The sequence below is a fragment of the Streptomyces sp. NPDC102490 genome (assembly GCF_044765285.1).
GTDB lineage: Bacteria > Actinomycetota > Actinomycetes > Streptomycetales > Streptomycetaceae > Streptomyces.
This window is the reverse complement of record NZ_JBIWJU010000020.1, coordinates 57,672-105,112: the sequence shown is the minus strand read 5'-3', so window position 1 is coordinate 105,112 and position 47,441 is coordinate 57,672. Positions and strand designations below refer to the sequence as shown.

The following is a 47,441-nucleotide window of genomic DNA, read 5'->3' as shown; positions in this document are numbered from 1 at the left end:
GTCGGGTCCTTGTCCAGGTCCAGGACATGCCAGTCACTCGGCCTGTGGCCCACCATCCCCGCAACCCCCGTCAACTCACGCGTCGCATCAGCAACTACCCGTACGCACACGTGAACTTACAAGTCACGGGCACCCAACCGGAAGGCGGTGGGCGACTTCGCCGCTTACGCGGCGCACACTGACAGCGGCGTGCGCCGCCGGGTCTCAGCGCAGTGCCTCCGCCACCTCTTGGGCCGCGTGCATCACGCGTTCGCCGACTCGTTCGGGGACGACGTCGGCCAGCATGACGACGCCGACGCTGCCTTCCACGCCCGTCACGCCGAGCAGGGGTGCGGCCGCGCCGCAGGCGCCGGCCTCCAGTTCGCCATGGGTGAGGGTGTAGCCGGGGGCCTCCGCGGTCTCGCCGGGGGGCTGGGTGGGCCGGCGGGCGGAGAGGATGGCCTTGCCCGCGGCGCCCCGTTCCAGGGGGTGGCGGAAGCCGGCGCGGTAGGCGACGTGGTAGTCGGTCCAGGTTGGCTCCACGACGGCCACGGCCAGGGCTTCCGCGCCGTCCACCAGGGTCAGGTGGGCGGTCGCCCCGATGTCCTCGGCGAGCGCGCGCAGGGCCGGCATCGCCGCCTCGCGGACCAGGGGGTGCACCTGGCGGCCGAGGCCCAGGACGCCGAGGCCGACGCGGGCCCGGCCGCCCAGGTCGCGGCGTACGAGTGCGTGCTGTTCCAGCGTGGCGAGCAACCGGTACACGACGGTCCGGTTGACGCCCAGTTTGTGGGACAGCTCGGTGACGGTCAGCCCGTGGTCCGTATCGGCCAGCAGTTTGAGGACCCGCAGGCCCCGGTCGAGCGTCTGAGAGGTCTCCGCGGTCACGACGCCCACTCCTTAGTGGTGAGGTCGGCGGCCCTCCTCGCGGCTATGCGTCGCCGAGTCCCGTCAGCGACGCGCTTCAGAGGCCGCCGATCGGCTGACGGCCCGGCCTTGTCCCGGGCCCAGTCGCTTCACGGCTGCGCTCCGCGGCGGCGCTGCCACGGGGCGTGTGCGTAGCGGGACAGTAACGACCAGGTCCGCTCAGCGGAAGGCTCCGTCCAGAATCCGGGCGCCAACCGTTATCGACTGCCGGTGTTTGTCCCGGTACGTTCCGCACACGCTTCCGGCGCCGCAGCGCCCCCCGCCTCACTTCATGCGTGTCGCCCACTCCTGCACCTTGGCGATGCGCTGGCGCAGCTGTCCGCCGGTCGCCTCGGCGCTGGGCGGGCCGCCGCACACACGGCGCAGTTCGGTGTGGATCACGCCGTGCGGTTTGCCGCTCTGGTGGACGTAGGCGCCGACCATGGTGTTGAGCTGCTTGCGCAGCTCCATCAGCTCCTTGTGGGAGACCACCGGGCGCCGCTCGGCGGGCAGTTCGAGCAGGTCGGCCTCTTCGTCGGGCTTCTTGCGGCTGTGCGCGATCTGCCGGGCCTGCCGCTTCTGGAGCAGCAACTGCACCTGGTCGGGCTCCAGCAGACCCGGGATGCCGAGGTAGTCCTGCTCCTCCTCGCTGCCCGGGTGGGCCTGCATGCCGAATTCCGCGCCGTTGTACATGACACGGTCGAAGGTGGCCTCGGACTCCAGTGCCTCGAAGGCGAACTGCTCCTGCTCGCCGGTGTCCTCGTCCTGCTCCCGGTTCGCCTCGTCCATCTCCTTCTCGGACTCGGCGTAGGGGTCCTCCTCGCCCTCCTTCTTGGGCTTGTCGAGGACGTGGTCGCGCTCGCGCTCCATCTCGTTGGCGAAGGTGAGCAGGTCGGGCACGGTGGGCAGGAAGACGGACGCGGTCTCCCCGCGCCGACGGGACCGGACGAAGCGGCCGACGGCCTGGGCGAAGAAGAGGGGGGTGGAGATCGTCGTGGCGTAGACGCCGACCGCGAGGCGCGGGACGTCGACGCCCTCGGACACCATGCGGACGGCGACCATCCAGCGGTCGGTGCTCTGGCTGAACGCGTCGATGTTCTTCGAGGCGCCCACGTCGTCGGAGAGCACGACGGTGGCCCGGTCGCCGGTGATCTCCCGGATCAGCTTGGCGTAGGCGCGGGCGGAGTCCTGGTCGGCGGCGATGACGAGCGCCCCGGCGTCCGGGATGGCCTTCCTGACCTCGGTCAGCCGCTGGTCGGCGGCGCGCAGCACGGCCGGCATCCACTCGCCGCGCGGATCGAGCGCGGTGCGCCAGGCCTGGCTGACGGCGTCCTTGGTCATCGGTTCGCCGAGCCGGGCGGCGATCTCGTCGCCGGCCTTGGTGCGCCAGCGCATGTTGCCGCTGTAGCTCATGAAGATGACGGGGCGCACCACGCCGTCGGCGAGCGCGGAGCCGTAGCCGTACGTGTAGTCGGCGGCGGAGCGGCGGATGCCGTCGTTGCCCTCCTCGTACGCGACGAAGGGGATCGGGTTGGTGTCCGAGCGGAAGGGGGTGCCGGTGAGCGCGAGGCGGCGGGTGGCGGGCTCGAACGCCTCCAGGCACGCCTCGCCCCAGGACTTGGAGTCACCGGCGTGGTGGATCTCGTCGAGGATGACGAGGGTCTTGCGCTGCTCGACGCGGTTGCGGTGCAGCATCGGGCGTACGCCGACGCCCGCGTAGGTGATGGCGATGCCCTGGTACTCACGGCTGAGCGGGCCCGCGCTGTACTCGGGGTCGAGCTTGATCCCTATCCGCGCCGCGGCCTCGGCCCACTGCTTCTTCAGGTGCTCGGTCGGCGCGACGACGGTCACCTGCTGCACGACGTGGTGGTGCAGCAGCCAGGACGCCAGCGTCAGCGCGAAGGTCGTCTTTCCGGCGCCGGGGGTGGCGACGGCCAGGAAGTCCCGGGGCTGGTCCTGGAGGTACTTCTCCATCGCGCCCTGCTGCCAGGCCCGCAGCTTGCCGGCGGTGCCCCAGGGGGCACGGCCGGGGAAGGCCGGGGACAGGTGGTGCGAGGTGCTGGAGCTGGCGGTGGTAGTCACGGTCTCCGAAGGGGGTAGAGCGGCTCGGCCACGTATGACAACCGGGCCACCCTACCGGCGGGCCGCCGCGATCACCGCGCGCCCGGGGCCGGGTCACCCCCGGGTGGGACGGACGTCACAGCCGCCCCGCCCGTCCCGTCGGGGCGTGGGCGGCCGGCTCACTTCTCCCGCACCCGCGTCGCGACCCACGCCCCCACCAGCGCCACCGCCGCCATCGGCAGGAACACCGCGGCGAAGGCCACCGGGTGTGAGCCGGTCGCCTCGGTGGCCGCGTGGCTCACCGTGCCGCCGCCGAGGGCCGCGAAGGCCGCGCCGCCGGCCGACAGCAGGACCACGTTGGAGAGGCCGTCGGAGATCTGGAGGGCGGCGGAGTTGTTGCCGGCCTCCTCGGGGGCGGAGAGCTTGAGCAGCAGCACGCTGGTGGAGGAGATCACCAGGCCCATGCCGAAGCAGCCGAAGCCCCAGGCGACGGCGACCGTCCAGGCGGGGACGGCGTCGATCAGCACGCTGGGCGCCGTGGCGACGGCCGCCGCGACCAGGAGCATGCCGAGGGCCATCAGCCGCTCCCGGTGCGGTTCCAGCCGCGGCCGGGACTGGAGCCAGGAACCGGCGGCCCAGGTCGCGCCGCCCGCCGCCAGGGAGAGTCCGGCGAGGGTCGGGCTGAGCCCCCGCTGCGTGACCAGCATCAGCGGGACGAAGGACTCGGCGGCGATGAAGGACCCCGCGGCCACCCCGCGCAGCAGGACCACGGAGGGCAGACCGCGCACCGCCCGGTAGGTGCCGCGCGGCAGCAGCCCGAGGACGGCGGGGACGAGCAGCGCCACGCCCACCGCACCCGGCAGCAGCGACACCCACCGCAGGTCCTGGGCGGCGTACTGGAGCAGGCCCGCGCCCAGCGAGATGGCGAGGGCGAGACGGATGCGGCGCCGGTCGAAGGAGGCCGGCGTGCCCCCTCCCCCCACCGAACCTGCCGCGCGGCTGCGTATCTGCGGCAGCGCGAGGGCGAGCGGGACGACGACCAGCACCGGGATGCCGAGGAACACCCAGCGCCAGCCGAGGTGCTCGGTCACCGCGCCGGAGGCCAGCGGGCCGACGACGGAGGGGACCACCCAGCCCGCCGCGAACGCCGCCATGATCGCGGGCCGCAGCCGCTCCGGGTAGGCCCGCCCCACGACGACGTACAGCGCGACGATCACGAGCCCGCCGCCGAGCCCCTGCACGGCCCGCCCGAGGATGAACAGCCACATCGCGCCTGCGGTCCCGGACAGCACGAGACCGGCCGCGAAGGCGGCGATGCCGGTCGTCAGGGGCGCCAGCGGCCCACGCCGGTCCGACCACTGGCCGGAGAGCACCATCCCGAACAGGCTGGTCGTGAAGTACCCCGAGAACGCGAACGCGTACAGCGACACCCCGTCCAGCTCCCGCGCCGCCACCGGCATCGCCGTGCCGACCGCCGTCGCCTCGAAGGCGATCAGCACGATGACGGAGACGATGCCGACGCTCAGCGCCCGATAGGCACGGCTCAGCACGGTCTCGGCGGGGGCGGCGGTGCCGAGGGAGGGCTCGGCGGGGACGGCGACCTCGGTGTCGCGGGGCTCAGGGACGGTCATGGTCGCCAGAGTAAGGGCCACGGCCCGCTGTGACCCCTGTCCGAAGACGATGCGGACCCGGGACCTTGGTCGTACGACCACCCGCCGTTCATGAACGCGGTATGGCAGTCGTGTTGCGGCCTCCCCGGATTCCTTGAGCCCCTCCCCCGCCCCGGCCTACCGTCGAGTCACGAAGTCGGACACGGCCGTGTGCCCGAGTGGTTGAGGGGCTCGCCTGCAAAGCGAGTTACGCGGGTTCGATCCCCGCCACGGCCTCCAGCAGCGCCGCGCGGCGCAGTGCCCAGAGGGTGAGGGCGAGGGCGGAGACGTCCGGGACCAGGGGGTGGAGGGGGCCGTCGGGGGTCCGCCAGGTGAGGACGGTGCCCGTGGTGCCGTCGACGACCACGTGGGCGCCGTCCGCGAGGCGTCCCAGGCGTACGAGGCGCTCCGCGGCGGCCGGGACCGGGTGGCCGGGGTGCTCCTCGCCGTACTCCGCGAGCGTCGGCAGCGGCAGGTCGTCCGCGTCCAGCCGGAAGGGGTGGGCGTCCTCGGGCAGGCCCGTCTCGCGCAGGAAGCGGCGGGTGGGCTGGTGGGTGAGGGTCCGGGGGAAGTCGATGTCCTCGAAGCGCGTCACCCGGCGACGACCGAACTCCCGGTCCAGGAACCGGGCCGGGAGCTCCTGGGCGGTGCCCGGCTCCGCGCGGTGGCCCACCGCCAGGAGCAGGCAGCCCATCAACGCCGACGTGTTCCACAGCGACGGCCGCTCGCAGCTCGCCTGGGGGCGGCGGGAGGCGCCGCGCGTCCACGACGGGTCCTCCACCGACGTGGCGAGGCGGACCCGGGTCAGCAGCGAGGGCACCGCCGCACGCGCGTGTGCCGCCGGGTCCCGCATGACCGTCGTACCGCCGGTGACCGCGTGCATCGTCTCCCCCGAGAAAGTAGGGCCGTCCGTGCCGACGGCTGCCGTTCGCACTCCTTCGGAGACTACGCGCCACCACTGACAACGCGCCTGCGCACGGACCCCGTTCGCACGGTAGGACGCGCCGCGCCCCGCACCCGTTGCCTCACGCGCGCGAGCGGTTCGGCTGCCGCTCAGTGGCCGGTGGCCACCGCGGCCTGCGGGCGGATCGGGAGGCGGTTGACCGGGCGTCCCGTGGCCGCGCGCACGGCGGAGGCGACGGCCGCCGGGGACGCCACCACCGGTGCCGCGCTGACGGCCTTGGCGCCGAAGGGCGCGACCACGTCACGCTCCTCGACGAGCTTGACGATCCGGATGTCCGGGGCGTCCAGCGCGGTCGGCAGGGCGTAGCCGGTCAGGTCGGGGTGGCGGATCAGACCGCGCGGGGTGCGGAGGTTCTCCGTGAGCGCGATACCGACGCCCTGGGTGACGCCCGCCTCGATCCGGGCGGTCAGCTGGGCCGGGTTCAGGACCCGGCCGACGTCCTGGGCGACGGCCAGCTCCACGACCCGTACCGAGCCGATCTCGATGTCCACGTCCACCACCGCGCGGATCGCGCAGAAGGCCATGCCGACGAACGCATCGCCCTGCCCGGCCTCGTCCAGCGGCTCGGTGGGGTGCGGGCGGCACTGGGCGGTGGCCCACAGCTCCTTGCCGTCCAGCGCCTCACTGACGGTCGTCGACAGCACGCCGTCGTAGGAGGTGATCTTGCCGTCGGCGATCTGGAGCAGCTCGGTCGACATGCCGAACTGGTGCGCCAGCGGCTGGAGGAGCTGGGTGCGGACCATCTTGGCCGCCCGCTCCACCGCACCGCCCGACACCCAGGTGTGCCGGCCCCTACAGCCCGGTCCGGCCGGGGGCTGGTCGGTGTCGACGGGCGCCACCTGCACCTCGTCGACGCCGAGGGTGTCCTGCACGATCTGCCGGGCCAGCGTGGTGAAGCCCTGGCCGGTCTCCACGGCCGCGCACAGCACCGTCGCCACGCCGTCCTGGACCTTCACGGTGGCCGTGGAGACCTCGTCCGCGCCCTCCGCGCCGAGCATGTGCACCATGCCGATGCCGTAGCCCACGCCCCGGCGCACCGCGCCCGGTTCGCCCGCGCCCTCGGGGCCGCCGGGCAGCAGCCACTCCTCCTCGGGCGTGTCCTTGGGCAGCGCGGGCAGCGGGAAGTCGCGGACCGCCTGGAGCAGTTCGGCGACCGGGGCGGGGCACGTGACCGTCTGGCCGGTGGGCAGCACGTCGCCGGTGGCCAGGACGTTGCGCAGCCGCACCTCGGCCGGGTCCAGGCCGAGCTTCTTGGCGACCTTGTCCATCTGCGCCTCGTACGCGGCGCACACCTGCATGGCGCCCTCGCCGCGCACATGGCCGGAGGGCGGGTTGTTGGTGCGTACGGCCCAGCCCTCGATGAAGGCGTTCGGGACGACGTAGGGGCCGCAGGCGAAGGCGACCGCGGCGGCCAGGGCGTCGGAGGAGGTGTCCGCGTAGGCGCCCGCGTCGAGCAGGATCTGCGCCTCGACCTTCACGATCCGGCCCTCGGCGTCCGCGTGGTGGCGGTAGCGCAGCAGGGTGGGGTGGCGGTGGGTGTGCCCGAGGAAGGACTCCTCGCGCGTGGCGGTCAGTTTGACCGGGCAGCCGGTCTTCAGCGCGAGCAGGCCGAGCGGCAGCTGGAAGCCCTGGTCCTCGCGGTCGGCGGTGGCGCCCGGCACCCCGGTGACCACGATCTTCACCTGTTCGGGGGGCAGGCCGTAGCAGGCGGCGGCGATGTCGCGGTCGCCGTGCGGGTCGGTGGAGGCCAGGTACAGCTCCACGCCACCGTCGGGGCGCGGTACGGCCAGACCCGCCTCGGCTCCTATGGGCGCCGGGTCCTGGCGGCCGATGCGGTACAGGCCCTCGACGACGATCTCGCCGGCCGCCTCCGGGTCGCCGTGGCGCAGCGGGATGTGCCGGATCAGGTTGCCGTCGGGGTGCAGCGGCTCGGCCTCGAAGGCCTGTTCCGGGTCGGTGACCGGGTCGAGCATCTCGTACTCGACGATGACGGCGGCGGCGGCCATCCGCGCGGTGTCCGGGTGGTCGGCGGCGACGGCGGCGAGGGGCTCGCCGTGGTGGCGTACGACCTCGGAGGCGAACACGGGGCGGTCGGCGTGGCCGCCGCGGCCGTGCAGCGGGGTGCCGGGCACGTCCTCGTGGGTGACGACCGCCCGTACGCCGGGCATCTCGCGCGCGTGGGTGGTGTCGATGGACACAATGCGCGCGTGCGGGTGCGGTGAGCGCAGTACGGCCGCCCACAGCAGGCCCTCGGCCCACAGGTCGGCGGCGTACGGGAAGGTGCCCTCGGTCTTGGCGCGGGCGTCGGCGGGCGGCAGGGACGCGCCGATGCCGTGCGGGATGGGCTCGGGGACGGGGGTGGCCGCCTCGGCGGTTCCCTCGGCCTCCGCAGTCGCGGCGTCGTTGCTCACGCGTGGCCTCCGTCCCGGCCGTGGGTGCCGTGGTCTCCGTGGTCGCCATAGGGCGGCCGGTCGTGCGGTCCTGCCAAGTCCTGCGCGCCGGGCGGTGGCTGGGACTCGAACGCCGCCGGGTTGACGCCACCCGCGCCGGGGCCCGCCTGGTGCGGGATGCGGGGCTCCTCGGTGTCGGCGCCCGCCTGCGCGTCGGCGTCGGCGTGCGCCTCGCGTTCGGCGACGACCTCCTGGACGGCCTCCAGGACGCCCCGGTAGCCGGAGCAGCGGCACAGGTTGCCGCACAGGGCCTGGCGGGCCTCCAGCTCGGTCGGGGCCGGGTTGCCCTCCAGGAGGTTGTGCACGGTCATCGCCATGCCGGGCACGCAGAAGCCGCACTGCACGGCGCCGCGCCGGGCGAGTGCCCGCTGCACGTCCGACGGCTGTCCGTCGGTGGCCAGGCCCTCGACGGTGCGCACCTCGCTGCCGGCCGCGGTCACGGACGGGACCAGGCAGGAGGCGACGAGCCGTCCGTCGACCTGCACGTTGCAGGCGCCGCACTCGCCCTGTGAGCAGCCGTCCTTGGCGCCCGCGAGACCGAGCCGCTCGCGCAGCACGTACAGCAGCGATTCTCCGATCCAGGCGTCGGTGACGGGCCGGTCGGCGCCGTTGACGCGCAGCACGTAGGAGGCGAGGGGGTGTTCGTCCTGCGGACCGGCGGGGGCCGCTTCCTGGGCGCCGTCGGGGTCGGCCTCGGTGGCACCCGCGTCGGCCCCGTCTCCGTCCGCGCCGGTACGGGCGTCGGCCGCGTCGTCCCCGGGGCCGTGCTCCTGGGTGGGTTCGGGCATGGGCTCCCCACCGGCGGCGGGTTCCCGGCCCTGGCCCGCCAGGGGGCCTTCAGCGACCTCCGGGTGGGACTCCGCCCTCGCCGCCTCGGCGGGGACCGGCGAGGGCCCTGTCGGTCCCTCAGGGGCTTCCTCGGCCCCACGGGGCCCGTCGGTGACCGTCCCGCTTCCGGCGGCGAGCCCGGTCGCCCGTCCGGCGGACGCGTCGTCCGCCGGTACGCCGGGGTCGGCGGCGGCTTCGGTCACGGGCTCGGCGGCGTCGCCGGGCGCGTGGTCGTACGGGCCGTCGGCGGGTCGGGGGCCGTCGGGGCTCGCTGCGGGGCCTGGCTCGTGCGCGGATGCGGACGCGGTGGCGTCCTGCTCGTGCGGAGCGGCAGCGGCGTCGGGCCGGTGCCCGTGCCCACCTGCGGTGGAGCCGTATCCGGGCGCGGACTCGTCCGGCTCGTGCGGTCCGGCGGCGACGTCCGGGCCGTGCCCGTCGACGACGGCGGAGTCGGGCCCGTGGCCCGCGCCGAGGCCGGCGTCCGGCCCGTGCTCGTGCCCGTGTCCAACTGCGGTGGTGTCGTATCCGGGCCCGTGCGCGGACGTGGTCGCGTCCGGCTCGTGCGGTCCGGCGGCGACATCGGGGCCGTGCTCGCCGACGGCGGCGTCGGGCCCGTGCCCGTGCCCCGCTGCGCCGGAGTCGTATCCGTGCCCGCTCGCGGCGGGGCCAGGCCCGTGCGTGCCGGCGGCGGGCCGCTCCTCCTCGGCGGGTCCGGTCGGTGCCGTGGCCTCGCCCCAAGGCTGGGCGGCGGGCCGGTCCGACGGTGCGCCCCGGTCCTCGGCGGGTCCGGTCGGTGCCGTGGCCTCGCCCCAAGGCTGGGCGGACGGTGTGCCCCGGTCCTCCGCGGGCCGGTCCTGTGCCGGGCTCTCGCCCCACGGCTGACCGGGCGGCTGGGTCGCCCAGGGCGCGGGAGCGCCGCCGGGGAGGGTGGCGGGAGCGCCGGTGCCCCACTGCTCGGCCAGGGACGACGTGGTGAACTCGCCCGACTCGTCCGGCAGGTCGCCGTCGGCCACGGGGATGGACCACTGCCCGGTCACGTCCTGGCCCGGCGCGGGCCGGGCCGCCGCGGCGTCCGTGTCGGCCTGCGCGCCGTGCGAGAAGTCCCACTGGCCGGTGGCGCCGGGCGGGTAGGCGAACCGGTCGTCGTGCCCGGGGACGCCCGGCCCGGCGTGCCCGCCGTAGGGCGCCGCCCCGCCGTAGGGGTCCTGCTGGGCCGCGTAGTCGCCGTACCCCTGGTGGGCGGCGGGGTCCTGACCGGCGTCCGGGGTCTGCCACTGGGTGCCGTCCACGGGCGCGGACGGGGCCGACGGCATCGTCCAGGAGCCGGTGGCGGCCGGGTCGGTGCCGGCGGTGGTGGCGGGCGTGACCGTGATCTGGGGCGGCACGTAGCCGTGCCCGGGCGCGGCGAGCGGGCTCTCGGAGGAGGCCAGGAGCGCGTCCACGCCGCCCTCGGGGAGTTTCACGAAGGCGGTGGCGCCGTCGTCGTAGTCGCCCTGCGGCAGCGGGTCCCAGCGGCTGCCGCCGGGGGGTGTGCCCCCCGCGTGCTGATCTCCGTGCGGGTCGCCGTGCTGGTCGTCGGTCACGACAGCGCCCTCCCCAGTGCTCGTCGGGCCAGCGCGGCGACGGTGCGCCGCAGGTGCAGTACGGCAGGCGGGAGCTGCGGCACGGAGCCGTCCTCTTCCGGGGCCGCGTCGGGGATGCAGGCCGCGGCGACGTACTCGCCGAATCCGTGCAGCGCCTCCGGGACGACGGCGCGGCCGTTGTCCCAGTCGATGAGCGAGGCCACCCACTGCTCGGCCTCCAGGGGCCGCAGCGGCATCGGCGCGATGGCGCCCACCGCGCACCGCACCCCGCGCCGGGCGGGGTCGAGGACCAGCGCCACGGAGGCCGTGGCGCGGCCGGGTCCGGTGCGGCCGGTCGCTTTCAGGAAGACCTGCGGCGCGTGCAGCAGCGGCACGCGCACGTAGCCGATGAGTTCTCCCGCGCGGAGCATCTCCATGCCCGCCAGCAGGTGCGAGACCGGCATCTCCCGGCGGGCGCCGTCCGGACCCGCGATGATCAGGGTCGCCTCCAGGGCGGCAAGCACCGGCAGCGCGTCCCCGGTGGGGGCGGCCGAGGCGATGTTGCCGCCCAGGGTGCCGGCGTTGCGGATCTGCGGCGGTCCGGCGGCCCGCGCGGCGGCGGCGAGCGCCGGGATGAGCGCGGCGAAGTCGGGGCGGCCCATGCGGGCGTGGGTGAGGCCCGCGCCGAGCAGCGCGTGCCCGTCCTGGTACTGCCAGCCGCGGATCTCGCTGATCCGGCCGAGGCCCACCAGCGCGGCGGGCCTGAGCTGGCCGGAGTTGACGGCCGCCATCAGGTCGGTGCCGCCCGCGACCGGAACCGCCGCGGGCATCGCGGTGAGCGCCGCCACGGCCTCGTCCAGTGTCGTGGGCAGCGTGACGGCCTGCGCCGCCTGCGGTGCGTGCGTGGTCAAACCGACTGCCCCTTCCCGCTGTCCCACCTGGTCCCGCCCATGTGGCCGTACGGTACGACCTGACAGGGCGGACGTGGCAACTCTGGCACATCTTCGCAGGGCCCGAACGCAGGGGTCCGCTAGGAGGCATTCGCCCGCCTCGTCGGCGAGATGGCCCGTTATCACACGGGATATCCGACGATCGGAGCTACGCGTGATGCGCACGAGTTGCCACTCTTCGGTGACGTTTAGGGGCGTTTCCGTTGCTTGCTCACGTACTCACTTGACCACCCGCTCACTTGACCACCCGCTCACTTGGCCGCCTGCTCACTTGTTCGGCGGCGGCCCGTCCATCGGCCGGCCGAGCACTCCGGGCCGCCGCTGCCAGGGCCGCGGGCCGGTGGGCGGACGGTAGGCGACGCCCAGGGCGTCGAGCCGCCGGTAGTGGGTGGCCATCCGCCGCTCGAAGGCGCCGTAGTCCCGGTCGGCGGGGGCGGGCAGGGCGCTCCAGGCGACCTCGGCGAAGGCGGCGAGCCGCGGGAAGAGCTGGTAGTCCACCCGCTCCTGGTTCTCCGTCACCTCGGTCCACAGGTTCGCCTGGGTGCCGATCACATGTCGGGACTCCTGAGGGGTCAGTTCCGCCGGAACCGGCTCGAACCGGTAGACGTCCTCCAGGGTGCGCACGTAGGCGATCGGCACGGGTTCGTCCTCGCCGCCGTCCTCCCGGAAGTTCAGGTACACCTGCTGCTCGGGGCACATCACGACGTCGTGCCCCGCGCGCGCGGCGGCGATCCCGCCCGCGTAGCCGCGCCAGGAGGACACGGCCGCGCCCTTGGCGAGTCCGCCCTCCAGGATCTCGTCCCAGCCGATGAGCCGGCGTCCGCGTGCGCTGAGCCAGGTGTCGAAGTGCTGGATGAACCAGGACTGGAGTTCGTCCTCGTCGGCGAGGCCGAGTTCGGCGATCCGCGCCTGCGCGGTGGCGGAGGCCCGCCACTGGTCCTTGGGGCATTCGTCGCCGCCGATGTGGACGAACTCCGAGGGGAACAGCCCCAGGATTTCCTCGAACACACCCTCGTAGAAGCGCAGGGTGTTCTCGGAAGGGTTGAGCACGTTCGGGCAGACGCCCCAGGTGTCCCAGACGGACAGGGCGGTGGTGTCGATCACATCGGTGTTGCCCAGTTCCGGATACGCCGCGATGGCGGCCTGCGAGTGCCCGGGTACGTCGATTTCGGGGACGACGGTGATGTGCCGCGCGGCGGCGTAGGCGACGATCTCCCGGATGTCCTCCTGGGTGTAGTAACCGCCGTGGGGTTTGTCCTCCCACAGCGGCGAGGCCCGGTGCCCGAATTTGGTGCGCGACCGCCAGGAACCGGTCTCGGTGAGCTTCGGGTGCCGGATGATCTCGACGCGCCAGCCCTGGTCGTCCGTCAGGTGGAAGTGCAGGACGTTGAGTTTGTGGGCCGCCATCAGGTCCAGGTAGCGCAGGACGCCTTCCTTCGGCGTGAAGTGCCGGGAGACGTCCAGCATCAGTCCGCGCCAGCGGAAGCGGGGCGCGTCCTCGATGCGGCCCAGCGGCAGCCGCCACCGGCGGCCGGGCAGCGGGGCGCGCCGGAAGGCGTCCGGGCCGAGCAGCTGGCGCAGTGTCTGGGCGCCCCAGAACAGGCCGGCCGGACCGCCGCCGGTGAGGTGCGCGCCCTCCGGCGCGACGTCGAGGCGGTAGCCCTCCTCGGCCAGTTCGCCGTCGAGGGACAGCCGGACGAGGCCGCCGCCGCCCGCCCCGGGTGCCAGCGCCAGGCCGGTGGCCGCGCCCAGCGTGGCGCGCAGCCAGCGCTCGGTGTGCTCGGCGCCTTCGCCGGCCACCAGGGCGGTGTCCGGGCCGAGCTCGAAGAAGGCGTCGGAGTCCCGGGCCGCCACTTGACGCGGCTGGGGAATCACGTCGGTCGCGTGCGTCACGTCGGTCACGTTGTCAGTCCTTCACCGCTCCGCCGAGGCCGGAGACGAGTCGTCGTTGTACGAGTACGAAGAAGACCAGCACCGGGATCGTCATCACCGTGGACGCGGCCATGACGCCGCCCCAGTCGGGATCGTCCGGCTTGTAGAAGACCAGCAGCGCCATCGGCAGCGTCGACTGGGAGGTGTCGCTGATGATGAACGACTTGGCGAACAGGAAGTCGTTCCAGGTCGAGATGAAGGAGAAGACGCTGGTGGCCACGAGCCCCGGGAGGACCAGCGGGAAAAGGATCTGCCACAGAAAGCGGCTCCGGCTCGCCCCGTCGATGTAGGCGGCCTCCTCCAGGGCCTCCGGCACCGCTTTCACGAAGCCCCGCAGCATCCAGATCGCGAAGGGCAGCGAGAACGCGATGTGGGGCAGGATCAGCGAACCCAGCGTGTTCAGCTGGCCGAAGTCCCGCATGAGGAAGAACAGCGGGATCGTGAGCGCCTCCACGGGCACCATCTGGGCCACCAGGAACATGATCAGCAGGGTGGTCCGGAAACGGAACCGGAATCGCGTCACCGCGGTCGCCGCGAGGAACGCGATCAGCGCCGAGGCGATCACCACGCACCCCGCCACGATCAGGCTGTTGAGAAAGTAGCGGCCGAATTCCTGCTGCTCGAACACCCGCCGGAAGGAATCCAGCGAGGGGGTCAGCGTCCAGGGCCGGGGCTCGCTCGACTCGATCTCCCCGGCCGGTTTGAAGGCGCTCAGCACCATCCAGTACAGCGGGAAGGCGACGACCACCGCGATCAGCAGCGCGGACACCTCGGCCGCGAGCCGCCACGGACGGCGCACCCGCGCGCGCGGAAGATTCACAGCTCCTCCCCCTGGCGGCGCAGCAGCCGCAGGTAGACCAGCGTCACCGCGAGCAGGATCAGCAGCATGACCACGCCGATCGCGGAGCCGAGGCTGTACTGCGAGGACGCGAAGGCCTTCTGATAGGCGTAGACGTTGAGGACGAGGTTCTGGCCGGCGATGCCGCCGCCGTTGGTCATGACGTAGATCTGGGTGAAGACCTTGAAGTCCCAGATGACCGACTGGATGGTGACGACCACCAGGATCGGCCGGAGCATCGGCGCGAGCACCGAACGCCAGATCCGCCACTGCGAGGCCCCGTCCAGCGCGGCGGCCTCCAGCACCTCGGACGGTACGGCCCGTATCCCGGCGTAGACGGTCACCATGACGAACGGGAAGGAGCACCAGACCACTTCGAGCAGCACGAGCAGGAAGGCGCTGTAGCGCCCGTACGTCCACGAGTGGTCGCCGAGGCCCAGCATCCGGTTGACGGGCCCGAAGTCCGGGTCGAACAGCAGCAGCCAGACCGTGGACCCGGTGACCGCCGGGGTCGCCCACGCGCCCAGTCCCGCCAGCATCAACGCCAGCCGCGGCACGGCCCGCACCCGCGTCAGCAGCACGGCCAGCGCACACCCGACGGCCAGCGTGGACACCACACAGGCGGCGGCGAACACCACGGTGGCGAGCAGCACCCGCCAGAACTCCCCGTCCCCGAACAGCTCGGCGTAGTTCCCGAACCCCTGGAAGGTCGCCGGCTCCCCACCGGACACCTGCGCCTGCGTGTACTCCAGAAAGGAGATCAGCCCAAGCTGATAGACGGGGTAGACCAGCAGCCCACCAAGAACGACGAGAGCGGGCGCGAGATAGATCCAGGGGGTGGCGGAGGAGCGCCCGAAGGGGCGCGGGGAACTGCGCGACAAGCCACGACGCCGCCGCACCCGCGAACGCACCGCACCCCCCGGGCTGGAAGGCGACACACTCATCCGGCGGAGCCAAACGCGTCGTCCATCTTCTTCGCGGCGTCCCCCGCGGCAGCGCCCACCTTCTTCTTGCCGCTGACCACCTCCTGGAACATCGTCGGCAGCACCTGCGAGGAGTCGATCGTCGCCCACGCGGGCGAGGCGGGCACGAACTTCGTGCCCGCGGCGAGCGTGTCGACGAACGGCTTCACGAACGGCTCCTTCGCCGCCACCTGCTGCCGTACGTCCGTGAAGGTCGGCAGGAAGCCCATCGCGTCGAACAGTTCGCCCTGCGCCTTCTTCGACGCGAGCCGCTTCATCAGGTCGACGGCGAGGGTGCGGTGCGAGGTGCTCTTGAGCACGCCTATGTTGTTGCCGCCCGCGAAGGCGGGGGCGATGGAGCCGGACGTGACGCCAGGCAGCGGCACGACCGCGTACGTGCCCTTCACCGAGCCGGCCTCCACGGCCTGGTGGCTGAAGTCGCCGCCGATGGCCATGGCCGCCTTGCCGGAGGCGAAGGCGGTGACGGTGTCGTTGCCGCCCATGCCGGCGCACTTGGCGGCGGGGCAGTTGTCGTCCCCGAAGAGGGACGTGTACGCCTCGATGCCCTTGCGGGCAGCGGCGCTGTCGATGGCGGAGGCGTACGAGCCGCCCTTGCCGGTGGCGAGTTCGCCGCCGTTGGCCCAGATGAACGGCATCGCGCCGTAGGTGTAGGCGCCGCCGACCGCGATGCCGTAGAGGCCGGGCTTCTCGGCGTGCACCTTCTTGGCGGTGGACGCCAGCTCCGCCAGCGACTTGGGAGGTTCGAGACCGAGTTCGTCGAAGACGTCGGTGCGGTAGTAGAGCGCGCGGACGCCGACGAAGTACGGGGCGCCGTAGACCTTTCCGTCCACGGTGACCGACTGGCGGGCGGTGGGGTCGGTGTCCTTGGCCTCGTCCCAGGCCGCGAACTCCTTCGTCACGTCGGCGAGTCCGCCGTCCTTGACGTAGCCGGCGGTGTCGGTGTTGCCGTACTCGATGACGTCGGGGGCGCTCTTCGGGTCGTTGAAGGCGGCCTTGATGCGCTGGGCGCGGGTCTCGACCGGGATGTACTCCACGGTGACCTTCGTGTCCTCGTGCGCCTTCTCGAAGTCGGCGAGGGCCGCGTCGACGGCCTTCTCCTTCGGCTTGTTGTTGACCTCCTGGAACAGCCAGACGCGCAACGTGCCGCGCTTCTCGTCCTTGCCGGAGGAGGAGTTGTCGGACGTCTGGGGTGCGCAGGCGGTCGCGGCGACGACGGCCGCGGCCAGCAGTACGGCCAGGCGGGGGGCGAGCTTCATGGAGTCTTTCCTCCGGGCGTGCGTTGCAACATATGCAATGACGGTTTCGCTCTGCACAACACCCAGGAGCGTAGGGAGACATGAACCTGCCCACAAGAGGTCTGAACCAATTCGTCAACCTCTTTGTCAATCAGTCCCGACGCACGAAGACGCACGAAGGCCCCCGGAGTGCGCGCGGGCACACTCCGGGGGCCTTCGGGACGATCTGAGAGGTCTGTACGGGCAGGGGGCGCTACGTCTCGACGCCTACTTCTTGTCGCCGCCCTTGCCCTCGTCCCCGCCGCCGCTCATGGACTCGTAGATCTCCTTGCACATGGGGCAGACGGGATACTTCTTGGGATCGCGGCCCGGTACCCAGACCTTGCCGCACAGCGCCACGACGGGGGTGCCGTCGAGGGCGCTCGCCATGATCTTGTCCTTCTGGACGTAATGCGCGAAGCGCTCGTGATCGCCGTCGCCGTGGGACGTCTGCGGCGTCGGCTCGACGAGGGTTCCCGTACCTGTCCCGCGCTCGGGCTCGAGAGTGCTCATAACCGCCAAGGGTACTGAAGCTCACACGCTTCAGTTGAGCGAAGGGTCGTCCGGATACGTCGCCACCATCGCCAGGTCGCCCCGCTGCCGGCGCAGCACCTCGCGCCAGAGCCGCTCCGGGAACGGCGAGGAGACGTCGCCGGGCTCGGACTCGACCACGTACCAGGCGCCCTCGGTCAGCTCCTCCTCCAGCTGGCCGGGTCCCCAGCCCGCGTACCCGGCGAAGATCCGCAGGGCGCCCACGGCGGACGCCAGCAGCTCCGGCGGTGCCTCCAGGTCCACCAGGCCGATCGCGCCGTGCACCCGCCGCCAGCCCAGCGGCGCCCGCTCACCGGACTCCCCGCCAGGGACGACGGCGACCCCGAGGGCCGAGTCCAGCGACACCGGGCCGCCCTGGAAGACGACGCCCGGCTCGCCGGCCAGGTCCGCCCAGTCCTCCAGGATGTCGCCCACGTCGACCGGCGTGGGACGGTTGAGGACGACACCGAGGGAACCCTCCTCGTCGTGGTCGAGGAGGAGCACCACCGCACGCTCGAAGTTCGGGTCCGCCAGGGCGGGCGTTGCCACGAGCAGCCGCCCCGTGAGCGAGGACACCTCGGTCATGCCAGACATGATCCCGCATGTTCCCCTCCCGTGGGGAGGCAATCGGGGGCACGGGAGTGAACACGCACCCGCGCACGGCCCTCGATCGTGACCCCCTGTGCGCGCCGGTGAACACCGCGTGTTGTGACAAATCCATGACGTTGCCGGACCGTGCGGAGGCGCCATGAAGGGGGGTACAAGACGATTACCCTTTCCCTTCTGGCCCCTGCCCAACACCACGGAACGCGAGATTCATGACCGTCAACGGCGCTGATGACGTACTGCTTGTCCACGGCGGGACCCCCCTGGAGGGCGAGATCCGGGTCCGCGGTGCGAAGAACCTCGTGCCGAAGGCGATGGTGGCGGCCCTGCTGGGCAGCGCGCCGAGCCGGCTGCGCAACGTGCCGGACATCCGCGACGTGCGGGTCGTACGCGGGCTGCTGCAACTGCACGGGGTGACCGTCCGTCCGGGTGAGGAGCCCGGCGAGCTGATCCTCGACCCCTCCCACGTGGAGAGCGCGAACGTCGCCGACATCGATGCCCACGCGGGTTCGTCCCGCATCCCGATCCTGTTCTGCGGCCCGCTGCTGCACCGCCTCGGGCACGCCTTCATCCCCGGCCTGGGCGGCTGCGACATCGGCGGCCGGCCCATCGACTTCCACTTCGAGGTGCTGCGCCAGTTCGGCGCGAAGATCGAGAAGCGGGCGGACGGCCAGTACCTGGAGGCTCCGCAGCGGCTGCGCGGCACCAAGATCCGGCTGCCGTACCCGTCCGTCGGCGCGACCGAGCAGGTGCTGCTGACGGCGGTGCTCGCCGAGGGCGTCACGGAGCTGTCCAACGCGGCCGTGGAGCCGGAGATCGAGGACCTGATCTGCGTCCTGCAGAAAATGGGCGCGATCATCGCCATGGACACCGACCGCACCATCCGCGTCACCGGCGTGGACGAGCTGGGCGGCTACACCCACCGTGCCCTCTCGGACCGCCTGGAGGCGGCCTCCTGGGCCTCCGCGGCGCTGGCCACCGAGGGCAACGTGTATGTCCGCGGGGCCCAGCAGCGCTCGATGATGACGTTCCTGAACACCTTCCGGAAGGTGGGCGGCGCGTTCGAGATCGACGACGAGGGCATCCGCTTCTGGCACCCGGGCGGCCGGCTGAAGTCCATCGCCCTGGAGACGGACGTGCACCCCGGCTTCCAGACGGACTGGCAGCAGCCCCTGGTGGTCGCCCTGACGCAGGCCACGGGCCTGTCGATCGTCCACGAGACGGTCTACGAGTCCCGGCTGGGCTTCACCTCCGCGCTCAACCAGATGGGTGCCCACATCCAGCTCTACCGCGAGTGCCTCGGCGGCTCCGACTGCCGCTTCGGCCAGCGCAACTTCCTGCACTCGGCCGTGGTCTCAGGACCGACCAAGCTGGAGGGCGCCGACCTGGTCATCCCCGACCTGCGCGGCGGCTTCTCGTACCTGATCGCCGCCCTCGCGGCCCAGGGCACCTCCCGCGTCCACGGCATCGACCTGATCAACCGGGGCTACGAGAACTTCATGGACAAGCTCGTGGAGCTTGGCGCGAAGGTCGAACTGCCCGGCAAGGCACTCGGCTAGCCGCCGACACGAACGCCGATGGGGCGGTCACCCGGACTCGGGTGACCGCCCCATCGGCGTTGAGTCGAGCGCCCCCGAAGGGGCGCGGGGAACTGCGCGACCAGCCACATCCGACCCGCAGCCGCAAAACCGACCGCATCCCGAACGAACGCCCCGCACAGCCCCCGGCACTCCCAGCGGAGCGCCTACTTGCCCTTGGCGGCTTCCTTGAGCTTCGAGCCCGCCGAGACCTTGACGCTGTAGCCGGCCGGGATCTGGATCGGCTCGCCGGTCTGCGGGTTGCGGGCGGTGCGAGCGGCACGGTGGGTGCGCTCGAAGGTCAGGAAGCCGGGGACGGTGACCTTCTCGTCGCCCTTGGAGACGATGTCGCCGACAACCTCGGCGAACGCGGCCAGCACGGCGTCGGCGTCCTTGCGGGTCACCTCGGCGCGGTCGGCCAGCGCGGCCACCAGCTCACTGCGGTTCATGTTGTTACTCCCGTGTTCTTCTTGCCGTTGAGGCGTGCCACGCGGCGGAGCCGCATGTTGGGCACAGCGATGCCGATGCTGCCAGGGCCCTCTGACATTCCCCGGACCCGGGTCGGTCGTCAGACCCTCGCGCCCAGGGAGGCATCCTGCCTCCACCTGCGGCGGTAAAGCCAATCCGGCACCCCCAGGAGTCGTGAGAACACCCTTGGGAGTCACACGCCGAGAGGGCCTGAGCCTTGCGCAACCCTAGAGGGCGATCCGAGGCCCGACATCCCGCGACGCGCCGGAGGGGCGGCCCGCCGTGGTGATCCTCACCACCACGCCACAGGCCGCCTTCCCCGGCCGGGGGAACCTACGCCACCACTCCGGCGGCCTTCGCCGCCTCCCGCACGGCGCCCGCGACGGCACCGGCGACCTTGTCGTTGAAGACGCTGGGGATGATGTAGTTCGGGTTGATCTCGTCCTCGGTCACCACGTCCGCGAGGGCGTGCGCGGCGGCGAGCATCATCTCGGTGTTGACGGTGCGGGACTGGGCGTCCAGCAGGCCGCGGAAGACACCCGGGAAGACCAGCACGTTGTTGATCTGGTTCGGGAAGTCGCTGCGGCCGGTGGCGACGACCGCGGCCGTCTCGCGGGCGATCGCCGGGTCCACCTCGGGGTCCGGGTTCGCGAGCGCGAACACGATCGCGCCGTCGGCCATGGCGGCCACGTCCTGGCCGTCCAGGACGTTGGGGGCGGAGACGCCGATGAAGACGTCGGCGCCGTGCACGGCCTCCTTGAGGGTGCCGGTGAGGCCCTCGGGGTTGGTGTTGTCGGCGATCCAGCGCAGGGCGGACTCGGGCGCGGCGTCCACCAGGTCGGCGCGGCCGGTGTGCACGACGCCGTGGATGTCGGCGACGACGGCGTTCTTGACCCCGGCGGCGAGCAGCAGCTTGAGGATGGCCGTACCGGCCGCGCCAGCGCCGGACATGACGACCCGTACGTTCTCGATGGGCTTGTCCACCACGCGCAGGGCGTTGGTCAGCGCGGCGAGCACCACGATGGCGGTGCCGTGCTGGTCGTCGTGGAAGACGGGGATGTCGAGGGCCTCGCGCAGCCGGGCCTCGATCTCGAAGCAGCGCGGCGCGGAGATGTCCTCCAGGTTGATGCCGGCGAAGCCCGGGGCGATGGCCTTGACGATCTCGACGATCGCGTCGGTGTCCTGGGTGTCCAGGCAGAGCGGCCAGGCGTCGATGCCGGCGAACCGCTTGAACAGGGCCGCCTTGCCCTCCATCACCGGCAGCGCGGCCTTGGGGCCGATATTGCCCAGGCCCAGCACGGCGGAGCCGTCGGTCACGACCGCAACGGAGTTGCGCTTGATGGTCAGGCGGCGGGCGTCCTCGGGGTTCTCGGCGATCGCCATGCAGACGCGCGCCACGCCGGGCGTGTAGACCATGGACAGGTCGTCGCGGTTGCGGATGGGGTGCTTGGACTGCATCTCGATCTTGCCGCCGAGGTGCATGAGGAAGGTACGGTCGGAGACCTTGCCCAGGCTGACGCCCTCGATGCCGCGCAGCTGCTCCACGATCTCGTCGGCGTGCGCGGTCGAGCCGGCCGCGATGGTGACGTCGATCCGGAGCTTGTCGTGGCCGGAGGCCGTGACGTCGAGGCCGGTGACCGAGCCGCCGGCGGACTCCACCGCTGTGGTGAGCTGCGAGACGGCGGTTCCGCCCGCGGGCACCTCCAGTCGGACCGTCATCGAGTAGGAGACGCTGGGCGCCGTTGCCATGGCCGACTTCCTCTGCTTTCACCGTGTAACTGGGTTGTGCCGTCCGATCGTCGCACCTACCACTGGGTACGCGGTAGCCGCCCCGGATTGCGAACTTTTTGTTCACCCCGGTTTCGGAAAACGACTTCCACCATACGAGAAGTAGCCCGTCGGGGGAAGGGGGCACCGCAAGCTGCGGGCGGAACACGCCCGGGTCGTCGAAGGAACCCGCGGGACGGGAATTGTCTTGCGGGGATCGTTTGTTACCTTGGACGTGGCACCGGCTCGATCCAAGCCCCCGGGCCCAACCTTCGTCGCTACGAGCGACCACTTGCCGCGAGGCGAGCATGGCGGGTCGGTGCCACTCAACACGTGAAGATGCGAAGGGCCCGCGCCGTCGGACGGCGCGGGCCCTTCGCATGTCTCCGGGCCGGTCCCCCGGCCCGGCGCTCAGTCGCGCAGCAGGTCCGGCACCCCCGAGGCGTCCGGCTCGTCCCGCTCGCACGAGACGACCGTCAGCTGCTGCGTGGCCCGGGTCAGGGCGACGTACAGCACGCGCAGTCCGGCGGGCGACTCGTCGGCGATCTCGGCCGGGGAGACGACGACCGTGGCGTCGTACTCCAGGCCCTTGGCCTCCAGGCTGCCCAGCGCCACCACGCGGTCGCCGAGCCCGGCCAGCCAGCGCCGGGCCTCCTCGCGCCGGTTCATGGCGACCACGACGCCGACGGTGCCGTCGACGAGGCCGAGCAGCCGGGCCGCCTCCGCGCGGACCGTCTGGGCCAGGGAGTCCCGCACCACCGCGAAGCGCGGTTCCACGCCGGTCGAACGCACGGCCGACGGGCACGGCGAGCCGGGCATGGCCAGGGCGAGGACCTTCGCCGCCAGCTCGGCGATCTCGGCCGGGTTGCGGTAGTTCACGGTCAGCTCGAAGCGGCGGCGCGGGCGGGTGCCCAGGGCCTCGTCACGGGCGGCGGCCGCCTCCTCGGGGTCGGACCAGGAGGACTGGGCCGGGTCGCCGACCACCGTCCAGGTGGCGGTCCGGCCGCGGCGGCCGACCATCCGCCACTGCATGGGGGTCAGGTCCTGGGCCTCGTCGACGATGACGTGGGCGTACTCGGTGCGTTCCTGGGCGAGGCGCTCGGCGCGCTCCCACTGGGTCTCCTCGCGCTGCGGCATCAGCTCCTCCAGGCCGGTGAGCTGGTCCAGCGGGTCCGCCTCGCGCCGCTTGCGGGGGCGGGCCGGGGTGCCGACGATCGCCTGGAGCTCGTCGAGCAGCGCGATGTCGTGCACGGAGTGGCCCTCGCGCCGCAGCGAGCGGGCCACCTTGCGCACCTCGCCCGGGTTGAGCACGCGCCGTGCCCAGCGGCCGAGGCGGCGCTCGTCCGCCATGGCCGCCAGCACGGCGCCCGGGGTCAGCTCGGGCCACCAGGCGTCGAGGAAGGCGATGAAGGAGTCCTCGGAGGTGACGTCCTCGTCGAAGGAGGAGCGCAGCTCGGCGGCCAGCTCGGGGTCGGTGTGCCGGGTACCGGCGCCCGACTTCTCCCACAGGGCGTCCAGGAGCAGCCGGCGGGCGCGGGGGCGCAGCAGGTTGACGGGCGCGGTGCCGCCGAGGACGGTGCGGCGGATGCCGGCCAGCTCCTCGGCCTCCAGTTCGAGGCGGCGGCCGAAGGCGACGACCCTGAGCAGGGTCGGCGAGTCGGCCGGTTCCAGCGCCCCGCGCGCGGCCCTGCGCAGCACCCGGAGCATCCGGGAGGAGCCCTTGGCGCGGGCGGTGGCCGGGGAGTCGTACAGCGTGGCCTCGGCGCCGTCGACCAGGGAGCCGATCGCGCGGATCGCGACCTGGCCCTCCTCGCCGAGCGAGGGCAGCACGCCCTCGGTGTAGGCCACGAGCAGCGGGGTCGGCGAGACGATCAGGATGCCGCCCGCGTACCGGCGCCGGTCCTGGTAGAGCAGGTACGCCGCCCGGTGCAGGGCGACGGCGGTCTTCCCGGTGCCGGGGCCGCCCTCGACGTAGGTCACGGAGGCGGCGGGGGCGCGGATCACCTGGTCCTGCTCGGCCTGGATGGAGGCCACGATGTCCCGCATGGAGTGGGTGCGGGCCTGGCCGAGGGCGGCCATCAGGGCGCCGTCGCCGACGACGGCCAGCTCCTCGCCGTCCAGCCGGGCGGTGATCTCGGGCCGCATGAGGTCGTCCTCGACGCCGAGGACGCGCCGCCCCTTGGAACGGATCACCCGGCGGCGCACGACCCGGCCCGGGTCGACCGGCGTGGACCGGTAGAAGGGGGCGGCGGCGGGCGCCCGCCAGTCGATGACCAGCGGGGCGTAGTCCTCGTCCAGGACGCCGATCCGGCCGATGTGCAGGGTCTCGGCGATGTCGGCGGTGCCGTCGGGTCCGAGGGCGCCCTCGGCGGGCTCCACGGCCGTGTACGCGCCGTCCGGGCCCTTCTTGCCGTCCTTGCCGAGGAGCAGGTCGATGCGGCCGAACAGGAAGTCCTCGAATTCGTTGTTCAGGCGGTTGAGGTGGATACCGGCCCGGAAGACCTGCGCGTCGCGCTCGGCCAGGGCCCCGGGCGTGCCGACGTGGCCGCGCTGGGCGGCGTCGTGCATGAGGAACTCCGCTTCGTGGATCTTCTCCTCGAGGCGTCGGTACACCCGGTCGAGGTGTGCCTGTTCCACGGCGATCTCTCGGTCCCGTACGGAGTCGTGCTCCGAGTCGACCGCCGAATCCTGCTGAGCCTGTGCGGCCACCGGGCCCCCTTCTGACGTGCTGGGCAGCCGTCAAAAATACGCGAAGGGGGCCCGGGAAGCTACGCCGCGCCTGGCGCCGGGGCTACGCGTCGACCTCCACCAGTCGCTTCCCGTCGAAGGTCATGACCTCGAAGTGGGAGATCTGGTTGGGTGCGAAGGCGGCGCCGCCGTGCACGTAGAGCGGCTTCTTGGCCTTCTCGGTGGTGGCGCCCGGTATGCCGTAGCCCCAGTCGGGGACCGTCCAGGAGCTGAGCGTCTCCCGCTCGCCGTTCTTGCCGACGGCGATCAGGGAGCACTTCTGGGGGCCCTTGAGGTTCTTCAGCTCCAGGACCGTCTCGGTGCCCCAGGCCTTCTTCTCCAGCGCCACGGTCGCGCTGACCTGCGTGGCCGGGTCGGTGGCGGTGACCCGGTCCGGCATGGCGGCGAAGGCGGACTCGGCGGGGCTCGCGGCCTGCTGCGACGCCTCGGTCTTGCGGCCGCCTCCGTCGTCGTCGCCACCGCCGCCGCCCGTGGTCGCCACGGCGGCGAACGGGCCGCCGATGATCAGCGCGGCCGCGGTGCCCACCAGGTAGAAGTTGCGGCGGCGCTTGCTCGCGCGGCGTTCGGCGACCTCGTCGACGAGCTTCTCCGAGAGCCGTGGGCTGGGCTTCGCGGTGAGCGCCTCGGCGATCGCGGGCGTACCGGTGCCCGGCAGGTCGGCGAGCGCCGCCATCATCGGCTCCATGCCGGCCAGCTCGTCGAGCTGCTGGGCGCACCACTCGCAGGTGGCGAGGTGGGCCTCGAAGGCCGTCGCCTCGGCGTCGTCGAGAATGCCGAGCGCGTAGGCGCCGACGGTCTCGTGCTCGTTCGGCGCCGGTGAACCCTGCATGGGGGCAGGATTACCCGGATCACCCGGGCCGAATCCCCCGCCGAACCCCTGAACTCCCCCGTACCCGCTCATCACGCCGTCACCCCCCGCTCCTCCAGAGCCAGCTTCATCGAACGCAGGGCGTAGAACACCCGGGAGCGAACGGTGCCGCTGGGTATGCCCAGTGTCTGCGCCGCCTCATTGACGGTACGCCCCTTGAAGTACGTCTCGACGAGGACCTCCCGGTGGGCCGGGGTCAGGTCGTCGAGCGCGTCCGACAGCGTCATCAGCCACAGCGCCTTGTCGATCTCGTCCTCCGCGGGGATGACCTCCAGCGGCGACGGATCGACCTCCTGCGGCCGGGCCTGCCGGCTGCGGTGGCCGTCGATGACGATGCGCCGGGCGACCGTCACCAGCCAGGGGCGTACCGATCCGGTCGCCCGGTTGAGCTGACCGGCGTTCTTCCAGGCACGGATGAGCGTCTCCTGGACGACGTCCTCGGCGCGCTGGCGGTCCCCCGCGACCAGCCGCAGCACGTACGCCAGCAAGGGGCCGGCGTGCTCGCGGTACAGCGCGCGCATCAGCTCCTCGTCGGGCTCCGAGGAGGACTGCGACATGCGATGTCGGGCCCTCGCACCACGTTCACCGGCCACGACGGAATCCTTGCGCACGCCCACCTCCGATGTCCGGGGGTTCCCCCAGTCGGTCGCTCGCCCATCCGGTACGGACGCGAAGTGCGGCGTGTTCAAACCGGGAGGAGAGTTTTCTCGACGGCGGTGTGACGAACGGGACTCCGGGGAATCTACGGGTGCTTATCGGGCGAGGGCGGCACGGCGGCGGTGGCGGGCGACGCGCTCGCGGTTGCCGCAGATCTCGCTGGAGCACCAGCGCCGGCGGCGGCCGCGGGAGGTGTCCACGTAGACGATGGGGCAGTTGTCGCCCGCGCACTGCCTCAGGCTCGCCCGCGCGACCGGGTCGGTGAGCAGGTCCACGGCGTCCCGGGCGAGGGCGCCGAGCAGCGCGGCGCAGCGGGGCGGGCCGGTCAGCTCCCGCACCAGTGCGCCGTCCTCGCCGGGCACCGCGCGGGGTGCGGGGGGTGCGGCGAGGGCGAGTTCGTTGACGCGGGCGAGGGCGAGTGCGTAGGGGCGGGTGCGGGGCACCGGCCGGGTGCGCACCAACCGGGCGGTCTCGCCGCGCAGTTCGCGGAAGCCGGTCAGCCAGGAGGGGTCGGCGTGGGCCAGCGGGGTGCCGGGCGGGACGAGCCCGGAGCCGGTGATCCAGGCGCGCAGCGCGTCCAGGGAGTCGAGGCGTTCCGCGGGGTGGGTGGTGGCGATGAGGTCCAGGCAGATCCGCCCGGTGTCGAAGCGCAGCTCGTACGGGTCGGTGGCCGTACCCAGTGCCATGTTCCTGTCACCGCCTAGGGCTTGCCCGCCGAGGCACGGGCCCGGGAAGGGGAGCAGGGAGACCGCGCGCGGGCCGCCTGCGGTCCGCTCCCCTCTACAGTGCCTGCCCACCCCCGCGCCCGGAACCCCTCGTACCGCTCCCGCGTGGACGCTTGCGCATGCGCCCGCGCGCCCGGGCCATGTCCGGCGCGCCGCGGCGCCCGTTGACTGGACGCATGACAGACATCGACGGGGAACGGCGGTCCCGGACCGCGCGTGGAGTACTGGTCGCGGCCACGGTCGCCGCGGGCCTGATGGCCGGCACCTTCTACGTCTTCGCCTGCGCCGTGATGCCGGCGCTGGCGCGCAGCGAGGACCGGGTGTACGTCGACGTGATGCGCGACATCGACGACGTGATCCAGAACCCGGTGTTCCTGCTGGTCTTCATGGGCGCGCTCGGTCTCGCGGGCGTCGCGGGGTGGCAGTCGCGCCGGACGCCGGGCCGCTGGTGGGTCTGGGCGGGCGCGACGGCGTACGCGCTCGCCTTCCTGGTCACCGTGGCCGGCAACATCCCCCTCAACGACGCCCTGGCCCGACCCGGCGACCCGGCGGCGCTCCGCGAGCGGTTCGAGGACCCGTGGGTGGCCTGGAACGTCGTACGCGCCGTGCTGTCGACGCTGGCGACGGCATGCCTGGCCTGGGGATCGGCGGTCCGCGGCCGTCCGACACGGCGGCCCACGCCGCCCCGCTGAAACACCCGGCAGATCCTGAGCACACTCCACTGGACCGGCCGCGCCGTCTGGGGTCAGTCGGTCGTGTACTTGGCGTCCGTGGCCGGGTCCAGGGCGAGGCGGTAGCCGCGTTTCACCACCGTCTGGATCAGCTTCGGGGTGCCGAGGGACGTGCGCAGGCGGGCCATGGCCGTCTCGACGGCGTGTTCGTCGCGGCCGGTGCCCGGCAGGGCGCGCAGCAGCTCCGCGCGGGGCACGACCCAGCCGGGCCGCTTGGCGAGCGTGCGCAGCAGGGACATGCCGGCGGGCGGCACGGCCCGCAGCTCCCCGTCGACGAGCACCGCGTGCCCGCGGATCTCCAGCCGGTGCCCGGCGACCGGCAGGGCGCGGGCGCGGGCCGGCAGCTGCTGGCACAGCAACTGGACGAGCGGCCCGAGCCGGAAGCGCTCGGGCTGGCTCGTGTCGACGCCGTGCGCCTGGAGCGGCACCGCGGTGACCGGGCCGACGCAGGCGGGCAGCACGTCGTGGCCGAACGCGGCGAGCAGCTCCGGCAGCAGGCCCCGCTCCTCGGCCCGGCCCAGCAGGGAGACCGCGGCGGGCGCGCTGGTGAAGGTCACGGCGTCCACGCCCCGCGACACGGCGGCGTCCAGCAGCCGGTCCACCGGACCGAGGTCCTCCGGCGGCAGCCACCGGTACACGGGCACGCCCACCACCTCGGCGCCGCCCTCCCGCAGCGCCTCCACGAACCCCGGCAGCGGCTCACCGTGCAGCTGTACGGCGATCCGGCGGCCCTCCACGCCCTGCTCCAGGAGCCGGTCCAGGACCTCGGCCATGGATTCCGAGGCCGGTGACCACCGCTCGGTCAGTCCCGCGGCCCGCACCGCGCCCTTGACCTTGGGCCCGCGCGCCAGCAGCTCCACGGTGCGCAGCCGCTCCAGCAGCGTCTCGCCGAGCCCCCAGCCGTCGGCGGCCTCGACCCAGCCCCGGAACCCGATGGCGGTGGTGGCGACGACGACGTCCGGCACCTGGTCGACGATGCGTTTGGTCGCGGCCATCAGCTCGCCGTCGTCGGCCAGCGGCACGATCCGCAGCGCCGGCGCGTGCAGGACGGTGGCACCGCGCCGCTGGAGCAGCGCGCCCAGTTCGTCGGCCCGGCGGGCGGCGGTCACGCCCACGGTGAACCCGGCCAGCGGGCCGTGGTCGGGTCGCTGCGGTTCGTCGCCCACGCCGCCCACCTCGCTTACGTCGTCCATCGCTCGCCGCGCTCCGATCCGTTCACATCCACGTGCACAGTCACGTGGCGACCGAGCCTGTCAACCGTGCGTGACGGGCTCGGTTCACCCGCATGTCACCAGTGTTACGTCACACCTCGGCACGGCTGAGCCCGGCCTCGGCCCGTTCCGCGGCGGCCGGTTCGGCCGGGCGGGCCGGCTCTGCCGCGTCGGTGAGCGCCGGCGCGGCCGGTCGGCGAAGGTATACCGCCCACGTGACGACGAGACACACGGCGTAGAAGGCGAGGAAGGCGAGGAAGGCGCCGGTGCCCGTGCCGAAGGAGAGGAAGGACTGCCGGAAGGCGAGGTTGATGGCGACGCCGCCGAGCGCGCCCACCGCGCCGATCAGCCCCATGGAGGCCCCGGAGAGCCGCCGCCCGTAGGCCACCGCGGCCTCGCCCCGCAGCCCCTTGGCCAGCGCCTTGTTCTGGAAGATCCCGGGGATCATCTTGAACGTCGAGCCGTTGCCCAGCCCGCTGAGCACGAACAGCACCACGAACACGGCCACGAACAGCCCCAGCGACTTCGCCATGCCGGCCGCGACGAGCAGGGCGGTGGCGGCGGCCATGGCGACGAAGTTCCACAGGGTGATCCGCGCGCCGCCGTACCGGTCGGCGAGCCTGCCGCCCACCGGACGGATCAGGGAGCCGAGCAGCGGTCCGATGAAGGTCAGGTACGCCGCCTGGAGCGGGGTCCGCCCGAACTGGCTCTGGAGCACCTGCCCGAAGGCGAAGCTGTAGCCGATGAACGAGCCGAACGTGCCGATGTACAGCACGGACATGATCCAGGTGTGGGTGTCCCGCGCCGCGTCCTTGGCGGCCCCGGTGTCGTTCTTCACGGAGGCGAGGTTGTCCATGAAGCACGCGGCGAGGACGGCGGCCACCAGGATCAGCGGGATGTAGATGCCGAGCAGCACCCGCGGCCCGCCGCTCGCACCGATGACGGCGAGCGCGGCCAGCTGGATGACGGGCACGCCGATGTTGCCGCCCCCGGCGTTGAGACCGAGCGCCCAGCCCTTCTTCCTGAGCGGGAAGAAGGCGTTGATGTTGGTCATGGAGGAGGCGAAGTTGCCGCCGCCGATCCCGGCCAGCATCCCGACCAGGAGGAACGTCGAGAAGGACGTCCCCGGTTCCATGACGGCGAAGGCCGCGACGGTCGGCACGAGCAGCAGCCCGGCGGAGACGATCGTCCAGTTCCGTCCGCCGAAGACGGCGACGGCGAAGGTGTACGGCACCCGCACGACGGCCCCGACCAGCGTCACCACGGACGTCAGCAGGAACTTGTCGGCCGGTGTCAGCCCGTACTCCGGGCCCATGAAGAGCACCAGCACGGACCACATCGTCCAGACGGAGAACCCGATGTGCTCGGAGAGGACGGAGAAGAACAGGTTCCGCCGGGCGGTCCGCTCCCCCGTCTCTTTCCAGAAGGTCTCGTCCTCGGGATCCCAGTACTCGATCCAGCGGCCGCCAGGGACTGTCATCACGCCTCCACGGTGCTCCACAGCTCGGTTGCACCGACGCTAGGCAGGCCGCGTTTCGGGCCGGTGGGGCTGTGGATGACCGGAAGGGAACGTTGCTCTCACCCGGCGCCGGTGCGGGGTGAGAGATCGCGCGCTCAGCCCTGCGGGGGCCGGGGCTGCCAGTGCGGGTTCTGCTGCGGGTAGGACTGCGGCGGGTAGGGCTGCTGGACCTGCGGCGGCGCGTACGGCTGCTGGCCGTACGGCTGCGGGGGCTGCTGCGGCGGGTAGGGCTGCTGGGCCGGCTGGGGCGCGTAGGACTGGTGGGCCTGCTGGGCCGGCTGGGGCGCGTACGGCTGCGGGGCCTGCGGCGGCACGCCGTACGGCTGCTGCTGCGGCGGCTGGGGAGCGTACGGGCCGGGGGCCGGCTGCCCGTAGCCGCCGGGTGCCGTGCCGCCGAACGGGTTCCCGTGCCCCGGCAGCTGCCCGCCGGGCGGCAGGTACCGCACCCGCCCCGTCTCGTCGGTGATCGGCACGAACCCGGCGGCCCCCAGCCGGGCCGCGAACTTGGCGTTGCGCTTGCGGGTGACGAGGAAGCCGAGGCCCAGGGCCGCCATGAGGACCAGCCAGATGATCCCGGAGATCAGGAAGTCGTCGGACGAACCGCCCTCGCGGAAGGCGATGACCACACACGCGACGGTGCCGCCGAGCGCGCCGTAGCCCATGTTCTTCTGGGCGTTCTTGCCGGTGAGGTCGAAGTTGATCCGCGCCTTGAGCAGTTCGAAGGCGTCCGGCACGAGCGGCGGCAGCGACACGCCGTCACCGGCGTTCGGGTACTGCGCCCAGGTCTGCGCGGCCCGGGTGCGGGCCTGCGGGCTGGGGTCGGGGACCAGCAGCATGGTGAGCGCGGCGTTGTTCCCGCCGCTCTGGCGCACGTCGGCGTACTCGTACCCGAACTGCTGGGCGACGAAGGCGAGCTTGGCGAGCTTCTTCACGGACGACATCCGGCTGGTGAGCTGGACCGCCTCCCCGCTCGCCATCAACCGCAGCATCTTCTGTGTCTGCCGCTTGCTCATCCCGCTGCTCCCCCTGACCGGCTCACGCCACCCTGTTCACTTCCGCAACCGGGGCAGTCTCGCACGGAGGGCCGACAGCCGTCAGCCCCGGTGCCGGTCAGCCCCGGTGCGCGTGCGCGGCGCGGGTCCTGGGCGGCTTCGGTGCCGGGCGCTTGCCGCCGTCCGGCCACAGCCGGGGCGTGCGCTTGGCGGCCACGTCCTCCATCCAGCCGAACCAGACGATGCAGCTCCCGATGAGCAGCCAGGTGATGACCAGGACCGGCCAGGGGCTGTCCAGCAGCCAGGGGACGTGCTCGCCCAGGACGTCGAAGCCCCACAGCCGGTCCCACAGCGTGGCCGCGACGAGGATGCAGACGTTGTGCCACAGGTAGATCGTCACCGCCCGGGAGTTGAGCAGGGTGATCAGCCGGTCCCAGCGGCGCAGCCGGCGCGGCCACTCGGTCCACGACGGGCTGACGTGCAGGAGCAGCAGCACCGTCGCGAAGGACCAGACGGCCTGCGCCAAGGGGATGGAGTCCAGGTCGTACCCGGTCCTGAAGCCCTCCCGGAAGGCGAACCAGAGGCCCAGCGCGGCGATCACCGGGGCGACCGAGGGCACGACGTAGCGCGGCAGCCGTTTCAGGACGCCTTGCTGGTGGGCCATGCCGAGCACCCAGCAGGCGCCGAAGGTGCTGAAGTCGGTCAGCTCGGACGGGAGGCGCTCGCCCGGCAGTTCGAGGTAGTCGAACTGGAAGGCGGCCGACAGCACGAGCGGCGCCAGGATCGTCAGCCACGGCCGGACGCGCAGCGCGCGCAGCAGGACCGGGGAGAGCAGCACGTACCAGAGGTAGGCGCGGATGTACCAGAGCGGCCCGGCGAGTTCCGCGGCCCAGTCCTCGCCCAGGACGCCGTGGATGCCCGGCAGACTCTCGGCGAACGGCGGATCGCTCAACGGCAGGACCCAGTAGAGGAGGTGGAACCACCACCAGCCCGGGTGCTCGTCCTCGCTCGGTCCCCAGCCCTGGAGCAGCATGCCGGTCACGCACACCGCGCCCAGCAGCCACAGCGGGGGCAGCAGGCGGCGCATGCGGCCGCGGACGACCTGGACGGCCGGCCGCTTGAGGCTGCGGGCCATCAGGTTGCCCGCGAGGGCGAACATCACGCCCATGGACGGGAACACCACCGGCAGCCAGGCCCAGCCCATCAGGTGGTACAGGACCACGCGGAAGAGGGCCACCGCCCGCAGCAGGTCGAAGTACCGGTCGCGCACGGGCGCGCGCCGGGCCTGCTTCTGCTCGGACAGCACCGGTACGGCGGTGCCCGCGCCGACGGGCGGGTGGAGGGGTGGTGCGGTCATGTGCGGGGCGCTCCGGGTCGGGACGGGCACGGCGGGTGCGGGGGCCGGCCGCGTCGGGTCGTACGGCGGGGTGGTCATCCGACCGGCCTCCCGTCCATGGCGCGGGACCGCCGCTGGGACGGGATGCCGTCGGCGCCGGGCGGCGGCGCGGACACCCCGCCGCTGCGCCGCAGCTTCTGCCAGCGCAGCCGGCCGCCGGTGAGCGCCGTGATCCAGGACTGGAGCAGCACCACGTACATGATCTGGCGGTACACGATCTGCTGGAGGGGCAGCGAGATGAGCGGGGTCAGCTTCTCCCCGTCGAGCCGGAAGGCGTACGCCGCGCACACCGCCTGGATGGCCAGGACGCCGAGCCAGGCCACGATCGTCTTGTCGGTCGGGCCGAAGACGAGGCCGTAGAGCAGGAAGACGTCGATCAGCGGGGCCAGCAGCGGGGCCACGACCATGAACAGCGAGACGAAGGGCAGGCCGACGCGGCCGAAGCGGCCGGAGGGGCCCTTCTCGATCACCGCGCGGCGGTGCTTCCAGATCGCCTGCATGGTGCCGTACGACCAGCGGTAGCGCTGGGACCACAGCTGGCCGACGGATTCCGGGGCCTCGGTCCAGGCGCGGGCGTTCTCGGCGTAGACGACCCGCCAGCCGGCGCGGTGCAGCGCCATGGTGACGTCGGTGTCCTCGGCGAGCGTGTCGTCGCTCATGCCGCCGATGGGCTCCAGGGCGGAGCGGCGGAAGGCGCCGACCGCGCCGGGGATGGTCGGCATGCAGCCGAGGACGTCGTACATCCGGCGGTCCAGGTTGAAGCCCATCACGTACTCGATGTGCTGCCAGGCGCCGATGAGGCTGTCCTTGTTGCCGACCTTCGCGTTGCCCGCCACGGCGCCCACCTTCGGGTCGCCGAAGGGCTGGACGAGTTCGCGGACGGTGGAGGGTTCGAAGACGGTGTCGCCGTCCATCATCACGACGATGTCGTGACGGGCGTTGGCCAGGCCCCGGTTGAGCGCGGCCGGCTTGCCCGCGTTGAGCTGCCGGATCACCCGGACGCCGGGCAGGCCGAGGCCCTCCACGATGCGGGCCGTGCCGTCGCTGGAGCCGTCGTCGATGACGATGACCTCGATCGGGTGGTCGCCGGCCACCAGCGAACGCACCGTGTTCTCGATGCACTTGGCCTCGTTGTACGCCGGGACCAGCACCGTGACCGGTTCGGTGACCGCCGGTCCCCAGCGGAAGCGCCGGCGCCGGACCCGGCGGGCGTGGACGCCGGAGAGCAGCAGCATCAGGCCGAAGCGTCCGATGACCAGCGTGCCGATGAGCGCCAGGCCCACCACCAGGACGTCGGTGAGCCGCTCCGAGGCCTGGACCAGGAAGACCCACGCCTTGCCCTTCCACAGTTCGGCGCCGGTCACCGGGGTCATGGCGCTGGGCGCGTCCAGGGCCTCGGTGAGGTTGTCGAACGTGTAGCCCTTCTTCTTCAGGTCGGGCAGGAACCTGTCCAGGGCCTGCACGGTCTGGTGGCGGTCGCCGCCGGAGTCGTGCATCAGGACGATGGCGCCCTTGCCGCCGTGCGGAGTGGCGCGGCGGATGATCTCGTCGACGCCGGGCTTCTTCCAGTCCTCGCTGTCGGTGTTGTTGACGACGGTGATGTAACCGCGGCTGCCGATGTACTCGGTGACCGGCCAGGACTTGTCGTCCATGGCGTCGGCGAAGGAGGAGTAGGGCGGGCGGAACAGCGAGGTGCGCACCCCGGCCGCGCCGGTGAGCGCCAGCTGGTTCTGCGACAGCTCCCAGTCGATGCGCTTCTCGGACTGGAAGGAGAGGTCGGGGTGGTTGAAGGTGTGCAGGCCCACCTCGTGGCCCTCGTCGACCATGCGCTCGACGAGGTCGGGATAGCGGGAGGCCATGGTGCCGGTGACGAAGAAGACCGCGTGCGCGTCGTGCTTCTTCAGCACGTCCAGCACGCGCGGCGTCCAGGTCGGGTCCGGACCGTCGTCGAAGGTGAGGACGAGCCGGTGGTCGGGCACGCTCAGGCTCTCGGTGCGGCCGCCGCGCACGTCGATGACCGGGCCGCCCTCGAGGATCTTCTCGGGTACGCCGGTGGTGCCGGCGGGCGGCTGGACGCGGTGGTCGGCGAGGATCTCGCTGTGCACGTATCCGCGCAGCATGAGCATCGCCGCCAGGGCGACCAGGACGAGCAGTGGGAGCAGCAGACGCAAGGGCACACGACGGCGGGAGCCCTCACGGGGGCGGCGTGCGGCCCCGTGACGGCGGGTGCGGGATGCCATCAGAGGGTGTTCTCCGGGGACAGGGAAGGGGACGTGGAGGTGTCGGCGGGACCGGCGAGCACGACGGGTGCGCCGGCCCGGCCCGCGAGGGCGTCCGGGGCGCTCGCGCCGTGGGCGTCGGTGCCGCCCGCCCCCGGATCGGTGCCCAGGGTGCCGCCGGTGGGACCGGACGGGTCGGCGGAGGTGCCGCCGCCGCCCGTCGGGGCCGACGGGTCCGTGGTGTCGGCGGGCGGGGCCTGGGTCGACTGCGTGGGGTTCGTGCCGCTCGCGCCGCCACCGCCGGGATTCCGGTCGGTCGCGGGCACCGAGGTCTCGGTGCCGGTGCTCGTACCGGACTGCCGCGCGGAGCCGCCCGTCACGCCGGACGTACCGGACGCGGGTGCCTCGGCGCCCGGTTCGGCCGCCGGGCCGGCGCCGGCCGAGGGCGTGGCCTGCGGGTCCGCGGCGCCGGTGCCGGAGGGCGGCCCCGACCGGGAGGGCAGCGGGGTGGTGTCGACCTGACCGGCCGGCGCTCCCTCCTGCTGGCCCGGTACGGGCATCCAGGGCGCGTCGGAGTCGCCGGAGAGCAGCGTGGAGACGATGACGACGGCGTAGACCGCGCAGGCGACGCCGATCAGGATGCCGAGGCGGCGGTACAGGCGGCTGCGGCGGCCGGACGCGTCGACGAAGACGGGCCCGTCGGAGGGCTCGGGGCCCCTCCTGCGGTGTCCGCGGTCGGCCCGCAGCAGCACGCCGTCCCCGAGGTGGACGGCGTCGAGCTGGACGGTGACCTCGTGCGGATCGTGGGTGTGCCCGGCGGCGGCGCCCGCGTCGCCGTCCGTGTCCGGCAACTCCTGCCAGGGGTCGCGGAGTACGGCGGTGGCGGGTCCGGGCGGGGGCACGGGCGAGGGCGCCGGTGCGGGGACGGCACGGGTGGGAGCGACCGGGGCGGCGGGACCGGGCGTCGGGAGGACGTCCGTCCGGTCGGGGTCCGGGAAGGGGCCGGGGCCGTGGGCATGGCCAGTGCCGTGGGCGTGGGCATGGCCGGGGACGGCGCCGTGACCGGGGGCGTGGCCGTGACCGGTCCCGGGTGTCGGGGCGGCGTAGCCGGGGTTCGGCCCGGCCGGGCCGGATATGCCCCAGGTTATCCGCCCCTGGGCCAGCGGGTCCGGGCCCCGCCCGTGGGCAGCGGGGCCGCCTCTTCGGGAGCCCAGGACGTCGGTGCGGTCGGCGCCGGAACTCCCGCGGCCACGCGGGGTCTCACCGGAATCGCCGAACCACCCCGAACCCGACGCGGTCACCGGGGGGTTCCCGGCCGGGGGGAAGGAGCGGGCCGGAGGCAGCAGTTCGGTGGCGTCCGCATCTCGTCTCGCCTCCGGGAGATCACGACCCCCGGACTCGACCTCGGGCCACTCCGGTTGGGCGTCTTTTTGCCAATGATTCACGCGCGCGCACTTCCCCCCACGGAACACTTCCGGGTGCGCATACGACTCCGAGCACTCGTCGGCCGAAACGGCCCCCACCAGGTTCGAGCGCCCCCTGTATCACACCGTGCTCAGGCAAAGAATGTAGCGCACGCGGAGGATGTGTGGTGGCCGAGTGTCACTTGTGGACGGACATCACAGCGGCGTCGACGGCCGGAAACCATCCATCGTCGGGGACCTCCAACCAACCCTTTTCGGTCGCTACCTGCGACGCCGCCCGGCGCAGCGCGTCGAGCCCGGGATGCGCCAGTCCCTTCCGCCACACGAGCGAGACCGGCGACAGCGGCACGGGGTCCACGAGGGGGCGCACCACGGTCGAGGCCATGGCCGGAAAACTCTCCACGGCGAGGATCGGATTGCGCGTCTTGTCCATGATGCGCCGGAACTCCTCCTCGCCGACCGCCAGCGGCGCGGGGGGCGCCATGTGGATGCCGCGCCCCTCGAACAGACGGTGCGCGAGGTCGGTCCACTCCGGCGTGCGCGGGTTGCCGACCCCGGCGTACACGGTCTCTCCGGCGAGCGCGGAGAGCGGCACCTCCGCCCGCCGGGCCAGCGGATGGCCCTCGGGCAGGACGACCGCCATGGGTTCCAGGCGCACCGGCTGGTGACCGAGTCCGGCGCGCAGGGCGGCGGGCAGTCCCGCGAACCGGCCGAAGGAGGCGTCGAGGCGGCCCGCGACCAGTTCACCGGCTGCGTGGGTCAGTCCGCTCTCGTAACGCGCCATCAGCTCCTGCTCCGGAACGAGCGCGCGGGCCCGTTCCAGGACCAGGCGACCGGTGGCCAGGCCCGGGGAGTTGAGGTCGACCAGCAGCGGGCGGGCCTGTCCGAAGGCGGCCAGCAGGTCGTCCTGCGCCTGGAGGACCCGGCGGGCGTACGGCAGCAGCCGCTCGCCGTCGGCCGTCGGCGTCACCTGCCGGGTGGTCCGGACGAACAGCTCGGCGCCCAATTCCCGCTCCAGGCGCCGCACATCCCTGCTGAGCGCCTGCTGGGCGACGTAGAGACGGGCGGCGGCCCGGGTGAAGTGCAGCTCCTCGGCCACGGCGACGAAGGCGCGCAGCAGGCGCGGGTCCAGGTGGGCGGGTGCGGGCATCCGGCGAACTTACAACGCCGGTGCGTCAATGACCACGGAGTAGGTGTTGGACCCCCTGACCGCCTCCGGGCGACGGTGGACGCATGCCGCGACCGACTCCCGCACCCCCGTCCCGTCCCGCTCGGCCCGCCCTCTTCCTGGCCGTCACCGCCGACACCCTGGTCGCGGCCGACTTCCGCCCCCGCACCGGACGCCGGCCGCCCGGCCCGTACCGGCGCCTCCTGGCCACGCCCGGCGCACGCGCGTTCACGATCGGGAACCTCATCGCCCGGCTGCCCATGGGCATGTTCAGCGTCAGCGCCGTGGTGATGATCGCCGGCACCCGTGGTTCCTACGCCCTCGCCGGTGCCGTCACCGCGACCGGGCTGGCGGCGACGGCGCTGGTCGCCCCGTGGACCGCGCGGCTCGTGGACCGGTACGGCCAGGCGAGAGCGGCCCTGCCCGCCACCCTGTGCGCCGCGCTGGGCTCCCTCGCGCTGCTGCTGTGCGTGCGCTACGGGGCGCCCGCCTGGACCCTGTTCGCCGCGTACGCCGCGACCGCGACGACGCCCAACACCGGCGGCATGGCCCGCGCCCGCTGGGCCCATCTGCTGAAGGGGGACGCCGACGCGCTGCACACCGCGAACTCCTTCGAACAGGCCGCGGACGAACTGTGCTTCATGCTCGGGCCGGTTCTCGCGGCGTTCCTGTGCACCGCGCTGTTCCCGGAGGCGGGCACGCTCGTGGGCGTGGTGCTGCTGGTGACCGGCATGCTGCTGTTCACCGCCCGGCGTTCGACCGAGCCCCCGGCCCGCCCGCGCCCGACGGCGAAGGCGCCCTTGCGGTCCCCGGGCATCCCGTCGCTGCTGGTGGTGTGCCTGGCGATGGGCGGGGTGTTCGGCGCCCTGGAAGTCGCCACCATCGCCTTCGCGGACGCACAGGGCCACCGCGCGGCGGCCGGAGTCGTCCTCGCCCTCCAGGCGGCCGGTTCCTGCGCGGCGGGTCTGCTCTACGGCGCGGTCAGGCCCGCCGGACCGGCCGGGCACCGCCTGCCGTGGTGCGTGGCCGCGATGACCGCCCTGCTGACGCTGCCGCTCCTCGCGGCCTCCCTCGGCGGCTCACTGCCGCTGCTGGCGCTCGCGCTGCTGGCCGGCGGGATGGCGACGGCCCCGACGATGGTGACCACGATGACGTTGGTCCAGCACCGCACCCCGGAGGACCGCCTGAACGAGGGCATGACCCTCGCGGTGACCGGCCTGCTCGGCGGCATCGCCTGCGGCAGCGCGGCGGGCGGCTGGACGGTGGAGCACCTCTCCCCCACCGCGGCCTACGGCCTACCGCTCACGGCAGCCGCGACGGCCCTCCTCCTGACCCTGCCGCCGACCCGGAGAGCACTGTGAACGCAGGAACCCCCCGGGTCCCCGACACGTGGCCGGTGACCCAGGGGGTTCCCTGGGAATGTGGAGATGGCGGGAATCGAACCCGCGTCCAACGGTGCGGAATCAGGGCTTCTCCGTGTGCAGTCCGCTTCGATTTTCTCAGCCCCGGAGATCACGCGGACAAGTCTCCGACGGGCTCAGTCACTGTGTGGTTTCCCTCTTCACCCCGTGACCGGGATCAAGGTTTAGTCCCCTAGCTGATGCCAGGATCCGGGTCGGGAACAGCCCCGGGCTGACACTCCCTTAGTAGGAGGCTCGCTTCGCTACCTGAGATCAGGCAGCGAGGGCGAAGGCCTGCTGGGAGGAATCGCGCTTGGTGTTGGCGATTATTTTTTTCGGCCTGTGGTTTACGAGATCATGGCCGCTTCCTCGACACGCTTCCCCTGCTTCGACAGCCGCTGTCGAAACCGATCATCCCCATGTTGATTTTTCAATCTCTCGCACCCGACCTGGGGTGCGAGCACCATCGTACGTGACCAACGCACGCACGTGCCAGCCTATTCCCCGCGGCTCAGGCCCGCTGCTTGCGCCGGATCGCCGAGATCGTCCGCTCCGCCTCGCGGCGGTCCTGCTTCTCCCGGAGGGTCTGCCGCTTGTCGTACTCCTTCTTGCCCCGCGCCAGCGCGATCTCGACCTTGGCCCGCCCGTCCTTGAAGTAGAGCGCCAGCGGCACGATCGTGTGACCGCTCTCCTGGGACTTCGACTCCAGCTTGTCGATCTCCACGCGGTGCAGCAGCAGCTTCCGCTTGCGGCGGGCGCTGTGGTTGGTCCAGGTGCCCTGGCTGTACTCCGGCACGTGCACGTTGTGCAGCCACGCTTCGTGACCGTCCAGCTGCACGAAGCCGTCGGCCAGCGAGGCCCGCCCCTGGCGCAGCGACTTCACCTCGGTACCGGACAGCACGAGGCCGGCCTCGTAGGTGTCGAGGATCTGGTAGTCGTGCCGCGCCTTCTTGTTCTGCGCGATCAGCTTGCGCCCTTTTTCCTTAGCCATAGTGCGGTCCATTTTGGCACTACGGAGGGGCCGGGCGGAAAGCGATTACGCGGTGGGCCCGAGCCCGCTCATCACCGTACGGGCCCGCGCGAGGGCGGCCGGGTCCGCCGGGTCGACCTCCAGGTCGGGCGTGATGCCCGTGCCGTCGACGCCGCGCCCGGAGGGGGTGCGGTAGTGCCCGACGGTCAGCTCGGCCACCGAACCCCCGGGCAGCCGGCTCGGCATCTGCACCGAGCCCTTGCCGAAGGTGCGGGAGCCCAGGACGACCGCCCGGCCGCGGTCCTGGAGGGCCCCGGTGAGCAGCTCGGCCGCGCTCATCGTGCCGCCGTCGACGAGCGCGACCAGGGGCCTGGCGGTGTCGCCGCCGGTCTCGGCGTGCAGGGCCCGCTGGTCGCCGTCGACGTCGTACGTGGCGACCAGGCCGCCGTCGAGGAAGGCGGAGGCGGCGGTGACGGCCTCGGTGACCAGGCCGCCGGAGTTGCCGCGCAGGTCGAGGACGACCCCGGCGCCGGACGGCACCCGTGCCACGGCCTCGCGCACCTGCTCGCCGACGCCCTTGGTGAAGGAGGCGACCTTGACGACGGTGAGGCCGTCGGTGAGCGTGCGGACGGTCACGGGGTCCGTGGACAGCCGGGCGCGGCGCACGGTCTCGGTCCACGCGCGCGTGCCGCGCTCCAGGCCCAGCCGGACGGCGGTGCCGGCGGGCTCCGGCTCGGCGTCGCCGCGCAGCAGGGAGACGACCTCGGTGACGGGCCGCCCGGCGACCCGCTCGCCGTCGACGCTGCGCAGCCGGTCGCCCTCGCGGATACCGGCGTCGGCGGCGGGTGAGCCGGAGCGCACCCGGGTCACCTGGATGCGGCCGTCGCGCTCGCGGCGGGCGGAGAGCCCGACGCCGGTGTACCGGCCGTCGAGGGCGTCCTCCAACTCCTCGTACTCGCCCTCGGAGTAGACGGCGCCCCAGCGGTCCCCGCTGCGGCTGACCGCGCGTTCGGCGGCCTCCTCGGGGGACTTGCCGTCGGCCATGGCCTCGGCCGCCGCGCGGGCCACGTCGTCGTGGCGGGCCTGCTGACCGACGGGGGCGGCCGAACGGGCCGTGCCGGGCTCGGACTTCCGGTCCGGACCGGGGAGCGAGCCGGTGGCCGCGCCCGCGACGAGCACGCTCGCGAACACCAAGGTCAGGGCGGCCCCGTGGCGCGCGCGACGGGGCTGACAGAACAGGTCACGACCTGACATGCCGGTGAGTCTAGGACAACGCGTAAGGGCCGCACGGTCCCTTGACCGCGCGGCCCCCTTGGTATGCGTCACACCTTCAGGTACTTGCGCAACGCGAAGAACGCCGCCAACGCGGGCATCAGCAGGCTCGTGGCCAGGATGAGCGGCAGCTTCGTCAGGACGGCGTCCCAGCCGATGAAGTTGATCAGGTTCAGCTTCTCGGACAGGGCGAGTCCGTGATCGATGATGAAGTACCTGGCGATCACGAGGAAGCCGCAGGCGACACCACCGCCGATCAGACCGGCGACCGCCGCCTCCATGATGAACGGCGCCTGGATGTAGAAGCCGGACGCGCCCACGAGGCGCATGATGCCGGTCTCGCGGCGCCGGCTGAACGCCGAGACGCGCACGGTGTTGACGATCAGCATCAGGGCGACCACCAGCATGAGGGCCATCACCGCGCGGGCGGCCCAGTTCATGCCGTTGAGGAGGCCGAAGAGGTTGTCCAGGATGCCCTTCTGGTCCTGCACGGACTGCACGCCGTCCCGCCCGTCGAAGGCGGTCGCGATGACCTGGTACTTCTCCGGGTCCTTCAGCTTGATCCGGTACGACTCCTGCATCTGGTCCGGCGTGAGGGAGCTGGCCAGCGGCGAGTCGCCGAACTGCTCCTTGTAGTGCTTGTACGCCTCGTCCTGTGACTCGTAGGTCACCTTCTCGACGACGGCCATCTCGTCGAGGTCGGACATGATCTGCTTCTTCTGGTCCTCGGTCACCGCGCCCTTGGCGCAGTTGGGGTCGGACTCGGCGTCGCTCTTGTTGCAGAGGAACACCGAGACGTTGACCTTGTCGTACCAGTAGCCCTTCATGTTGTTGACCTGGTCGCTCATCAGCAGCGAACCGCCGAACAGGGCCAGGGACAGGGCGACCGAGACGATGACCGCGAAGGTCATCGTCAGATTGCGGCGAAGACCGACCCCGATCTCCGAGACTACGAACTGGGCGCGCATGGCGTCTCGTTAAGCCTTTCGTTCCTCGTCGTCTGTGGCTCGTCAGTGCTGGTAGCCGTAGACACCGCGTGCCTGGTCCCGGACGAGGCGGCCCTTCTCCAGCTCGATGACGCGCTTGCGCATCTGGTCCACGATGTTCTGGTCGTGCGTGGCCATCACCACGGTGGTGCCCGTCCGGTTGATCCGGTCGAGCAGCTTCATGATGCCGACCGAGGTCTGCGGGTCGAGGTTGCCCGTGGGCTCGTCGGCGATCAGCAGCTTGGGCCGGTTGACGAAGGCGCGCGCGATGGCGACGCGCTGCTGCTCACCGCCGGACAGCTCGCCGGGCCTGCGGTCCTCCTTGCCGCCGAGTCCGACGAGGTCGAGGACCTGCGGCACGGACTTGCGGATCTCGCCGCGGGACTTGCCGATGACCTCCTGGGCGAAGGCGACGTTCTCGCCGACCGTCTTGTTCGGCAGCAGGCGGAAGTCCTGGAACACCGTCCCCAGCTGGCGCCGCATCTGCGGCACCTTCCAGTTGGACAGGCGGGCGAGGTCCTTGCCGAGGACGTGCACCTGTCCGTGGCTGCACCGCTCCTCGCGGAGGATCAGCCGCAGGAAGGTGGACTTTCCGGAGCCGGAGGACCCCACGAGGAAGACGAACTCGCCCTTCTCGACCTCCAGGGAGACGTCCCTGAGGGCTGGGTGGCTCTGTTTGGGGTAGACCTTGGAGACGTTGTCGAATCGGATCACGGATGCACCACGGGTCGCCGGGGGTAGATGAGCGTGACCTTACGCGAACCGGGGAGCCGACCGCAGTCACCGGTCGGGGTTGCGTATCAGTTGTGTGTTTTGTCCCCACGGGAGGGCGCGCGGGGCCCCTCGGAACCTGGCACAGTGGAGGGGGAACGTTCGTGTCGTCGCGGGCGTTGTTCCGAACGGAGCCGGTGGCAAGGAGGGCGAGCGCATGACGTACGACCGGTTGGTGTGCGCGAACTGCGCGGCGCCCGTGAGTGAGGGCAGGTGCCCGGTGTGCCGGGCCAACCGCGAGCGGTTGCAGCAGGAGAGCAACTTCTTCGCGGGGCTGAATCCGATGACGCTGATCGCGCTGCTGGCGGTGCTGGTCGCGGCGGTGGTCCTGCTGACGCACCAGACCGTCTGAGGCGCCGGGAGCGGCCCTGAGGGCCGCACGCACAGGCGCACACAGAGGACAGGGAAGGGGCCCGGAGCGGTGACGCTCCGGGCCCCTTCGTCTGCGTGCGCGCTGCGTACGCCGACCGCTACCGTCAGGCAGCGGCGCCGCCGCGGCCGCTCATCAGGCGCGGCAGGAAGCGGAAGCCGATGCCTCCGGCGATCATCGTCGCGGCGCCGACCAGCAGGAACGTGGTCTCCGCGGCGCCGGTCTCGGCGAGCTCCTCACCGCTGCCCTGGGCGGCGGTGTCGGCGGAGGCCGGGGCCTCCTCGCCGGTGTCGGTCAGCGCGGAGGAACCCTCCTCCTGAGCGACGTTGTCGTTGCCGCCGCCGTCGGGGGTGGTGTTGTCGCCGCCGCCGGTGCCACCGGAGTTTCCGCCGTTGCCACCGTTGCCGCCGTTGCCGCCACCGTTGTCGCCGCTTCCGCCGCCGTTGCCGGAACCGCCGTTGTTGCCGTTGCCGCCGTTGTTGCCGGCACCGCCGTCGTCGCCGTTGCCGCCGTTGTTGCCGGCGCCACCGTTGTCGCCGTTGCCGCCGTTGTTACCGGCACCGCCGTCGTCACCGTTGCCGCCGTTGTTACCGGCACCGCCGTCGTCACCGTTGCCGCCGTTGTTACCGGCACCGCCGTCGTCACCGTTGCCGCCGTTGTTACCGGCACCGCCGTCGTCACCGTTGCCGCCGTTGTTGCCAGCGCCACCGTCGTCACCGTTGCCGCCGTTGTTACCGGCGCCACCGTCGTCACCGTTGCCACCGTTCTCGTTGCCGCCCGTCTCGCACGCGGGGTCGACGACGATGTCGCAGGGATCGCCGTCGCCCTCGCCACCCTGGACGCTCAGGTTGAGACCGTCCTCGGAGCTGGCGCTGACGCCGATGTCGAGCGCCGAAGCGGCACCCGCGGCGGTCAGGGAGGCACCGGCCGCGATCACGGCGCCGGCCGCTATGCGCGCGACACGGATGCGCGTCTTCTTCGTCATGTAGTTGCTACCCCCAGTAGCCGATTCAGTCGGTGAGGCCGCACTCGGGGGCCGTGATCGACGGGGGTGGCTGCGTGTGTGCTCAAGTCCCCCGGTTCACATGCGCCCCAGAAATACGCATGCCGAGCCTCACCATTCCTAATGTTCAAAGCAACGTCAAGGCCATTGCGTACGCGATGTCCAGGTACGGGACGTATGCCGGACACAATGGGTGTGAGTGTGATGCAAAACCCAGACATCATCGGCGAACAGGCGGCAGACAAAAGGCAACCGCCGCCGGAACGGCGGCAGTTGCCTTGTCGACAAAGCGGCGACTGCGCTTCGCGTTACTTCTCCCGCTGCTTGCGCCAGCGAATACCGGCCTCCAGGAAACCGTCGATCTCGCCGTTGAACACGGCCTCGGGATTGCCCACTTCGTGCTCCGTGCGCAGGTCCTTGACCATCTGGTACGGGTGCAGCACGTAGGAACGCATCTGGTTGCCCCAGGAGTTGCCCCCGTCGCCCTTGAGGGCGTCCATCTTGGCCTGCTCCTCCTGGCGGCGCCGCTCCAGGAGCTTGGCCTGGAGGACGTTCATGGCGGTGGCCTTGTTCTGGATCTGGGAGCGCTCGTTCTGGCAGGAGACGACGATGCCGGTGGGGATGTGGGTGAGGCGCACCGCCGAGTCGGTGGTGTTCACGCCCTGGCCGCCGGGGCCGGAGGACCGGTACACGTCCACCCGCAGCTCGGACTCGTCGATCTCGATGTGGTCGGTCTGCTCGACCACGGGGAGGATCTCGACGCCCGCGAAGGAGGTCTGGCGGCGCCCCTGGTTGTCGAAGGGCGAGATGCGCACCAGCCGGTGCGTGCCCTGCTCGACGGAGAGGGTCCCGTAGGCGTACGGCACCTGCACGGCGAAGGTGGTCGACTTGATGCCGGCCTCTTCCGCGTACGACGTCTCGTAGACCTCGGTCTTGTAGCCGTGCTGCTCGGCCCAGCGCAGGTACATGCGCTGGAGCTTCTCGGCGAAGTCGGCGGCGTCCACGCCACCCGCCTCGGCGCGGATGTTGACGAGCGCCTCACGCGCGTCGTACTCGCCCGAGAGCAGGGTGCGGACCTCCATCTCGTCCAGCGCCTTCTTCACGGCCGTGAGCTCGGACTCGGCCTCCGCGCGGGTGTCGGGGTCGTCCTCCTCCTCGGCCATCTCGAAGAGGACGGCGAGATCGTCGATCCGACCGCGCAGCGCCTCGGCCTTCCGCACCTCGGCCTGGAGGTGGGAGAGCTTGCTGGTGATCTTCTGCGCCGCGTCCGGGTCGTCCCACAGGGAGGGCGCGGCCGCCTGCTCCTCGAGCACGGCGATGTCTGCCCTCAGCTTGTCGAGGTCCAGGACGGCCTCGATCGACTCCATGGTCGAGGAGAGGGACTTCAGCTCTTCGGATACATCGACGACTGCCACGCGTCCAGCGTAACGGCTCCGGCCGGCGGTCCACGCCCGGCGGGTGCGGGCACGGGCGCCGGGGGCGGTCCGGCCTCAGGGAGCGGCCGGTGCCGAGTTCCGCGTGTCCTGGGGCCCGGCGCCGTCCTCGTCACCGCCCGTGACCAGCCACGTACCGACGCCGATCGCCGCCACCAGGGCGAGCGCGCCGGCGCCCACCGCGATCCGGCGCCGCCGCGCGGTGGCGCGGTTGCGGGCCGAGCCGGGGCGCGGGGCGCCCGCGGCGCGCGGGGCCCGGGCGGTGCCGCGGGCACCGCCGGCCAGCTCGTCCGGGGCGGGGACGCGCATCGACGTGTGGGTGTCGCGGTTGGAGTCGGCCGGCTTGGCCCCCGGCACCAGGGGCACCGCTCCCCGGCGCCGTACCGGCTCGGCGGCGGACGCGGGGGCGGCCGGGGACGCCGGGGACGCGTCGGAGTCGTCCTCCTGCTGCTCGGCGTCGGGCTCGTCCACGTCCAGCGGGGCCATTCCGGCGAGCATCGGCAGCAGCTCGCGCAGCCGGGCGCTCAGCTCGGAGGCGCGCAGCCGGGAGGCCGGGGCCTTGGCGAGGCACTGGACGAGGAGCTGCCACAGCTCGTCGGGGATGCCGGGGAGCGGGACGACGGTCTCGGTCACATGGCGGCGCAGCACGGCGCCGGGGTGGCCGCCGCCGAACGGCGTGAAGCCGGCCAGCAGCTCGTAGAGCACCGTGGCCAGCGCGTAGATGTCGACCGCCGCGCGCGGGGGCAGGCCCTCGACGATCTCCGGGGCCAGGTAGTCGGGCGTGCCGATGATCTTCGTGGCGCGGGTGCGGCGCGGGGTGTCGATGAGCTTGGCCACCCCGAAGTCCGTCAGCAGCGCCGGGTGCGCGCCGCCGGGGCCGAGCGGGCCCTGCATGTCGAGCAGCACGTTCTCGGGCTTGACGTCGCGGTGCACGATCCCGGCGGCGTGCGCGGCGGCCAGTCCGTCGGCGACGTCGGCGACGACGGCGACCGCGGCCTCGGGCGCCAGGCGCCGCTCCCGGTCGAGGCGGGTGCGCAGGTCGGTGCCCCGGACCAGGTCCATGACCAGCGCGAGATCGTTGCCGTCGACGACGAGGTCGCGCACGGAGACGACGTGCGGGTGCTCCAGGCCGAGCAGGGCGGTGCGCTCCTGCACGAAGCGGGAGACGAGTTCCTGGTCGGACGCCAGGTCCTCGCGCAGCAGCTTGATCGCGACGGGTCCGTCGGGACCCTCGCCCAGCCACACCGTGCCGGCGCTGCCCCGTCCGAGGATCTGGTGGGCGGTGTACCGGCTGCCGATCTTCCGTGCCAAGACTGCTCCTACCGACGCGTGTTGCGCCTAAAAGTACGCGTCCGAGGAGCCGGCCTTCACCGTGGAGGCGGAAATCACCCTCCGGATGTCGACAAGTCTCCAGACTCAGCCTCCGCTGGAGCCGCCCAGGTCCCCGATCCAGTCGGTCACGGTGGTGACCCAGTCGGTGAGCTGGTCCCAGTAGCCCTTGCCGGTGCCGATCCAGTCCTGGAGCGGGCTCAGCTCCCACACGAGCCAGCCGGCCACGAACAGGATGACCAGCGTGAACAGGCAGCCCTTGAGGCAGCCGAGGCCCGGGATGCGCATCGGGTTGGCGCTGCGCTGGCGCGGCGGCCTGGGCTCGCGCCGAGGCGGCTGCGGCTCGGGCGTGGGCGGCGGGGCGTACCGCTGCGGCTGGGGGCGCTGCGGCTGCTGGGGCTGGGGCTGCGGGGTGGCGTAGCGCTGCGGCTGTTGCTGCTGCTGCGGGTAGCCGTAGCCGGGCTGCTGGGGCGGCGGGGCCTGGCGCGGCTGCTGCGGCTGGCGGGAGACCTGCCGCTGGGGGCGGCGGCGCAGCGGGTCCTGGTTCGGGTCGAGGTACTGGACCTGTGTCTGCTCGTTGCGGTCGCGGGCGGCGCGCAGCTGGTTCTGCCAGGGGTGCGGGTCCTCGGGTCCGCCCTGTCCCGGGGCGCCGGGCTGCCCCGGCGGCACCGGCGGCATGACGGCGGTCGGGTCGGGAGCCCCGGTGCTCGGCAGGACGGCGGTGGGGTCGGCGGCGCCCGCCGGGCCCGAGGTGTGCGGCAGGACGCTGGTCGCGCCGTTCGGGTCGTAGGCGGCGCCGGGGGCGTCCGGGACCGGTGCGGGCGCCGGGTCGGGGGCCAGGAGCGCGCCCACGTTCTCGGCGGCGCCGATCTGCGCGCTGTTGGCGTGCACGCCGATGCCCTCGGCGACGACGCGCAGGCCGCGGGC

The 47,441-nt window shown here is 72.5% G+C and carries 38 protein-coding genes, 1 tRNA gene and 1 other RNA gene (1 of these 40 only partly in view); 5 read left to right on the top strand and 35 right to left on the bottom strand.

Going from position 1 to position 47,441, the window contains the following annotated elements; genetic code table 11:
* Positions 1–204: 204 nt before the first annotated feature.
* The 3 genes from ACIRGB_RS34590 to ACIRGB_RS34580 all read right to left on the bottom strand — a co-directional run bounded on the left by ACIRGB_RS34590 (position 205) and on the right by ACIRGB_RS34580 (position 4,574).
* Positions 205–864, bottom strand: a complete 660-nt coding sequence (locus ACIRGB_RS34590) for an IclR family transcriptional regulator (RefSeq protein ID WP_403873325.1) — start codon at positions 862–864, stop codon at positions 205–207.
* A gap of 303 nt (positions 865–1,167) precedes the next feature.
* A complete protein-coding gene (locus ACIRGB_RS34585; RefSeq protein ID WP_403873322.1) occupies positions 1,168–2,964 on the bottom strand; it encodes a DEAD/DEAH box helicase in 1,797 nt (598 codons plus the stop codon).
* A 158-nt stretch (positions 2,965–3,122) separates the two neighbouring features.
* Entirely contained in the window at positions 3,123–4,574 is a 1,452-nt protein-coding gene (locus ACIRGB_RS34580) for an MFS transporter (RefSeq protein ID WP_403873319.1), read from the bottom strand.
* A 183-nt stretch (positions 4,575–4,757) separates the two neighbouring features.
* Here ACIRGB_RS34580 and ACIRGB_RS34575 point away from each other — a divergent pair.
* Positions 4,758–4,832: transfer RNA gene (locus tag ACIRGB_RS34575), tRNA-Cys, on the top strand.
* Here the strand turns inward: ACIRGB_RS34575 and ACIRGB_RS34570 are convergent.
* The 10 genes from ACIRGB_RS34570 to ACIRGB_RS34525 all read right to left on the bottom strand — a co-directional run bounded on the left by ACIRGB_RS34570 (position 4,801) and on the right by ACIRGB_RS34525 (position 17,489).
* A complete protein-coding gene (locus ACIRGB_RS34570) occupies positions 4,801–5,526 on the bottom strand; it encodes an SUKH-4 family immunity protein (protein ID WP_403873316.1) in 726 nt (241 codons plus the stop codon). The two genes, ACIRGB_RS34575 and ACIRGB_RS34570, sit on opposite strands and share 32 nt — an antisense overlap.
* A gap of 119 nt (positions 5,527–5,645) precedes the next feature.
* Positions 5,646–7,967, bottom strand: a complete 2,322-nt coding sequence (locus tag ACIRGB_RS34565) for a xanthine dehydrogenase family protein molybdopterin-binding subunit (RefSeq protein ID WP_403873313.1) — start codon at positions 7,965–7,967, stop codon at positions 5,646–5,648.
* Complete coding sequence (locus ACIRGB_RS34560) at positions 7,964–10,417, bottom strand: 2Fe-2S iron-sulfur cluster-binding protein (RefSeq protein WP_403873310.1); 2,454 nt, start codon at positions 10,415–10,417, stop codon at positions 7,964–7,966. Before ACIRGB_RS34560 ends, ACIRGB_RS34565 begins: the two co-directional genes overlap by 4 nt.
* Positions 10,414–11,307: a xanthine dehydrogenase family protein subunit M gene (locus ACIRGB_RS34555; RefSeq protein ID WP_104636069.1), complete on the bottom strand. Its 894-nt coding sequence runs from the start codon at positions 11,305–11,307 to the stop codon at positions 10,414–10,416. Before ACIRGB_RS34555 ends, ACIRGB_RS34560 begins: the two co-directional genes overlap by 4 nt.
* A 306-nt stretch (positions 11,308–11,613) precedes the next feature.
* Positions 11,614–13,248: a beta-N-acetylhexosaminidase gene (locus tag ACIRGB_RS34550; protein WP_403873306.1), complete on the bottom strand. Its 1,635-nt coding sequence runs from the start codon at positions 13,246–13,248 to the stop codon at positions 11,614–11,616.
* 4 nt (positions 13,249–13,252) lie between these two features.
* Positions 13,253–14,098: a carbohydrate ABC transporter permease gene (locus ACIRGB_RS34545; protein ID WP_403873303.1), complete on the bottom strand. Its 846-nt coding sequence runs from the start codon at positions 14,096–14,098 to the stop codon at positions 13,253–13,255.
* A complete protein-coding gene (locus ACIRGB_RS34540) occupies positions 14,095–15,060 on the bottom strand; it encodes a carbohydrate ABC transporter permease (protein ID WP_403873300.1) in 966 nt (321 codons plus the stop codon). Before ACIRGB_RS34540 ends, ACIRGB_RS34545 begins: the two co-directional genes overlap by 4 nt.
* The gene (locus tag ACIRGB_RS34535) at positions 15,057–16,355 is read right to left on the bottom strand and encodes an extracellular solute-binding protein (RefSeq protein ID WP_403873296.1); all 1,299 of its coding nucleotides are present in this window, start codon (positions 16,353–16,355) and stop codon (positions 15,057–15,059) included. Before ACIRGB_RS34535 ends, ACIRGB_RS34540 begins: the two co-directional genes overlap by 4 nt.
* A gap of 246 nt (positions 16,356–16,601) precedes the next feature.
* Positions 16,602–16,886, bottom strand: a complete 285-nt coding sequence (locus tag ACIRGB_RS34530) for a DUF3039 domain-containing protein (RefSeq protein ID WP_030402030.1) — start codon at positions 16,884–16,886, stop codon at positions 16,602–16,604.
* Positions 16,887–16,916: 30 nt separating this feature from the next.
* A complete protein-coding gene (locus ACIRGB_RS34525; protein WP_403873292.1) occupies positions 16,917–17,489 on the bottom strand; it encodes a YqgE/AlgH family protein in 573 nt (190 codons plus the stop codon).
* A gap of 233 nt (positions 17,490–17,722) precedes the next feature.
* Here ACIRGB_RS34525 and murA point away from each other — a divergent pair, with 233 nt between their 5' ends.
* Positions 17,723–19,069, top strand: coding sequence for a UDP-N-acetylglucosamine 1-carboxyvinyltransferase (gene murA, locus ACIRGB_RS34520; protein WP_356361597.1), 1,347 nt, complete (start codon positions 17,723–17,725; stop codon positions 19,067–19,069).
* Positions 19,070–19,254: 185 nt separating this feature from the next.
* On the opposite strand, the gene ACIRGB_RS34515 is transcribed toward murA, so the two are convergent.
* From ACIRGB_RS34515 to ACIRGB_RS34490, 6 genes are all read right to left on the bottom strand, one after another.
* Positions 19,255–19,536: an HU family DNA-binding protein gene (locus tag ACIRGB_RS34515; protein ID WP_004987462.1), complete on the bottom strand. Its 282-nt coding sequence runs from the start codon at positions 19,534–19,536 to the stop codon at positions 19,255–19,257.
* Positions 19,537–19,888: 352 nt separating this feature from the next.
* Positions 19,889–21,304, bottom strand: a complete 1,416-nt coding sequence (locus ACIRGB_RS34510; protein WP_403873288.1) for an NAD-dependent malic enzyme — start codon at positions 21,302–21,304, stop codon at positions 19,889–19,891.
* Positions 21,305–21,733: 429 nt separating this feature from the next.
* Positions 21,734–24,031, bottom strand: coding sequence for a HelD family protein (locus ACIRGB_RS34505; RefSeq protein ID WP_403873285.1), 2,298 nt, complete (start codon positions 24,029–24,031; stop codon positions 21,734–21,736).
* A gap of 82 nt (positions 24,032–24,113) precedes the next feature.
* Entirely contained in the window at positions 24,114–24,899 is a 786-nt protein-coding gene (gene rsuA, locus ACIRGB_RS34500) for an anti-sigma U factor RsuA (RefSeq protein ID WP_403873282.1), read from the bottom strand.
* Positions 24,900–24,970: 71 nt separating this feature from the next.
* Positions 24,971–25,495, bottom strand: coding sequence for a sigma-70 family RNA polymerase sigma factor (locus tag ACIRGB_RS34495; protein ID WP_007450155.1), 525 nt, complete (start codon positions 25,493–25,495; stop codon positions 24,971–24,973).
* Between the two features lie 195 nt (positions 25,496–25,690).
* The gene (locus ACIRGB_RS34490; RefSeq protein WP_403873279.1) at positions 25,691–26,281 is read right to left on the bottom strand and encodes a CGNR zinc finger domain-containing protein; all 591 of its coding nucleotides are present in this window, start codon (positions 26,279–26,281) and stop codon (positions 25,691–25,693) included.
* A 215-nt stretch (positions 26,282–26,496) separates the two neighbouring features.
* Between ACIRGB_RS34490 and ACIRGB_RS34485 the strand changes: the two genes are divergently transcribed.
* On the top strand, positions 26,497–27,012 hold the full coding sequence (locus ACIRGB_RS34485) for a DUF1772 domain-containing protein (RefSeq protein WP_403873276.1): 516 nt from the start codon (positions 26,497–26,499) through the stop codon (positions 27,010–27,012).
* A gap of 53 nt (positions 27,013–27,065) precedes the next feature.
* On the opposite strand, the gene ACIRGB_RS34480 is transcribed toward ACIRGB_RS34485, so the two are convergent.
* The 7 genes from ACIRGB_RS34480 to ACIRGB_RS34450 form a co-directional block, all read right to left on the bottom strand.
* Positions 27,066–28,244, bottom strand: coding sequence for a uroporphyrinogen-III synthase (locus ACIRGB_RS34480; RefSeq protein WP_403873273.1), 1,179 nt, complete (start codon positions 28,242–28,244; stop codon positions 27,066–27,068).
* A gap of 109 nt (positions 28,245–28,353) precedes the next feature.
* Positions 28,354–29,742: a nitrate/nitrite transporter gene (locus tag ACIRGB_RS34475; protein WP_403873271.1), complete on the bottom strand. Its 1,389-nt coding sequence runs from the start codon at positions 29,740–29,742 to the stop codon at positions 28,354–28,356.
* Positions 29,743–29,876: 134 nt separating this feature from the next.
* Positions 29,877–30,794, bottom strand: a complete 918-nt coding sequence (locus ACIRGB_RS34470; RefSeq protein WP_403873268.1) for a hypothetical protein — start codon at positions 30,792–30,794, stop codon at positions 29,877–29,879.
* 97 nt (positions 30,795–30,891) lie between these two features.
* On the bottom strand, positions 30,892–32,130 hold the full coding sequence (locus ACIRGB_RS34465) for an acyltransferase (RefSeq protein WP_403873266.1): 1,239 nt from the start codon (positions 32,128–32,130) through the stop codon (positions 30,892–30,894).
* A gap of 74 nt (positions 32,131–32,204) precedes the next feature.
* A complete protein-coding gene (locus ACIRGB_RS34460; protein ID WP_403873263.1) occupies positions 32,205–34,409 on the bottom strand; it encodes a glycosyltransferase in 2,205 nt (734 codons plus the stop codon).
* Entirely contained in the window at positions 34,409–35,689 is a 1,281-nt protein-coding gene (locus tag ACIRGB_RS34455; RefSeq protein ID WP_403873260.1) for a hypothetical protein, read from the bottom strand. The genes ACIRGB_RS34460 and ACIRGB_RS34455 overlap by 1 nt, the downstream gene beginning before the upstream one ends.
* A 301-nt stretch (positions 35,690–35,990) precedes the next feature.
* The gene (locus ACIRGB_RS34450; protein ID WP_403873257.1) at positions 35,991–36,962 is read right to left on the bottom strand and encodes a LysR family transcriptional regulator; all 972 of its coding nucleotides are present in this window, start codon (positions 36,960–36,962) and stop codon (positions 35,991–35,993) included.
* Between the two features lie 83 nt (positions 36,963–37,045).
* Here ACIRGB_RS34450 and ACIRGB_RS34445 point away from each other — a divergent pair, with 83 nt between their 5' ends.
* Positions 37,046–38,341 carry an MFS transporter gene (locus ACIRGB_RS34445; RefSeq protein ID WP_403873254.1) on the top strand — a complete coding sequence of 432 codons (1,296 nt, stop codon included), beginning with the start codon at positions 37,046–37,048 and terminating at the stop codon, positions 38,339–38,341.
* Positions 38,342–38,399: 58 nt separating this feature from the next.
* Here ACIRGB_RS34445 and ssrA read toward each other — a convergent pair.
* From ssrA to ftsE, 5 genes are all read right to left on the bottom strand, one after another.
* Positions 38,400–38,799: a transfer-messenger RNA gene (gene ssrA / locus ACIRGB_RS34440) on the bottom strand.
* 92 nt (positions 38,800–38,891) lie between these two features.
* A complete protein-coding gene (gene smpB / locus ACIRGB_RS34435) occupies positions 38,892–39,371 on the bottom strand; it encodes an SsrA-binding protein SmpB (RefSeq protein WP_403873251.1) in 480 nt (159 codons plus the stop codon).
* Positions 39,372–39,416: 45 nt separating this feature from the next.
* Positions 39,417–40,604, bottom strand: a complete 1,188-nt coding sequence (locus tag ACIRGB_RS34430) for a S41 family peptidase (RefSeq protein WP_403873248.1) — start codon at positions 40,602–40,604, stop codon at positions 39,417–39,419.
* Positions 40,605–40,672: 68 nt separating this feature from the next.
* Positions 40,673–41,590: a permease-like cell division protein FtsX gene (gene ftsX, locus ACIRGB_RS34425; protein ID WP_052841736.1), complete on the bottom strand. Its 918-nt coding sequence runs from the start codon at positions 41,588–41,590 to the stop codon at positions 40,673–40,675.
* A 42-nt stretch (positions 41,591–41,632) separates the two neighbouring features.
* Positions 41,633–42,322 carry a cell division ATP-binding protein FtsE gene (ftsE, locus tag ACIRGB_RS34420; RefSeq protein ID WP_003975843.1) on the bottom strand — a complete coding sequence of 230 codons (690 nt, stop codon included), beginning with the start codon at positions 42,320–42,322 and terminating at the stop codon, positions 41,633–41,635.
* Positions 42,323–42,536: 214 nt separating this feature from the next.
* Between ftsE and ACIRGB_RS34415 the strand changes: the two genes are divergently transcribed.
* On the top strand, positions 42,537–42,731 hold the full coding sequence (locus tag ACIRGB_RS34415) for a hypothetical protein (protein ID WP_403873243.1): 195 nt from the start codon (positions 42,537–42,539) through the stop codon (positions 42,729–42,731).
* Between the two features lie 124 nt (positions 42,732–42,855).
* Here ACIRGB_RS34415 and ACIRGB_RS34410 read toward each other — a convergent pair whose 3' ends face one another.
* The 4 genes from ACIRGB_RS34410 to ACIRGB_RS34395 all read right to left on the bottom strand — a co-directional run.
* Entirely contained in the window at positions 42,856–43,734 is an 879-nt protein-coding gene (locus tag ACIRGB_RS34410; protein ID WP_403873240.1) for a hypothetical protein, read from the bottom strand.
* A gap of 326 nt (positions 43,735–44,060) precedes the next feature.
* On the bottom strand, positions 44,061–45,167 hold the full coding sequence (prfB, locus tag ACIRGB_RS34405) for a peptide chain release factor 2 (protein WP_403873237.1): 1,107 nt from the start codon (positions 45,165–45,167) through the stop codon (positions 44,061–44,063).
* 75 nt (positions 45,168–45,242) lie between these two features.
* Entirely contained in the window at positions 45,243–46,496 is a 1,254-nt protein-coding gene (locus ACIRGB_RS34400) for a serine/threonine-protein kinase (protein WP_403873233.1), read from the bottom strand.
* A 105-nt stretch (positions 46,497–46,601) separates the two neighbouring features.
* A protein-coding gene (locus ACIRGB_RS34395) for a serine/threonine-protein kinase (RefSeq protein WP_403873230.1) crosses the window boundary here: on the bottom strand, positions 46,602–47,441 show its 3' portion. Its footprint extends 807 nt past the window's final position; the window shows 840 of its 1,647 coding nt (coding positions 808–1,647); its start codon lies off the right edge, out of view; the stop codon is at positions 46,602–46,604.

Bases quoted from the DNA above. Each gene is read 5' to 3' on its own strand.
- ACIRGB_RS34580 (WP_403873319.1), bottom strand. From the start codon at position 4,574: ATGACCGTCCCTGAGCCCCGCGACACCGAGGTCGCCGTCCCCGCCGAG.
- ACIRGB_RS34540 (WP_403873300.1), bottom strand. From the start codon at position 15,060: ATGAGTGTGTCGCCTTCCAGCCCGGGGGGTGCGGTGCGTTCGCGGGTG.
- ACIRGB_RS34535 (WP_403873296.1), bottom strand. From the start codon at position 16,355: ATGAAGCTCGCCCCCCGCCTGGCCGTACTGCTGGCCGCGGCCGTCGTC.
- ACIRGB_RS34530 (WP_030402030.1), bottom strand. From the start codon at position 16,886: ATGAGCACTCTCGAGCCCGAGCGCGGGACAGGTACGGGAACCCTCGTC.
- ACIRGB_RS34525 (WP_403873292.1), bottom strand. From the start codon at position 17,489: ATGACCGAGGTGTCCTCGCTCACGGGGCGGCTGCTCGTGGCAACGCCC.
- murA (WP_356361597.1), top strand. From the start codon at position 17,723: ATGACCGTCAACGGCGCTGATGACGTACTGCTTGTCCACGGCGGGACC.
- ACIRGB_RS34515 (WP_004987462.1), bottom strand. From the start codon at position 19,536: ATGAACCGCAGTGAGCTGGTGGCCGCGCTGGCCGACCGCGCCGAGGTG.
- ACIRGB_RS34510 (WP_403873288.1), bottom strand. From the start codon at position 21,304: ATGGCAACGGCGCCCAGCGTCTCCTACTCGATGACGGTCCGACTGGAG.
- rsuA (WP_403873282.1), bottom strand. From the start codon at position 24,899: ATGCAGGGTTCACCGGCGCCGAACGAGCACGAGACCGTCGGCGCCTAC.
- ACIRGB_RS34495 (WP_007450155.1), bottom strand. From the start codon at position 25,495: ATGTCGCAGTCCTCCTCGGAGCCCGACGAGGAGCTGATGCGCGCGCTG.
- ACIRGB_RS34490 (WP_403873279.1), bottom strand. From the start codon at position 26,281: ATGGCACTGGGTACGGCCACCGACCCGTACGAGCTGCGCTTCGACACC.
- ACIRGB_RS34485 (WP_403873276.1), top strand. From the start codon at position 26,497: ATGACAGACATCGACGGGGAACGGCGGTCCCGGACCGCGCGTGGAGTA.
- ACIRGB_RS34480 (WP_403873273.1), bottom strand. From the start codon at position 28,244: ATGGACGACGTAAGCGAGGTGGGCGGCGTGGGCGACGAACCGCAGCGA.
- ACIRGB_RS34475 (WP_403873271.1), bottom strand. From the start codon at position 29,742: ATGACAGTCCCTGGCGGCCGCTGGATCGAGTACTGGGATCCCGAGGAC.
- ACIRGB_RS34470 (WP_403873268.1), bottom strand. From the start codon at position 30,794: ATGAGCAAGCGGCAGACACAGAAGATGCTGCGGTTGATGGCGAGCGGG.
- ACIRGB_RS34465 (WP_403873266.1), bottom strand. From the start codon at position 32,130: ATGACCGCACCACCCCTCCACCCGCCCGTCGGCGCGGGCACCGCCGTA.
- ACIRGB_RS34460 (WP_403873263.1), bottom strand. From the start codon at position 34,409: ATGGCATCCCGCACCCGCCGTCACGGGGCCGCACGCCGCCCCCGTGAG.
- ACIRGB_RS34450 (WP_403873257.1), bottom strand. From the start codon at position 36,962: ATGCCCGCACCCGCCCACCTGGACCCGCGCCTGCTGCGCGCCTTCGTC.
- ACIRGB_RS34445 (WP_403873254.1), top strand. From the start codon at position 37,046: ATGCCGCGACCGACTCCCGCACCCCCGTCCCGTCCCGCTCGGCCCGCC.
- smpB (WP_403873251.1), bottom strand. From the start codon at position 39,371: ATGGCTAAGGAAAAAGGGCGCAAGCTGATCGCGCAGAACAAGAAGGCG.
- ACIRGB_RS34430 (WP_403873248.1), bottom strand. From the start codon at position 40,604: ATGTCAGGTCGTGACCTGTTCTGTCAGCCCCGTCGCGCGCGCCACGGG.
- ftsX (WP_052841736.1), bottom strand. From the start codon at position 41,590: ATGCGCGCCCAGTTCGTAGTCTCGGAGATCGGGGTCGGTCTTCGCCGC.
- ACIRGB_RS34415 (WP_403873243.1), top strand. From the start codon at position 42,537: ATGACGTACGACCGGTTGGTGTGCGCGAACTGCGCGGCGCCCGTGAGT.
- ACIRGB_RS34410 (WP_403873240.1), bottom strand. From the start codon at position 43,734: ATGACGAAGAAGACGCGCATCCGTGTCGCGCGCATAGCGGCCGGCGCC.